Here is a 56,829-nt window from a genome sequence, read left to right on the forward strand (position 1 = left end):
GTGAACACGTGCGACATGACCGCGTTCGATTCGGGCGGCAGCGTGTATCTTGCGGCGCTCACGGCCGACCAGATCGCCGATCTGTCGCAGGCGAGCCGCTCGCCGTGGAAGAGCGAACGGGTGAACTACCAAACGGACGCCTCGGTCAGCCGCGGCTGGGAAAAGGTCAGCGTGACCTTCACGCCGGAAACGTCGGGCACATACTACATGGCCTTCCTGCAGGACAAGGCGGACGGCACGGCCTATTGCGATGACCTGCTGCTCGAAAAGGGCGAGGCCGCGTCCGAGATCAATCTGGTGCAAAACGGCAGATTCTCGCAGCTCGTCAACGGAAAACCGGACTTCTGGACCGCCAACAAATACACGATCACCAACGAGCACCCCACCGGCCAGCCGAACAGCAAGTCCATGCACATCGGCAGCACGATGACCGGCTACGCGCGCACGCATCAGGTCATCCCGCTCAATCTCCCGGCAGACGAGGCGACGTTCCTGCTCTCCGGCTGGGGCAAGGCGACGAGCGTCGGCGGCACGGCCCGCAAGCACGTCCACGGCTACGAGCGGTATTTTGGCCTTGTCGCAGAGATCGCCTATACCGACGGCACGACCGAAAACCAGTACGTGAGCTTCAACGGGGACTACGCGGGCTGGCAGTTTGCATCGGGCGTCATCGTGCCGGGCAAGCGCGACAAGACGGTCAAAGACATCACGGTGCGCTGCGCCTATGACTACAACGCCAACGAAGCATATTTCACGGACATCAGCCTCGTGCTCGAACCGGCGGAGACCTACAGCTACGACAGCAAGGGCAACCCCGTCGCGGCGACGGACGGCAGCGCCAAAACGGCGAGCGAGTACTTCACGGACTCCCAGCGTCTCAAGAGCTATACCACGCCCGGCGGCGCAAAGCACACGCTGGGGTACGACGCAAGCAACAACCTGCAGGAGGATACGCTGGCCGGGCTGACGAACTACACCTACCACAACACCTCCGGCAGCGCCACGACGAGCATGACGCGCAAGGGGTACAGCGGGGACTATCTCAAGTCCCAAAATATCTACGACAACACCGGCCGCTTCCGCGCAGCATCCGAGGATGCTAACGGTGTCACGACGCAGTATGGCTACGATGCCGGCACCGCGCACCTGCTTTCGACGACGGCGGCCAACGGTACGCAGCAGGATTACCGCTACTGCACCGGCAGCGACCGCACCGCCCTCACGTACATCAACGGCGTCGCCTCCATCCGCTATACCTACGACCGCGCGCAGCTGAGCGACCTCATCCGCAAAGGGTATCTGGGCTCGACGGGCTTCTGGCAGCACTACCTGCTGAACTATGATGCCTTCGGCAACATGACGCGCGTGCAGGTCTGCGCCTCGAGCGCGGAGCGAGAGGGGTACACTACGCCCATCACCCTCGCGTCGTATACATATGAGGGCAACGTCAACAACGGCCGGCTGGCCACGATGACCTACGGCAACGGCGACAGTGTCAGCTACACCTATGACGCGTTTGACAGGCAGCGCACCGCTGCGTATAATGACGGTACAACCTACCACTACGACTATAGCAGCGACAACGACCTCACGCGGCAGTACGCCACGGACGGCGACGGCAAGGTCACGGAGCAGTACAGCTACCAGTACGACAGCCTCGGCCGCCTCATCCATTCGCGCCAGTCGACGGCCAACGGCGCGCTCATCCAGTCCACGCAGCATATGTACGATGCCGCCAACCGCATGACGTCGCAGTCGTGGCAGTTCGGCACGGGCCTTTACCGGCAGCAGTATTCTTACACCGGCGTCAAGGCCGACGGCACGGCCGACAGCTCGGTCGACGGCACGATCAGCGCCATCACGACCACGATCCCGAACCAGCTCGACGTCACGTCTAAGTACGAGTACAATGACCTGCGCCAGCTTGAGAAAAAGACGGTCACTGTGCCCAACCAGAACAGGGGCACGACCACGGTCTACACCCGCGGCTATACCTATGCGGTCATCGCGGAGGATGACGGCTGCAACCGGATGGGTACGCGTCTGGCGAGCACGGGCTACACGTTCGGCTCGAGCAGCCGCAGCTTCGACTATACCTACGACGCGGCCGGCAACATCCAGACGGTCACGACCGGCGGCACGAATGTGCCCGCGGCAGCCGCCTCGAAGGAATATGGCTACGACGCGCAGGGCCAACTTGCGACCGAGACCAACGGCGGCGCGTCCCGCGCCTACGCCTACGACACGGTGGGCAACATCCGCAGCGTCACGACCGACGGCGCGGTCATAAAGTCCTTTGGCTACACGAACCCCTCGTGGCCGGACCTGCTCACGAGCGTGACAGTCGGCGGCACGACGAAGGACATTCTCTACGAAGGCCAGACCCAGACGAGCGGCGTCCCGTCCTCCGGCAACCCGGTCACGTATTACAACGGCAAGGATTATTCCTTCACGTGGACGAAGGGCCGCCAGCTTGCCTCCGCAACGGTCGACGGCAAGCAGGTCTCCTACACCTACGACATGTCCGGTGTCCGCACCAGCAAAACGGTCAATGGCACGACGTACAACTACACCACGCTCTCCGGCAAGGTCATGCGGCAGCAGTGGGACGGCAAAACACTTGAGTTTGTCTACGACGATGGCAACCAGCCGTTCGCCATGATCTATAACGACGGCTCGACCTCGACGCTCTACTACTACGTTCTCAACGCGCAGGGCGACGTCATTGCGCTGCTGAACGCGAACGGCAAACTCGCTGCGTCCTACGACTATGACGCCTGGGGCAACTGCACGGTGTATGACAGCAGTGCGAAAGTCCTCACCGATCCCACCAGCATCGCCAACCTCAACCCCCTGCGCTACCGCGGCTATTACTATGACGCCGAGACCGGCTTCTACTATCTCCAGAGCCGCTATTATGACCCGGCCATCTGCCGGTTCATCAACGCCGACGGGTTATTTACAGATGGGTTTATTGGGGCAAATCTGTTTGCATATTGTGCGAACAATCCTGTAAATACGACTGATCCTACTGGTAACTTTGCAATTACAGCGACAGTGGCTTTGATCACCTTCGGCATAGCACTTGCAGCAACTGCTTTGGCTGTAGGTATTAGTTCATCTCCTGGTTTTCAGGGAGCTGTCGAAGGTCTCTGTGAATCAGTCGGCAGTGTAGCGGAGCAGATAAAAGAGAAGCTTACGAACAGCTTTTCCAAAATAAAGAAACCGCCAAATTACAGAAGTAATAAAGAAGTGCATCATATTGTTGCGCAACATGCGCGAGGGGCAGAACGTACGAAACAAATTTTAATTGACACCGGAATTGGCATTAATTCTAAGGAGAATACGGTTTCCATAAACACCTGTTTGCATCGCAGGCTGCATACCAATCTATATTATGAAGTGGTAGATATCATTATTGTTAGTGCGTACAATTCTGCCGGTGGCGATCCAGTACAGCAAACGGAAAACGTTAAAGTTGCTTTGGGGACAATCAAAGCATTCATAGTTGGGCTTGAGAAAATAACTCCCCAATTTTAAGGAAGGAGGCGAAGCATGGACTTCGTTCGTGATTACATGCGGGCGTTGCTGGCAAAAGAGATCGACGCGGCAGCTGAATTGCAGAAACAGAAATCTCAGGTCGTTTATCAGCAGTATTGCGCAGGCGGTACGATGCATCGTGGCTACTATTGTCCAAGCTTGACGGAAGATCTCTGGCTCGGCAACACAAAACGTGGCCGCCTTTGCAAGAAGCGGCCGTCGGAGGAAAGACTATCACACATATACGGCTTTGATGCGGCAGAACGGCTTATTGTTGTTGAGCACATGCACTGCTCAAAGGAGTATATCTTGTACGATACAGGAGTGACGTTGGGTGTGGAGATAGATAATGCTAACAATGCAAGTGCAGTAAACATTTGCCGGTATGACGTAAATGGAAGAATTCAGATATACGAATGCTATTTTCTCACGCCGAAGGCAGATCAGGTTTTCTATATGACCCGAGAGACGTTCCGCTACCTGCCGGATCAGGTTATAGATAATTGGTACAGGGAGATGGAGTATGCAGGAGAATGGTTTCACGAGCATCAACGCTGCGTCTTTCCGGTGAAAGACGGATGTCTGGGTGACTATACTGCAGAAAATTTTTATCATGGTCGATGCGGTGTTAAGATCCCTTATCGAGTGACAAAAAAGCGAAAAGTCCCGCCATGTAGCCCTGAAAATAGGTGATTCAGTAAGCGGGCGGTGCATTAGCACCGCCCGCATTTTATTTCTCTATTGACAGCACGCGCCGCTTCCGCACGCAGGCCGTGGACGTCAACGGCATCACAACGGGGTACGCATACGACACCGGCGCTGCGCGCCTGTACAGGACGACGGCGGCCAACGGTACGCAGCAGGATTACCGCTACTGCACCGGCAGCGACCGCACCGCCCTCACGTACATCAACGGCGTCGCCTCCATCCGCTATACCTACGACCGCGCGCAGCTGAGCGACCTCATCCGCAAAGGGTATCTGGGCTCGACGGGCTTCTGGCAGCACTACCTGCTGAACTATGATGCCTTCGGCAACATGACGCGCGTGCAGGTCTGCGCCTCGAGCGCGGAGCGAGAGGGGTACACTACGCCCATCACCCTCGCGTCGTATACATATGAGGGCAACGTCAACAACGGCCGGCTGGCCACGATGACCTACGGCAACGGCGACAGTGTCAGCTACACCTATGACGCGTTTGACAGGCAGCGCACCGCTGCGTATAATGACGGTACAACCTACCACTACGACTATAGCAGCGACAACGACCTCACGCGGCAGTACGCCACGGACGGCGACGGCAAGGTCACGGAGCAGTACAGCTACCAGTACGACAGCCTCGGCCGCCTCATCCATTCGCGCCAGTCGACGGCCAACGGCGCGCTCATCCAGTCCACGCAGCATATGTACGATGCCGCCAACCGCATGACGTCGCAGTCGTGGCAGTTCGGCACGGGCCTTTACCGGCAGCAGTATTCTTACACCGGCGTCAAGGCCGACGGCACGGCCGACAGCTCGGTCGACGGCACGATCAGCGCCATCACGACCACGATCCCGAACCAGCTCGACGTCACGTCTAAGTACGAGTACAATGACCTGCGCCAGCTTGAGAAAAAGACGGTCACTGTGCCCAACCAGAACAGGGGCACGACCACGGTCTACACCCGCGGCTATACCTATGCGGTCATCGCGGAGGATAAGGACTGCAACCGCGTCGGCACACGGCTGGCGAGCACGGCCTACACGTTCGGCTCGAGCAGCCGCAGCTTCGACTATACCTACGACGCGGCCGGCAACATCCAGACGGTCACGACCGGCGGCACGAATGTGCCCGCGGCAGCCGCCTCGAAGACGTATACCTACGACGCGCAGGGCCAACTTGCGACCGAGACCAACGGCGGCGCGTCCCGCGCCTACGCCTACGACACGGTGGGCAACATCCGCAGCGTCACGACCGACGGCGCGGTCATAAAGTCCTTCGGCTACACGAACCCCTCGTGGCCCGACCTGCTCACGAGCGTGACAGTCGGCGGCACGACGAAGGACATTCTCTACGAAGGCCAGACCCAGACGAGCGGCATCCCGTCCTCCGGCAACCCGGTCACGTATTACAACGGCAAGGATTATTCCTTCACGTGGACGAAGGGCCGCCAGCTCACCTCCGCGACGGTGGACGGCGAGCAGGTGTCCTACACCTACGACATGTCCGGCGTCCGCAGCAACAAGCAGGTCGGCGATACGACCTACACCTACACCACGCTCTCCGGCAAGGTCATGCGGCAGACTTGGGGTGACAATAACGCCCTCGAGTTCGTCTATGACGACGGCAACCAGCCGTTCGCCGTGATCTACAAGCACGGCCAGACAACGGAGCTCTATTACTACGTCCTCAACGCGCAGGGCGATGTGTCCGCCATCCTCGATTCGAGCGGCAAACTCGCTGCGTCCTACGACTATGACGCCTGGGGCAACTGCACGGTGTATGACAGCAGTGCGAAAGTCCTCACCGATCCCACCAGCATCGCCAACCTCAACCCCCTGCGCTACCGCGGCTATTACTATGACGCCGAGACCGGCTTCTACTATCTCCAGAGCCGCTATTATGACCCGGCCATCTGCCGGTTCATCAACGCGGACACCTTCGCCACCACCGACGCCAACGGTCTCCTCAGCGCCAATATGTTCGCGTATTGCGAGAATAATCCAATTGGCAATAGTGATCCGGACGGATATTTTGCAGCAGCGCTGACTGGTGGAGGGTATTTATCTGGCATTCTAGTAGCAGGAGGGGCCAACTTTTGGAATCCTGCTGGGTGGATTGTCGTTGGTATAACTGTTGCTGTTGCTGTTGGAGCTGGCTTTTACTATTATAGTGAGCATTCAAAACGAAATGGTAGTGATAAGCGCACAAAAGACAAACACCAAAAAGGAAATGCACGTAGGCAGAGGGACCAAGGCGGCGAAAAGAAAAAGCAAAAATCGGGATGGAAAAGCCGAAGATAGGAAGATGGTAATATATGTTGGGAGGCGCTTTTGTGTTAGATGTTATTCGAAAATGCTTCGAGGATGGAAATGTTGCTAGTTTCTTTTGCAATCCGGACTATACGGACTTACATTTGACTGGATATGTTGCAAAGTATAGTGCCGATGAAGTGCTGATAGCTCACATTTCTGTTCATGGGTATTATGATGGGTTCATTCTAAAGCCGGTAAAAGATATTTATAGAATTGATTATGCAGGAAATTATGAAACCAAAATTGATCGTCTGTATAAACAAAGAAAACAAGGCCATCCAAATTTAGGGGGGATTGGCGATGGAGAAATAATGCCCTCGCTTTTTAGCTATGCAAAGGATAATTCGCTAATAATTTGCTTGGAATTTCAGGACAATCTTTTGCGCGGTTTTGTAAACAATTATAATGATAATACCATTTGCATTAATATAATTGATGATTATGGCTGTGACGATGGTATATCTGTCATAAATCTTGAAGATATACTAACAGTTTCAGTGGATACAGACGATGAGCAGGACGCTTTGCTCTTGTATAAAGCAAATCAGACCAATTAATTAAGTTAGCCTTAAAATACGGATTCTCATTAGCCATAAGTGGGCGGTGCAGCAGCACCGCCCGCAGGAAAATGGATAAGTGGTCACTATGATGCGTACAACCGTCAGCACACAACCACAGATCATCATCGTTGTCTGCTGCATTACGCTGCGCCGCAGCGCCTATGACGCGTGGGGCAGCTATTCCGTGCATGGTGCTGACGGCAAAAAGACCACGGATACCAGTTTCATTGGGCACATCAATCCCCTGCGCTACCGCGGCTATTACTATGACGCCGAGACCGGCTTCTACTATCTCCAGAGCCGCTATTATGACCCGGCCATCTGCCGGTTCATCAACGCGGACACCTTCGCTACCACCGACGCCAACGGCTTCCTCAGCGCCAATATGTTCGCATATTGCGAGAACAATCCGATTATGCGGGTTGATGCGGACGGAGAGATATGGAATGTCATTGCGGGTGCTGTAATCGGCGCAGGCCTTGAAGTTTTAGGCCAACTGATGACAGGCACGAAATTCGCTGATATTAATTGGGGCAGCGTTGCAATGGAAGGAGCTTTGGGCGCTGTATCAAGCCTTGGCATACCGGCTCGAATAACAAGCAAGTTGGGCAAAGTTGCATTTACCGCTTTTAAAGATGTCGTAATACCAACCACGGTTGAAGTAAGGAGTCAAATAAAAACCAATAAACGTGTCAATTACACAAAAACTGCAATTACGGCTTCGAAAGCAAGTATAAATTCTGCTGTTACTGCTGGGACCGATCGCTTATTAAAGAGCACTAGCAGTCGAATGGCAAAGGCTGTAGTTCATTCGACACGTCAACTGTTTTTCTTCACTTTCGGGCTAATAAGCAAGTTTTGGAGGTGACTTTATGAAAGAGTTGATTTTTCAGCCTTATAAAAGAGGTGTAATTAGCGGTGGAATTATATCAGTTATCCTTTGTGTTGGGCTATTCGCCTATCTTACATTTGAAGATGGGGAGTGCCCATCAAAGAATTCGTTAATCTTTTTGTGTGTATCTTCAGCCGTAGTTGTTCTTGTTTATGCTGTAACAGTGTTTAGTATAGTTAGATCGGCTGGATACAGAACCAAAATTGTAGTCAGCCAGCAGGGATTTGCGGTTGTAGACCCCAAGCGTTCGGAACCTGTATTTGTACCATGGAGCGAGCAGATCTATCTGTGTACTTGCATGGAAGGAGACGTCTATAGCTATCATTGGATTCATGATACGATACTTTGCTTTTCCAATCAGGACATAAGCGGACAGTGGATAGAAAGGGGCCAAACCGTGAACTACCGGCAGACGTTTGAAACAGATGCCGGACAGCCGTGGGTCGTTGCACTGACTTATGGCAGCAAGGCGAAATGCAGGAAAGATGCAGCACGCGTCCGCCAGCACATGGACGGCTGTTCACAACAATCAGAGTAATTCTACATAGTAAGCGGGCGGTGCAACAGCACCGCCCGCGTTTTGTTTCTCTTGGTGGGGTTGCGTTCGCGCCAAGAAAAATGAACAAATGCCATCATATATGGTTTTTTGTGCTCTTTCTTATCTATTCCGGAATACCGTAGCCTAGAATTTCGTAGTATCCCACCGGATATTGGCGCTGTCGGCAGCTGTCGCCGGAATTGCCCTCGATGGTGTAGACAATGCCGTTTTCGCATTTTTCCACGATGCCGACATGATCGGACTGCCCGTCCTGCGGACCGGATAAGCCCTTGTTGTCCCAATCGAAGAAAATGATCTGACCGGCAGACGGCTCAAAGCTGCCGTCCTGCCATTGTCCACGGTCCTTGAACCACTGCACCCCATTGACACAGCCTGCGAACTTCGGAATAACACCGCTGTCGATATAGCCGCACTTATTCGCACACCAAGATACAAAGCAGGCGCACCACTCCACACGGGAGTTAAATCCATACCATGACCAATAGGGCTGACCGCCCACATTGCCGATCTGCGACAAGGCCACCGTGACGATAGCATCGTCCCCGGAGTAAATGCCGTAAAGGACGGCTGACCACATACTACGGTTTTCCTCGGCAAGCAATTCAGAGAGCTGCTGCCGCTGATCGGCGTTGAAGTTGAAACGGTCTGCCATTTCTTCGGCGGTCTTGTGGCTGACCGTAATATAAAGGTAGGTGTGTGTGACTGTTGTAATGGTTTCTACGATGTTCCCGTGGCCGTCATCGGTTTCGGTGATAATCTTTCCGGGCTTTCTCTCAATGTGAGAAGATATTTCATTCATCTGCCAGAAAATATCTTTGAGGATGGCTTTCTTGGCATCGTCCACCGTGGCGACCTCCTGCTGATCGTTGGGGTCGGTGGTGGTTTTCACCGCATACACGGCCAGCACCTCCGGCCAGACGGCACGGGAGCCGGACATCTCCAGCTCATCATAGGTGAGATTTGCCCTTGCGGTATCGATCTGCGACTGATAGTCGGCGTTAATTTCCTGCACAGCCTGCCGCATAGTTTGCCCCGTGCCGCTGCCCTCGCCGGAGAAGAAGATGCCGAAACAAGAGCCGACGATCAGCCCGATCAGGCAGACTACGATGATGACGGTGACAGAGACCCATCCACCGGCGGCGATAGCTGCGGCTAAGGCCTTCGCTTTGGCAATTACGGCTTTAACAGCGGTAGTAGTAGCCTTGACAGCCGTCTTCCTTGTGGAACTAGCAAACGCCTGCCTACTGCGGCTATTTGCTTTGATGGTGTTATGCACCGGTTTCTTTGGTAAATCCGCCTTTCTCAGCTGAAAGTGCTCTTTTGCCTTGGAGATGTTTTGCTTGGTGACCTTTACACCCTTGCGGTTAGCCTTATCCACCCCGTATGCGGCTTCGTGAGCTGCCGTTTCCACCCCGGTCAAAGTGCGGTCGGCGGCGTATTCTTCGGGAGAGGATTCCGCCGCAAAGACGCCGTGCTCCGCCTTGTCCTTGGTGCGGACATAGGCATCCTTCATCCGCTCAGCGGCCACCGCCGATTTGTCGATTGCCTTTACCGTTCCCTTGACCACATCCCGTATCTTGATGTCAGGCATTGTTGCCCACCTCCGCAGAGGGTACGGCGATCCGCTTGGCAACAACGACTATGCGCCCGTTTTTGCGGCTGTATTCGCAGGTAGAGAGCGTGATCAGCCTGTCGCCGTATTCCGCCGTTACGCCGGTGTCATAAAGAGAAAGTGCCTTGCATTGGGCGATATAATCATCAAAGTCCTCCGCCGACTCCGCACGGGTAAAGTGGTAATACTTGAAGCCCTGCTCGGAATAGGCGACGGTCTTGAACACCGCCACGATCTCATATTCGCCAAAGCCAGATAGCGTATCAAAATGGATGGTCTTGTGCTCTCTATAAAAGTCCTCGTTTTCATACTTGCAGAGATCGGTAAACATCGTCCCGTTGTTCATGTGGTGGCCGTAGATCACGCAGTTGTCGGACAGCGCAATGTCGCAGTTTTCCTGTACATAGGGCACGCCGTAATCGCTGTACTGTTTGTCAAAGCCCCGTTTCAGATAGAAATTCGGCTCGTCCACGGTCTGCATCACGGGATAGTCGATGTTCGTGCCGGGAACGGAGAGCCAGCCCACAAAGTCACTGTTCTGTTCCTGCACCGCCCGATACTTTTCAAATGCCGTCAGCTCCGGCAACGGCTTGGTTTCCACCAGTGCGGCGACCTGTTCAAAGGCTTCGGTGGCCTGTTTTCCGTCCGCATACTGCCGACAGAGCATGATGCCGGAGAAAAGGAAAAGGGCGGCACATACGGCCGCCCCGATCATCAGATATTTACTTTTCATATATGGCCTCCTTTAAGATGCGTTTCCGCTGCCGAACACACCCTCGCCGGGGCGCGTCGTCATCAAGCGGTAAAGGTCGGTATCTTTGGGAAAACGGTTGATAAACGGCACAAGCGCCGAGCCGTATTTGATCAGCCCGCAGCCTGCGTCGGCGTTGGTGACATAGCTCATTTGCTCGTCGGAGATGTTCAGGAGCTTCGAGAGCTTGGCACGGTCGGAAAACGCCTGATTGAGCATAACCACGAACTCGGAGTTGGAGAGCATGGTGCTCGCCTGCACGGAATCCAGCAGGTATTCCACATTCTGCGTGATGGCGGTGGGATAGCCGTTGCGCTTACGGAACTGCCGCCATGCAGAGTTGAAGAAAATGCCGCTCTGCTCATTTTCAAAAACGACATGAAATTCGTCGATGAAGATGTGGGTGCGCTTGCCCTTCTTCCAGTTAAGGGTGACACGGTTGAGAATGGTGTCGGTGATCACCAGCAGTCCCGTCGGCTTCAACTGCTCGCCAAGGCCGTGAATATCGAATACGACGATGCGCTTGTCGAGATCGACGGTGCTTTCGTGACCGAAAATATCCAGTGAGCCGGTGGTGAACAGCTCCAGCGACAAGGCGATCTCCTTTGCCTTTTCTTCGGGCTGTTCCAGCAGCTTGTTTCGCAGGTCGCAGAGCGCAGCGGGCTTGCCCGTCCGCTCGGCATCCTGATACACCAGCGCCGTGCAGCGGTCGATGATGGATTTCTGCTGTGGGCCGACACCGGCCTTGTCGATCTGCTCCACAAGGGACATGATGAACTGCGATTTTTCCACGATGGGGTTGTTCTCGCCGTAGCCGTCCACCATATACATGGCGTTCAAACGGTCTTTGCCGCCTGCCGCCATATGAATGACGGTCGCCGTTTCCTTGCCCAGAGCCGCCGCCAGCGCACCAAATTCGTTTTCGGGATCGCAGATCAGCACATCATCGGTGGTGTCGAGAATGAGAAAAGCGATCAACTCCTTGGCGCTGAACGATTTGCCCGAACCGGGCACACCCAGCAGGAACGCCGACTGGTTCAGAAGATTGGCCTTGTTGCACATAATGAGGTTGTGGGAGATGGCGTTTTCTCCGAAGTAAATGCCGCCCTTGTCCTGCACCTCTTGCACCTTAAAGGGCATGAACACCGCAAGGCTCTCAGTGGTGAGGGTGCGAAACGCATTGATCCTCCGTGTGCCGATGGGGAGAACAGTGTTCAGCCCGTCGAACTGCTGGAATTTCAGCACGGCGAGCTGGCACATATGCTTTCGTGCCACGGCAAGTACCGTTTCGGTGTCGCTGTCGAGCTGTTTTTTGTCGCCGGCGGTAATGACCATCGTAATGACCGCCAGCATCATCCGTTGATCCCTCGTGGTAAGGTCGTCCAGAAATTCCTTGCTCTCCTTGCGTTGGAGCTCCATATCATAGGGGACGACGGCGGAGAAATTGTTGTTGGCATTCTGCCTGCGCTGCCAATTGGTAATGTTGGTTTCGATACCGAGCAGACGGTTTTCCACCTCCCGCACGGCCTCGTCGGTGGGGATCGGCACAACATCGATCGACAGCATCATATTTCGGTTGAAATCGGTCAGCTCCGTGACCATGCTGTCTTTGATATACGAAGCGTAGTCTTTCAGAAACAAGACCCGGCAGTATTTCTCACCCAGTTTCAGGCGGTCGCTGCTTTTCTCCATAGAGTCGGGGCAGATATAGTCCTTGAAATCGTGTCCCTTACGCATCATGTCCTGTGGGTCGAAGTGAAACGCCGCTTCTTCACCCTGACGGTAGAAGTCGTGGAGCACCCGCAGCTTTTCGGCGGCATCCAGCTCGGTACACTTGGAGCCGAGGGCGGCAAAATGGGCAATCAAGTCAGCGCCGATCCGGGCAAAGTAGGTGCGGGCTTCTTCAATGTCCTTTTTGCAGACCGACACCGTGATATATTTTTCCTGAATGATGCCGTTGGCACCGGTGGCCTTGTCCAGCAACATTTGATTGTATTCCCTGCGGTACACATCGCAGGCATCGCCCCGCATGGGCATCAAGATCGACTGCTCGAAATTTGCCCGGTTCAGCCTGCGATTGTTGATGGTGATCTTTGTCGTCGCCCCGGAATCCAGACTGTTCAGCAGCTCCGAATAGGCAAGAAACATCTGCTCCTTGTCCTCACGGCTTGCCACGAGGTAGTTGATGTCGGTGAACTGATAGGTCTTGGAAAAGCGGCTGCCCACCTGAAAAATGCCGTCCTTCCAGATGCGGCGGACGGGGATCACATCCTGCACCTTGCGGGGCACGGTGTACCGCTCCTTGTCCTGTTTCAGCAGGTTTTTCAGCGTCTTGATCATGATTTTCCGCCCTCCAATTTTTCTTTAAGCGCTTCATAGTAGAGGTTCGATGCTTCAAAGCAAAGCTCTTTCGGCTCTAACAGCTCCGAGCGCAGCCACGCCCAGAGGAATTGCTCGGCGGTCATACCGTGGTAAGTGATAAAGCCCAGCGCCGCAAAGGGTGCGGCACCGAGAATACACATCCAACTGACGGTTTCCGTCCCGAAGTATGGTTTCAGCAGAAAGTACAGCCCCACGGCGACGAGGATCGCCAAGACAGAAAAAACGAACTGCCGCATGGACAGCCCGAAAAACATGGATTCCGTATAGTTGCGGATCTCTCGATTGATTTTCACTTCCAAAATTCTTCCTCCTTACAGTCCCATCATTTCTCTGACAACACGGTCTGCCATTTTGACTGCGCCGACGAGCACCAGCATATTGAAAACCAACTCGCCCACATACGACCACACCTGTGTCACCGCCGCCGCATCGGGATCGGCGACGGGCGGGCTGGATGCAAACAGCGAGAAGATGATGCAGGCAAGCACGATGATCGCGCCCTCCAAGCACACGGCAGCATAACTCTTGATAAAGCTCTTGCCGATGTTCTGCGACGGCTCGCCCGCAAAGGCCGAGAGCGGGACCGGTGCAATGGCCGTGTAGAGATAGAGCTTGAAAAATCTGCCGTACACAGTCATGATCATGATAAACGACAAGACCGTAATGAACAGCCCGCCGATCAAGGTCACTGCCCACAATGGGATGCTTTCAAAAAAGCCGCAGTCCTCCACGGCGGTCACGATTTCGGCGGGCAGCACGGTTTCCTGCGCCGCGCCAAAACCTGCGGCGTTCATGATGGTGGAGATCAGCCCCTGCACGATGTTGAACAGAGCGGTCATCAGTTCTAAGCCGTATGTGACGGCGGCTTTGGCGAGGGCAAAGCGGATGAACACTTTCAGGGCGTGCTCCGGCCGCTTCAGCTCCGCAAAGCTGCCGCAGGTTTTCATCACACCCACCACAAAGAACAAAACAAGCAGCGCAAGGCCGATGGCCTGCACCGCACCGTGGATGCCGACAATCACATTCCAGATCGTGCCGCCCTTGAACTGTTCCGGTGACTGCGTAATGAGCTGCCATATCTCCGCCAGCTTTTCGTTCCAAGTTTCGAGTGCGTTTTCGAGATTCTGTACGACCCAGTTATCCGACATTCGGCTCACCTCCCGTCAGCGCAACATCACAGGCAACCTCGTTGCCCCAAACATCCCATCCGTCCGCTTTCTGACGGGCGAACAGTTCAATGCGGGGCAGATCGCCCATCAGCTCGACGATGCGCCGCCGCGCTTCTTCTGGCTTCTTGCTGTGTTCCTCAATGTGGGAGAGGATGACTTGATGCACACCGGCCGAGCGGCGTTTGGGGTGTCCTTTGGTGGCAAGCATACAGAACTCCGCATTGGCTCTCGTCCAGTGTCCCATGCCCCAAAACAGACTGTCGGACTTGCGGTTCTGCTTGATCCATACGAAAGCCACCGTCTTATACGAAAAGCCCCATGCACGCATGACCGAAAAGCAGTCGTGCAGCAGCGGGATCGTTGTCCATAGAAACAATACACAGTCATCGGCGGCCAGCGTGCCGACCGGCAGCGCCCGTATATCTTCCAGTTCCATTGTCGGGTAGTGGGATTCGGCTGAGCGGCCAAGCCCCTTTTTAGAATAGACCTTGTACCGCCAAGGCGGGTCTGCGTAAATAATGCTGTATTTCTTCACAGCTTCCTCCTTTCCGGCAAATAGGGGCAGGCCGAAGTGACCTGCCCCGTGCACCGTATCATTTATCTGCTGTCCCGGTCGGGCGAACTGCGAATCACGCCGTACACATCGTCTACAAAGTAGCGCCCGGCAAAGGGATTGAATATGGCGTGGCACTTCACACCGTTGTATTCGGCAAGGTAATCGTTGTCCCCGATGCGTTTGAGGATCGTCGCCTCACCAAGCACATGGGTTTCTCCCTGTTTCAGAGAGTGGATATAACACTCGCACTTTTCCATTTGCGGCCTCCTTTCAGCCCGTGATTAGGTTGAGAATTTCTTTGGCAAAGGTGATGACGATGCCGCCCGCAAGGGTGAGAAAGCCGTTGCTGCGCTGGCTGGGGTCGTGGGACTGGAACGAAAGTCCCACCTGCACGATGCCCCAGCCGAGCAGGATCAGCCCGACCGCACGGATCAGACCGAAAATGAAATCGCTCAGGTTGTTCACGACGGCGATTGGGTCATTGGCGGCAAAGGCCGGGACGGAGCAGCCGAGCACAAGAGCGACTGACAGCACAGCGGCGCAGTAGAAACGAACGCCCTTTCTGACCTTGCCGGGCACGGGCAGCTTGTTTGAGGCCTTTTTGGTGTTCTTCATAGGTTCATCCTCCTTGAATTGAATTAAAAAAGAGCCTCTATATCCTCATCGGAAAGAAGCTCATAATCGGGTATGGGTTCATTGAATTCAAACAGCGTTTCGGCGGCAGCACCTGCAAACGAGAGCGTCGCAACGGCATTTTCCGTCCCGCCGTGTTCATAGGGTGCTGCGCCGCCGTCCTCGGTCAGCGCAATGTTCGGGTGTTTCAGAATGTCGTATTTTTCGTCCATCACTGGGCGCTCACCACGGATAAACAAAAGGGCGTAACGGTTGTCCAGCATACGCACCTCGTCCGGCATCAGAAGCTCTCTGCCGCTGATCTGATAGTTCGTGCTGTAATTGCCGTTGCGCCCGGATGATTTGCCGTAGGTGTTGGTGTCGATGGTGGATTTGCCGAGATAGGATTCCGAGATCAGCTTGTGGGTCGAAGTTTCGTTGCCGCCGAGATAAAGGAACTCATCGCAGTTGCCGAGGATCGACTCCCATTCCTTTTCAAACAGCGCTTTGAGTGCCGCTACATTTTGCAGAATGATCGATACATACACATTGCGGGAACGCATGACCGCAAGGATCTTGGAGAAATCCTCCGGCAAGCTGACATTGCTGAACTCGTCCATCAAGAAGTGAACGGGAACGGGCAGACTGCCGCCGTATTTGTGGTCGGCCAGATAGAATAGCTGCTGAAAAAGCTGGGTATAAAGGATGCTGACCAAAAAGTTAAAGCTGGTGTCATTGTCGGGGATCAGGGCAAAGAGCGCCACTTTCTTTTCACCGAGGGACGGCAGATCCAGCTCGTCCGTGGCGGTCAGCGCCGCCAGCGAGGACAGATTGAATTTCTCTAACCTCGCCGCCAGCGTGATCTGAATGGATTTCAGCGTTTTGGCGCTGCCGGAATGATAGTCCTTGTAATATTTCACGGCGATATGGTCGGGCTCCCGCATTTCCAGCCGCTCAAACAGCTCGTCCAGCGGCGAAGTGTATTCGTCACAGTCCTCCCGCACATCCGCCGCACGCAGCATCTCCATGACCATCGGGAAATTCTGCTCGTCGGGCGGCGCTTCATATTTCAGATAGAAAATGAGCGCCAGCAGGAGCATAGATGCGGCGGTGTCCCAAAATGGATCGTTGGACTGACTGCCTTTCGGCGTGGTGCTTTTGAACAGGTTGGTCACAAGCCGCTGCACATCATTGTCGTCCCGCAGGTAGACAAACGGATTGTAGCAGTGGCTTTTCTCCATATTCAGAAGATCCAGCACCCGCACCTCATAGCCCTTTTGCCGCAGCAGGTGTCCCGTGTTTCGCAGCAGCTCACCCTTCGGGTCCAGCACGGTAAAGCTCGTGTTTGCCTGACACAGATTCGGCTTTGCGAAAAACCTCGTCTTGCCTGCGCCGCTGCCGCCGACCACGACCGTATTGAGATTGCGGCAGTGCTTTCGCCCGTCCAGTCCCATACGGACATTCTGCGTGAAGATCTTGTTGTCCTCCGGCTCGGCTGCCCGGTATTTTCGGTTGACGGTTCGGGCAGAGCCCCACTTGGCCGAACCGTATTCCTCGCCACGGCGGTAATTGCGGCGAGACGATAGAATGACACCCGCCGCAAGCCCGTAAGCGCAGAGCAGAACGAGGACAGTTTTCAGACTGTCCCCGCAAAGCTCGATGTGAAACGGGTCGTTCATCACCGCGGGAAACCGGGCGACGATCTTCGGCAGACCGCCGTGGGCGGCGGGGGCAATCAGCAGTCCCAGCCACACCACGGGGAGAATACCGAACAGGCAGAGGACAAGAGGGTTATTCTCTCGCTTCATCGTTTCGGCACCTTACCTTCTTTGCGGGGGCATCGATCACCTTCAAAAGAACTTCGTCAACAATGTCGGTGGGGCGTTCTTCCTCCAGCAGATCATTCCGCATTTCATTGAGGGCATTGACCACAACGCCGTGCTCATAGCGGTCAAGAGTCAATACCCGTTTTTCCTGTTTCCCCATATTCATCGCTCCTGTTCGCTTAGGCGGGGTGCTTTGCTCTGTTCCAGCGACCGCATCATCCTTGCGGAAATATCATAGGCGGTGTCCCGGATGTCGGTCAGCTCAGCATGAATCGTCTGCGGGTCATCGGTGCGCAGAAAGTCGGCAGGCGTTTCAAAGGCATAGCCGCTCACCTCCACACCGAACTCTTTGCCAAGGATATAGGAAACGCACCGCGCCTTGAAACCGGTATTTTCTTCGGTGTATTCCTCGCCGGTCCGGTCAAGCTCCGCCTGCGCCAGCGCTTTGGACAGTCCGCAGAAAAGGTCGTTTGCCGACAAGCCACGGCGGACAAAAACGGCGTTCTGCTCACGGTCATACACGGCATCGATGCCATTCGGCAGCTCATCCACGGACTGCACCGGCGTAGGACGCTTGTAGATCAGGGCATTCAGCAGCGCCCGTGCGTCATGGGAAACCGCCTGCGGCGTTCTCGTCCAGGCAGTGGTCTGCGAAATGTCATAGACCCGCTTGATGTTGTAGGACACGCCGATGCTGCCATCGTCACGGGTGTACTCGCCGTTGGACTCGACAATCTTGATGGGGCGGCCAAATTCCTGCCGCTTGATATACACGCCCTGATCCCGCCAGAAATCTTTGTCGCCCAGTCTGCGGGCGTCCGGCTTCGTGGCAAGGATCAGCAGGGCGTTGGTAGCAGAGTAGTTGCGGAAAGCCGCCTGCACATCCAGATAATCACGGAATTTGCTGCCGTCTGTGCAGATCGTCTCGGCGGTGGCATCGGCCAGAGCATAAACCTCGTCACGCTCCGCCTTTTTCTTCGCCGCCCACGCCTCCTTGTCAAATTCGTCGGTCTGCGGGACAGATTCAAAAATATCGTCAAAATTGCTCATCGGTCATCGCTCCTTTGCTTTCTTCGGTTTCTTTCGGGAGGGCTGTTTGTGGGTGGTGGTCGGCTGTTTTTTCGGCTCTTTCGCCGGGGTGGGTTCGGAAATGCCCGGCCCTGCCGCCTCTTTCTGCCTGCTCTCCCGGATTTCCCGCAATTCCTCACGGACAGAGGGGCGTTCTTCGGAAAATTTAGCAGTACCCTCGGCGGTTCTGCTTTGCTTCTCGGAGGTAGGCGCGGACGGACGGGATTTCTCCGTCTTTGCCGCCGCAGGGTTTGGGGATGCGTGCTTCTCCTTTTGGACGGGTGCGCCCAGCAGGTCATCCAGCAGGCGGTCATCTGCCGCCTTGTCGGGCTTCTCCTGCTCAGGGGCGGACGGGCCGGTTTTGTCCGCCTTGGCCTGCTCGATGTCCCGCTTGATGGAAACGGTATCGACCGTCGCCAGCTTGAACCGCTCCACGATGCGGTTGATCTTGGACGCATCCTCGGCACGCACCATAATGTCTACCATACCGTCGGCGGAACGCTCTTTCCCCCGCAGGGCGCAGTAGACAACACCGTACCGCTTGGCCTCGGTCGCAAACTGTTTCAGATGCTCCTCGCTGACGGTGAACACTTTCAGCTCCTTGCCGCTTTTGAGCATGGCAGAAAGCCGCTGGTGGCCTTTGGTTTTGTTCTTATCTCGGTTTTTCCAGACAGCATAGAGCATGGCGGCAATATTCTTTGCCGCCGAGCCGGTCAGCTTCAGGGCAACTTCCGTACCCTCCAAGCTGATCCGCACGACTTGCTCCGCTGCGTCACCGGAATTGTACATGGTCGGTTTTCTCCTTTCTTTCGGGTTGCTCGTTCTCACGGACGGCTTTGATTTTCTCTTGGATCACGCCGGAACGCTCGGCAATGCTGTTACATAAAACCACCTCCTTCCGCAGTGCGGCAAGTTCTTTGGAAAGTGCGTCGATCTGCGCTTTGACCTCCGCTGCCTTTTCAAGGTCGGACTTCACCGCCGCCGTTCGCTGTAATTTATAGAGTTGCTTTCGGTCGGCGGTCAGAACTTCGATTTTTCCGTTCACCTCGTCACGGTAGCAAAAAAGCTGCTCGGCGGTATCGATCCGATGACCTACGATCAGCCTTGTTTCGGCGGTGATAGCATCCAGCTTCAGCAGATCCTCCCGCAAGAGAAAGTGCAGCCGTTTTCTGCTTTGCTGCGGGCGGTTCTTCGGGAAGATGCCCAGCAGATAGCAGTAGTGAACATACAGCGCCCGAAAGCCGGTCAGTTTCCGGGCGGTTTTCAAGCCGCCGATCAGCCTGACCCGCAGAATCTCCGGTGTTTGTTTCGGCTTTTCCCGTTCGGGGCGGCTCTGGGATAAAATGCGCCTGCGGATGTTATCCAAAGAGTAGTCCTCACCAAAATTGCGCATCAGGCGCACAAATCGCTCCTTGCCCGGCGGTCTGACCGAAATATCCTTGCCGATCTTCACCGCATAGCCCTTTTTCCGCAGAGCGTCAAAAAACTGCCGCTCGGTCATGGCCTGCCGTATTGCCTCATCGATGTCAGAGCGGATCAGCCCACGCCAAGTGGGGCGCTGTTCCTGCTCGGCACGCCATTCGCCGTATTGCTTGCCCCGACCTTGCCGTGGATGCTCGATCACCGACAGCCCGTATTCCCGGCAAAGCTCATCGGAAACCGCCTGCATCTCGTGATAGTCCTTGCGTGTGCGATGGTATTTGATGCCGTCCGCAAAGGAAACTGTGTTGACGACAAAGTGATTGTGCAGATGATTTTCTTTGTCAAGGTGGGTGGCGACGATCACCTGATAGCGGTCGCCCCAGAGCCGGGTCGCCAGCTTTACGCCGATCTCATGCGCCAGTTCCGGCGTGGCCTCGCCGGGGGCAAAGGACTGATAACCGTGGTAGGCCACTGTGCCGTTCTCCTTGCCGAACCGCTTTTTCACAGCCAGCATTTCATCACGGGCAGTGGCGGGAGAGCAGTTGATGCCCGACACGAAGCGGTGGAGCGGTGCGTCGTCCTCACTGCCCGTTTCCTGTGTTTTCTCGGAATTGACAGCATAGCGGATCACATCAGAAAGCTGCTGCCCGTCCTGCTCGGTCAGTTCCCGGTCGGCGTAGAATTTGGGGGTTGCCGTCTTTTCGGGATTTTCCGCATAGATCACCACCTTGCCGAGCCAGCCTTTTACCCGCCATATTGATGTCGTCGCCATAAGCGTCACCTCATCGGGCGGGGCAGAATGACCGCTGCGGTGATTGCCTTGACGGCTTCATCCAGCTTGCGGCAGTTTTCGTCGTACCGCTGCACATCCAGTGCGTTCAGGGTATGAGCTTTTGCGGCGATCTGATTGAGGTTGTTGCCGATCCCGTGGAGCTCTCGCATCATGGCATAATAGTCGGGCGGCGGGGCGTCCTGCGGTTCAAGGCCGTTTACCAAGTGCCGAAGATACGCTTCACGGGATAGTCCGCTCTTTTTGACCTTCTTCTGAAACGCCTCGGCCTCTTTCTTGTCTAGCCAGAATTGAATGTGAACATTGCGTTTTCTCATAGGACCTCCTTGTTCAGCTCGTTTTGAATTTCCACGATCCGCTTGCCGACCGCATACACAACGGGAATCGTTACGCCGTTGCCTGCCTGCTTGTAAAGTTGGGTGTCGGAATTGACGGCGGCTGCCCGGTCAAACATATCGTCCGAAAAACCTTGCAGCCTCCAGCACTCACGGGGTGTCAGCTTGCGGATGCGTCCGCAGCCAAGCGGCACCACGGCATCGGAGCGAAGTCCGCTCCGTTCAAAATCCGGCAGCTCAAAACGAGTTGCCGGATTTTTCGTCTGCGCTCCCTTGCTCCTCCTTTTCAACTGCGGCCCGCTGCGCTGGGCTCGCAGTTTATCGGTTTCGTTTTTGCGCTCTTTGCGACTTCTCGGGTCTATGATCGAGCCTTGAAAATATGTGATGATCTCAAATTTAAGCCGTAGTGAAAATGAGGGTTTTACAATGAAGGATAATATAATATTCAGGAAAATATGGCAAGACGATGATGTGATTGAACTGACAGTTGTGTGTTCCTCTCCCATAATCACTGCCACCTCTGAAATATACGTCTCAGATTCTTTGATTGATGAATTGATTTCCGAAATTACGAAATTTCTCAACGGGAATAAAGAAGGATTTTGGGCAAACGAAGAGAGGGGAGACGCTTCTACAGCGTGCGTATCTTTTCGCTTTTTTCGAGAAGACGAGCTGGGGCATATCGCGATAGAAGTGTTTGCGGAGCTGGACGATGGTGGAGACTACAGCAAGCACAACTGCTGCTTTTTCATTCGGACAGAATATGGTTTGCTCATGAACTTCTGCGATCATTTGGATCAGCTGAAAAACGGTTCCGTTGGATGTGAAATTCGGTTGAATTGTTTTTAAATATCCAATATTCGTAGCATCTCGAAAAACGGGGCGGTCTCTATCCTGTGCTGCTACATTCTCAGCGTGTAGGGTGACGTCACTGCACTGCTCGATTCTGCCGGTGCGCTGACCTGGGTGTACAACCTACTGTTTTCAAAAAGATAAGGAGGTGTTGACTTTATGAAAGATAGCTCCATCTCAAAATATCACTTGTTTTCTGGCGTAAGTGTTATGGTTATTGCTTATTTGACCCTCACAACAGTAGTGCTGTACTTGAAATGTTTCAAACTGTATGTTCCAGACTTTTTAGATGCGTTGCGCACACAAGGTATGAGTGCGAATATGTATTCTGACTTGTTCCTAATTGTGTTTCCCGCCGTGATATTGTTGCTGCTCTACGTGGTCTCTTTTCATTTTTCGTATCAGTATTTTGGGGTGTTATATCTGACGCAGGAAGGCGTTCTGCTCAAAGCTCCGTTCAAACGGCGGATCTATATCCCTTATCCGGAAATCCGGGAATTGGGCATCGACGTGGGAACGACCAAGCAGTTCTGGATCTATATCAGCAAGCAAAAAATCCCACTGAAGTATCAGCACAGGATCAACCAGATCTGCAGTTCCGTCCGGCATGAACGGATCATCGTTCCATACTCTGATAAGCTGCTGAGCATGCTGGTAAGCCAATTGCCGCAGCCGCTTGGAAAGCGGCTCAATAATACCACGTCCATTCTGAGAATTTATAAGTACGACGCGGACGCATGAAAGGGAAGCGCACGATGAAGCAAACGATTCGGAAATGTCTGCATTGGATCGCGAGCGACGCCAGGCAAACCATAGCGGATGTGAAGTATGCTTTCCGGCGGCGCAGTCAACGCGTGCTGTTGGCAGTGCAGATGGCGGCGTGGGTCGTAATCTTGGCTGAGTTTATAATCATGAGCATTTGCCTTGATTATTCATGGTTTGGTGCGATCGTTGTTATCTGGTATTTTATATTGCTGGTTACTGATTCTAAGCACTTGCTTAGTGTTATGCAGTGTGTTTTATCGTGGATAGCAGCGGCAGCCTTTACAGTAATTATTTTTGCGCATGAAATGGCGCTGTGGTGAAGTTCACAATCAAATCCTTATCAAGATTCGCCGGCAGCAAAGAAATGCTGCCGGCTTTTTCACGGTGTCAGGCACATAAAAGACACAGACTGGACACAGGAACTTTTCAGATTCTTCAACATTCGCCCCGGCGCGGCGGATATACTGGACAGCGAACGAATGAGGGAGGTTTTGCATCATGTGTACCGCAGCGACATACTGCAGCGGCGATTTTTATTTCGGCCGCAATCTGGACTACGAATTTTCCTACGGCGAGCACGTGACCATCACGCCGCGCAATTACCCGATCCGCCTGCACGGCGGCGCGCTCGACCGGCATTATGCCATGATCGGCATGGCGCATATCCAAAACGACTATCCGCTCTATTACGACGCGGTCAACGAGAAGGGCCTGTGCATCGCGGGGCTGAACTTTGTAGGCAACGCGATCTATCCGCCCGTCACACAGGGCGTGGCCTCGGTGCCGCAGTACGCGCTCATCCCGTGGCTGCTCGGCACGTGCGCCACGGTCGCCGAGGCGCGCAATGCGCTCGCGCGCGTGGTCGTGGACAACACGCCGTTTGCGCCCGCGCTGCCGTGCGCGCAGCTGCACTGGCTGGTTGCCGACCGGAGTGGCTGCATCGTGGTTGAGGCCACGGCGGACGGCCTGCACGTCTATGACGACCCGGTCGGCGTGCTGACGAACAACCCGCCGTTTCCGCAGCAGCTGGCCGCGCTGCGCAACTACACCCGCCTGAGCCCGAGCCAGCCGCCGGCCGATTTTGGCGGCGTGCCGGTCACGCTCGACAGCCGCGGCATGGGCGCGCTCGGTCTGCCGGGTGACCTGTCGTCGCCCTCGCGGTTCGTGCGCGCGGCGTTCGTGCGCGCCAATGCCCGCTCGGCGCAGACGGAGGACGCGAGCGTCAGCCAGTTTTTCCATATTCTCACGAGCGTGGAGCAGCAGCGCGGCTGCTGCGAGCTGGACGACGGCCAGTATGAGATCACGCTCTATTCCAGCTGCTGCAACGCGGACCGGGGCATTTATTACTACACGACCTATGATAACCGCCAGATCACCGGCGTGAAGCTCCATTCCGCCGACCTCGACAGCGCGCAGCTCACGGTGTACCCGCTCGTGGATACGCAGCAGATCCGCTGGGAAAATTAAATCCAATGCAAGGAAAGGCCGGGGCATCCGCTGGGATGCCCCGGTTCGTGCGTTTCTGGCGTTTGCGCCTCCGCTTGGCAAGAAAAATCTGCGTGCCGGCAGCTTGCGCGGCTGCCGGGCGGCGTGCACATCAACTGCTATGCCGCGGGCGATATCGTCTCGCTCAAGACCACGACGGACGTCGGCAGGCTCAACGGCCGCTCCGGCGGCATTGCCGTGGACTATAACTGCTACTTCAACAGCGAAGCGCTTCAGAAGCAGGGCGACACCGTCAACGCGCCCGCCGTGGCTGTCGGCGTCAACGCCAACGACAGTGCGCTGCTCAAAAACGTTTCCGGTAAGACGAAGGCCGAGCTCGGCAGCGATATGTTCGGCCCGGACGGCGGCGTGGTCTACTTCCGCAACTACGCGTGGTATGACGGCAAGACCTATGACACCGGCAATGACGCTTCGACCAACCCGGCCGTGCTGGCCATGCGCGAGCAGGTGCATGAGCAGATCGACATCTCGCAGGATACGTTCCGCTGCAACTACTTTGCCTACCTGCAAAAGCGCAGTGGCGAGACCGAAACGAAATAGCAGGCAAAAAAAATCCCCCGGATGCGCCGCATCCGGGGGATCATTTTGCGATTTGTTATCCGTTCACGCCGGGGATCAGGTCGAGGATGGTCTTGCTCTCCTTGACGGTGACGGTGCAGGCAGCGGAGTGCGTCGTGCCGTCGGCGCCGGTGATCTGCAGGATCACGCTGGTGGAGCCGGCAGCGGCGGCCGTGGCCGTGACGCTGTAGGTATCGTCCGTGCCGTTGCCGGTGCGCACCGGCTGGCCGAGCGAGACGACGCTGCCGTCAGCCGCATAGATCTTCACGGTGCTTTGCAGGCTGTCCAGATTCTGCCCGTGGATGTGGAACGTGATGGTGCCGGTCTTCGTGCCGCCGAGATCGAGCGTGGCCGAAGCGGTCTCGGCCGTGACGCTGTCGACGCGCGACGGCGCCTGCACCGTGATCTGGCACGTGGCGGTGCAGCTGCCGGCAGAGGCCGTGATCGTCACGGAGCCGGAGCTCGTCGCCACGACGATGCCCTTTTTCACGGTGGCGATGTTCGGATCGCTGCTGGCCCAGGAGACGAGATCGTCTGGGGCGTTTGCGGGCTGCATGGTCGCTGTGAGCGTGAGCGAGTCACCGATCTGCATTTCGGCCCGGTCCTTATCGAGCTTGAGGCTCTTGACCTCGATGGCGTCGTTCGTGACGGTGATCGTGCAGTCGGCCGAGCGCTTGCCGGCCTTGACGGTGATCTTGGCCTTGCCCTCGGTCACGCCGGTGACGACGCCGTCCTTCACAGTGGCGACGGCGGCGTTGCTGCTCGACCAGGTGAGCGTTTCGTCCGTCAGCTCCTGCCCGCTGGCGTCGAGCACGGTGGCCTTGAGCGTGAGGGTGTCCTGCGGAGCGATCTCGGCCGATTCGTGATCGAGCGTGATCGAGTCGACACCGGACTTTCCGCCCTGCAGCGCCATGACGATGATGAGCACGACGAGCGCCACGACGACGAGCGAGCCGAGCACGATGGCGATGGTTTTCTTTGCATTGTGCGGTTTTTCCGCGCCCCCGGACTCGACCGGCACGGCCTTGCGCTGTGCCTTTGGTTTCGAGCCGGGGAATGTGTCCGCGGCGACGGCCTTGGGGGCGGGCGCTTCCCGGCGGACGGCCTGTGCCTGCTGCGGCTGGGCCGCTGCGGCGCGGCGCGCCACGGCGAGCAGGGCCGCGCGGAACTCCTCCACGGAGGCGTAGCGCTGGGCCGGATCGTCGGCGCAGGCGCGCATGACGACATTCTTCAGCGCCTGACTGCCGTGGAGCGGTTCGGGCAGCGGGTCGCCGCGCAGGCGCTGCTCGCGCGCGATCGCAAGATCCGAGGCCTCCACCGCCGTCGGCGGCAGCGGCACGAACGGGATGCGCCGCTCGTTGAGCGCCCAGTAGAGCACCATGCCCACGGAATAGAGGTCGCTCTCGGGCGAGACCTCCGCGCCGCACAGCACCTCAGGCGCCATGAAATCGTTTGTGTTGTCCACGGCGGAAAACTGCGCCATGCCGAAGTCGCCGAGCTTATACGTGACCTGCTCGTTGAAGTTGCCGCCGCCGACAAAGACGTTGCGCGGCTTGATATCGCCGTGCACGATGCCGCGTCGATGGCACGTCTCCAGCGCGCTGCACAGACCGGCGCCGAGCCGGATGATGTCCGCCTCGCCGTGCGGATGGTTGCGCAGGTAGTCCGGCAGGGAGGGCAGCAGCTCCGTGCGCACATAGATGTCCCAGCCGCGGCCGTCCGGGTGCGCGCGGATGACGTGATCCTCGCACCGCAGCAGATTCGGCTCATCGCTGATGGCATCGACCGCCATGAGCTGCCGCGCGATCGCCTCCACCTGGCGGTGGAGCAGGGCGGTCACTTCCTCCGGCGTGCGGCCCTCGGCGACGAGGGCGTCAAAGTCCTCCGGCGCGGCGGGGATCGACAGCACCTTCAGCGCCGCGTGATCCACCATGCCGAAGCCGTCGTCGCGCGCGATCTCGTACACCGTCCCGTAGGAGTCAGTGCCGAGTGTACGTACAGGTTTCCAGTTTTGATAGTCCAGATTGCGGAATCGTTCTTCCATGTGCGATCTGCACCGCCTTCCATATCAGGGTGAAAATCTTGTTATCAAACCATTCTACATTATACTGAATCTGCCGGCAATCTGCAAGAGGTGCGCGCAGGGAAAATGACTGCATTTTCTCTTTGTGCGCGAAAACGGCGGAATTATGTACCTTTTTCTACCCAAACGCCGGATATCTATGCCAATTTCGGAAAGTGAATCTTGACTTTTGTTTAAGATTTGACTATGATAAAGCAAGGAAACTAGGGACACAGTTGGTTCCGCCACAAACTGAAAGGGGATTTTTCACGATGATTGACGCGATTGTTTATTCTTCGCTCTCCGGTTCCTGTGAGGAGTACGCGCACCGTATGTCGGCAGCGCTGCATGTTCCGTTCTTTACGGAGCAGTCGCACATCTGCCCGACCGGCCGCAAGGTGGTCTACATCGGCTGGCTGCTGGCCGGCAAGGTTGTTGGCCTGAACAAGGCCAAGGAGCGCTATAACGTGGTCGGCGTGGTTTCGGTCGGCATGGGTGCTCCGGCTGCCAACGCGGAGGAAGTCTGCCGCAAGAAGAACGGCCTCGGCACCGACATTGCGGTGTTCCCGCTGCAGGGCCGCTTTGACCTGAAGCGTCTGCCGCTGCCGTATCGCCTGATCATGAAGGTGAAGATCAAGGACATTGCCAAGCGCCTGAACGCGAAGGCTGCCAAGACCACGCTCACGCCTGCCGAGCAGGCCTGCCTGACCATGGCGACCGTCGGCCGCGGCGAGCCCGCTACCTGGGACGGCATTCAGGCCGCCATCGACTGGGTCGAGGCCAACAGCTTCCACTCCAAATTCCCGGAGCCGAAGGTCTGCTGAGCACCATATCATCCTAACCCTATGCGTTCCGCCGGACGGGAATGTCCGGCGGAACATGTTTGCGTGAAAAAGCCGCTGCCCGGCCGGGCAGCGGCTTTTTCTCATTTTTTCTTCTTTTTGTTTTTCTGCCCGGCGAGCGTCGCATCGGACGGGCCGGTCTCGGTCTTGCTCTCGCCGCCGCCGATGTGGTCGACGATCAGGATCATGGCGCCGAGCAGCGCCGGCACGAGATAGCCGATGAACATCGCGGCGCTGCTGGTCATGTCGCCGCGGACGATGCCCACGACCACGCTGATGACGCCGAGAATGATGAGAAAAATACCCATGAACTTCGTTCTGGACATGGTGAAAACTCCTTCTCCGGTTGGATTTCCGGTACGCTTACTGTGCGTAGTACCGGGTGAGGACGGTGGCGGCCTGCGCGCGGGTGGCATTGCCGCGCGGCTGCAGATAGACGGACTGCTCCAGGGTGATGCCGGCGATGAGCTTTTGCCCGACGGCCCAGCGCATGGCGTCCACGGCCCAGTCATTCACGCTGCCCGCGTCGGCAAAACCGCTCAGGTCTGCGGAGGCTTTGGCCTTGTCCGGGGCGGCCGTTTTCGTGTAGCGGAAGAGGATCGTGGCCATCTGCTCGCGCGTGACGTTGTTTATCGGGTCGAACGTGGTGTCGGACATGCCGGTGACGATGCCGTTCTGATAGGCCCAGAGGACGGCGGCGGAGTACCACTCGTCGGTCCTCACGTCCGTGAACGGCGTCTTGCCGCTGACGCTCGGGCTGCCGTTCATGCGGTAGAGCACGGTCACGAGCATACCGCGCGTCATGGTGATGTTCGGGCTGAACTCGGTGGGGGACGTGCCAAGCATCAGGTTGTGGCTGCTGGCATAGAGCGCTGCGTCGAAGTACCAGCTGCCGGCGACGACATCCGTAAACGGAGACTTGGGCATGGTGCTCATATCGAGCGAGAACGAGACGGTGAGCGACACGGCGCTGCTGCCGGTGGCGTAGGTGTAGCTCGGCTTTTCGACAGCGGCGCTGTAGCGCGCGATGCCGGTCTCTTTGTCGTAGCTGGCGCCCTTGACGGCGGTGATGCTGCCGATGTTGTCCTTGCCGACGATCTGGCTGAGGTCAAACAGGCCCACGCCGTTTTCCGTGCCGGTGAGCGCGTAGCTGCCGGGCAGGGTCTGCACATGACCGGTGTCGGTCTCGGAGTCCTTGATGGGCAGACCGGTCAGGTCGAGCGTGGCGAGCTGGTTGCCGCCGCAGTAGATCTCACTCAGGTGCGTGTTTTTCGACACGTCGAGCGCGGTGAGCTTGTTGTTTTCGCAGTTGAGCGCCACGAGCTCCGTGAAGTATTCGATGCCGGTCAGGTCGGCGATGCCGAGGTTGCTGCAGTTGAGCTCCGACACGTGGCGCAGCTCGAGCGCCGAGAGCCGGCTGTCGCCGTTGACGTCGGCGGTCTCGGCGAGCAGGGTGCGGAAGGCCGCATCCGGGAACGTGTCTTCATCGAGCGCGACGCCGGTCGTCAGTCCCCGCATCTCAAAATACACGGCCATGGACGGCAGGCCCTTGCGCCCGGTGTCGTACTGATAGGTGAAATAGTCCGGCGTCTTGGCATACACGGCGGCGCCGGTCTGCTTGTCGTAGTTTGCGTCCGGCACGCGCGCAACGCTGCCGATGTTGTCCTTGCCGACGATGGCGTCCAGGTACACGGTGCACTGCTGCCCGTCCGTGACGGCGCCGGTCTGCTCCGGCAGGTACTGCGGGCTGAGGATCGGGTTTGCGGTCTTACCGTCGCCCTGCGCGGTGGCATTGAGTGCGGTGCAGCCGCTCAGGTCGAGCGCGGCGAGCGCGTTGTCGCTGCAGTCGAGCGACTCGAGCGCGGTGCAGCCTGTCAGTTCAAGCGCAGCCAGATCGTTGAGACTGCACGTGAGCACCTTGAGCGCCTTGTGCCCGCTCAGATCGAGCGCGGTCAGGCGGTTGGCGCTGCACTCGAGCGTGGTCAGCTTTTCGGCGGCGGACACGTCGAGCGCGGTCAGGTCGTTATACGAGCACGCGACGGTTTTCAGCGCGGTGCAGCCCGTGAGATCGAGCGCCGTGAGCGCGCAGCTCGAGGCGTCGAGCGCCGTGAGCGCGGTGCAGCCGGCGAGCTTCAGGCTCTGCAGCTTGCCGCAGCCGGACACGTCGAGCTTTTCGAGCTTGGTCATGCCGCTCAGGTCGAGCGTCGTGATCTGGTTGTTGCACGCGAGCAGCTCGCGCAGGTTCGTGAAGTGCTCGATACCGGTCATGTCGGCGACCTTCGTGATCTGCATTTCAAACAGGTCAATGCACTGTACGGCCGCACACTCGGCCGCGGAGAGCTTGTTGTCCTTGTTCGTGTCGCAGTAATCGGTCACGTACGTGCGCAGCGCCGCATCCGGGAAGTGCTCGGCATCGACCGGGATCTCGCCCGCTGCCATGACCGGCACGCCCAGCGCCAGCAGCATCACGGCCGCCAGCAGCAGGCAAAACGCCTTTTTGAGATGTTTCATTGCGGTTCCTCCTGTAAAAATTCCAGAAAACGCGGTATTTGTCATTGCCTTCATTGTATCAGGTCTGCCGCTGCGGGTCAATCTCCAGTTGCGGCGCAGTGCTTTCCTGCGCGCCGCGCGTGCACGGCGTGCTCGGCCACGAGCAGCATGGCGGCCATGCCCAGATAGCCGTAGACCGGGTAGACGGTGCCGATCAGGTCGCCGAAGCCGAACAGACTTCCGGCGAAGGCGGCGGCCGTGAGCACGAGCAGCAGGGCCATACGGTGCCCGGCCAGCCGCGCGGACTTCTGCCCGGCGTAGGTCAGCACGGCCACGAGCGAGGACACGCTCGTGCCGAACATGCCGAGAAACAGCAGCACGGCGTACACAACGCCGGCTGTGCCCAGCCGGCAGGCGAGGTCGAGCATGGGCAGCTGTGCCCCGACGCTCTCCGGACTCACGGCCAGCGCGGCGAGCACGCCGAGCGCGACCGCCAGCAGCAGCACGCAGCCGAGCACCGTGCCCCAGACGGCGGTGCCGGGTTTCTTCAGGTGGCGCGTCAGCGGGGCGAGGATGCCCACGGTGGCGAAAAAGTTGTAGGCCGCGTAGTTCACGGCGCTCGTGGCCCAGTTGCCGAGCATGGGGTTCGTATCCCCGGCGGCAAAGGCCGCGGCGGTCAGCCCTGTGCGGTGCAGCCGGATGCCCGCGATGACGAGCGCGGCCACGATCATGCACGGCACGGCGACCGTGAACACCGACACCATGCCGCCGAGACCGAAATACGCCGCCGCCGCGATGAGCACGCACGCGATGGCTGCGCCCAGCCACACCGGCAGGCCGAGCATCTGCTCGCCGAGCGCGCCGATGCCGGCGGCCATGATGCACACGACGCCGAACAGCAGCGCCGCCGTCAGCACGCCGACGACCGTACGCAGCCATGGGATGTCCGCACGCACGATCAGCGCGTCCATCGTCTCGATGCCGGTGCGCGCACTCAGCCGCAGGAGCAGCACTCCGGTGCCGCCGAGCAGCGCGACCGCGAGCACGAGCCCCAAAAGCCCCCGCGCACCGAACGCGCCGAAATACTGCCACAGCTCCTGCCCGGACACGTACCCCGCGCCGAGAAAGCACCCGGCAAACGTCAGTGCCAGCCGCAGCGTGCCGATCTTCTGGGGCATGATGATCTCCTCCCGTCCAAACTGCCAAGATAGCAAGCAGTATACCATATTCTGCGCGGGAAGCCAAGATGACCGCGCGGCAAATTGACAAATTGTGACCAGCGGCCTATAATGGCACAGACCCGTTTGGAAATATGGAGGGAAAAACAATGAATCAACCCTGTCTGGTCATCATGGCCGCCGGCATGGGCAGCCGCTTCGGAGGGCCGAAGCAGACGACGCCCGTGGACGAGTACGGCCATTTTCTGCTGCACTATTCGCTCTTTGACGCTTACCGCGCGGGCTTCCGCAAGGTCGTGTTCGTTGTCAAGGAGGACACGGCCGAGGAGTTTCGTGAAAGCGTCGGCCCGGCCGTGGCCGCGGCGTTCGACGTGCGCTATGCCTATCAGAAGCTCGACACGCTGCCGGCGGGCTATGCCGTGCCGGCGGGCCGCACGAAGCCGTGGGGCACGGCCCATGCCGTGCTGTGCGCCGCGCCCGAGATCGATGGGCCGTTCGCTGTTATCAATTCCGATGATTATTACGGCATCGAGGCCTACCGCCTGCTGTATGATTTTCTCGCCGTGCCGCGCCCCGAGCGGTCGTATGCCATGGTGGGCTTCCACCTGCGCAACACCGTCACGGCAAACGGCAGCGTGTCGCGCGGCGTCTGCACGGAGCGCAATGGCATGCTCGAGAGCATCACGGAGCGCACGCACATCGAGCAGCGCGGCGCGGACGCCGCCTACACCGAGGACGGTGAGCACTTCATTGACCTGCCGGGCGATACGACGGTGTCCATGAACTTCTGGGGCTTTTCGCCGCTGTACCTGCGCGAGCTTGCGCGCCAATTTCCGGCGTTTCTGGACGAGAACCTGCCGCGCAACCCGCTCAAGTGCGAGTATTTCGTCCCGTCGATCGTGGACGCGCAGCTGCGCGCCGGCACGGCGGACGTCACCATGCTGCACACGGACGATGCCTGGCACGGCGTGACGTATCACGACGACCTGCCGGATGTGGTCGCGGCGCTGCGCGCGCTGCGCGACGCGGGCAAGTACCCGGACAACATCTGGTGAGCGCCGCCCAACGAGAACCGCTTCGCCGGGTTCTCACAGACACGCCCGCGGGGGACTTCCCCGCGGGCGCGTTTTTGTGGTATACTGTTTTTATTCTTGCATTTTCACGAGGTGCTTATGAAGCAACTGGTTTTGGGCATCCTGGCGCACGTGGACGCCGGGAAGACGACGCTGTCCGAGGCGCTGCTCTACCGCACGGGCGCGATCCGCGACCTCGGGCGCGTGGACCACAAAAACGCGCACCTGGACACGCACGCGCTCGAGCGTGCGCGCGGCATCACGATCTTTTCGCGGCAGGCGCGCCTGCCGCTGGGCGACACGGCGGTCACGCTGCTCGACACGCCGGGCCACGTGGACTTTTCCGCCGAGATGGAGCGCACGCTGCAGGTGCTCGACTATGCCGTGCTCGTCATCAGCGGCACGGACGGCGTGCAGGCGCACACGGAAACGCTCTGGCAGCTGCTGCGGCGCTACCGCGTGCCGGTGTTTGTGTTCGTGACGAAGATGGACCTGCCGGGCGCGGAACGTGCGGCGCTCATGGCCGACCTGCGCGCGCACCTGAGCGGCGCGTGTGTGGACTTCACCGACCCCGACCCGGAGCAGATCGTCCTGTGCGACGAGGCGGCGCTCGAGCAGTATCTTGACACCGGCGCGCTGCCGGACGAGACCGTGCGCGCGCTCATCCGCAGCCGTAAGCTCTTCCCGTGCCTGTTCGGCTCAGGGCTGAAGCTCACGGGCGTGGACGCCTTTCTCGCGGCGCTCACGCGCTACGCAGCGCCGCCGGAGTATCCGGCGGAATTCGGCGCGCGGGTGTTCAAGATCATGCGCGATGCGCAGGGCAATCGCCTCACGTGTCTGAAGGTCACGGGCGGGCAGCTGCGTGTGCGCGCGCCGCTGACGTATTTCCCCCGCGGGGCGGACGCGCCCGTGCAGGAGAAGGTGAACGCCATCCGGCTCTACTCCGGCGAGAAGTTTGACGCGGCGGAGACCGTCCCGGCCGGGGGCGTGTGCGCCGTGCAGGGCCTCACGCAGACGTATCCGGGGCAGGGGCTCGGCAGCGCGGCGGCGTCCATGCCGCCGTCGCTCGAGCCGGTGCTGACCTACCGCATCGGCCTGCCGCCGGACGTGGACGCGCGCGCGTTTCTGCCGCGCCTGCGCCAGCTCGAGGAGGAGGACCCGCAGCTGCACATCGTCTGGGACGAGACGCTGCGCGAGATCCATGTTCAGCTCATGGGCACGGTGCAGATCGAGGTGCTCAAAAGCCTCATCCGCGAGCGGTTCGACGTGGACGTGCAGGTCGATTCCGGCCGCATCCTCTATCAGGAGACGATCGCGGCGCCGGTCGAGGGCGTGGGCCATTTTGAGCCCCTGCGTCACTATGCCGAGGTGCACCTGCTGCTCGAGCCTGCCGAGCGCGGCACGGGCCTGACGTTTGACACCGCCTGCAGCGAGGACGTGCTCGACCGCAACTGGCAGCGCCTGATCCTCACGCACCTGGCCGAGAAGTGCCACCGCGGCGTGCTTACCGGCGCGCCGCTGACGGATGTGAAGATCACGCTGCTGGCCGGACGCGCGCACGTCAAGCACACCGAGGGCGGCGACTTCCGGCAGGCGACGTGGCGCGCCGTGCGGCAGGGGCTCATGCAGGCGGAAAGCGTCCTGCTCGAGCCGTACTACGCCTTTCGCATCGAGGTCCCGGCCGAGCAGATCGGCCGCGCGATCAGCGACGTGCGCCTCATGTCCGGCACGTTTTCCTCGCCCGAGACGCACGGCGACATGGCCGTGCTCACCGGCCGCGCGCCGGTGGCCACGATGCGCGATTATCCCGCCGAGGTCGCGGCCTACACCCGCGGGCGCGGGCGCATCTCGTGCAGCGTCGCGGGCTACGACACCTGCCACAACGCGCAGGAGGTCATCGCCGAGAGCGGTTACGACCCCACGCGCGACCTTGACAACACGCCGGACAGCGTGTTCTGCGCGCACGGTGCGGGTACGGTCATCCCGTGGGATCGCGTGCGCGATTATATGCACATCGACACCGGCTTCGGCAAGGCGGAGACGCAGACGCCCCCGCCCGCGCCGCGCATGTTCCGCCGCCGCTTCGATCTCGACGACCGGGAGCTGGAGGAGATCCTGCAGCGCGAGTTCGGCCCGATCCGCCGCGCGCAGTATGCCGCCCCCGTGCGCAACGCCGCGCCCGGCGCGGACGAGACCGAGCGCGTGGAGCTGTTCCATCCCCGGCGCGAGCGCGTGATCGTGGACGGCTACAACGTCATCTTCGCCTGGGACGAGCTGCGCGCCCTGGCCGACAGCGGCCACATCGACGCCGCGCGCGAGCGGCTCATGGACGCGCTGAGCAACTACGCTGCCTTCACGCGCCGCGAGGTCGTGGTCGTGTTCGACGGCTACCGCGTGCCCGGCGGACAGGGGGAGAAGTTCGACCGCAGCGGCCTGCACGTGGTCTTCACGCGCCAGGGTGAGACAGCGGACGCCTACATGGAAAAGCTCGCCGACGAGATCGGCAAAAACGAGTCCGTGCGCGTCGTCACGTCCGACGCGCTCATCCAGCTCACGGCACTGCGCGCGGGCGTGCTGCGCATGAGCGCGCGCGAGTTCCGGCAGGAGCTGGCGCAGGTGGCGCAGCAGCTCGAGGCCGCCATCCGCGACATCAACGGGAGGTGAGGGCAATGGAGGAAGATCTTCTGCGCCGCGCGGCCGATCTGGCCGAGCGCTGCGAGCGCACGGCGACGGTCACGTCCACGGCGTTTCTGACGCCGGCGGAGCAGTACGCGCTCACGAACTGGGCTCGTCACCGTGACTGCACGCTCGTGCTGCACGGCGGCGACGCGGGCTGTGAGCGGCGGGCGGCGTTTTTCCTGCCGTTTTACCTCGCGGCCGAGGACTTTGACCCAGCAGAGCACCTGTGCGCCGTGCACTTTTCGGCGCCGTTCGGTGCACCCGGCCACCGGGACTATCTCGGCGCGATCCTCGGTCTCGGCATCCGGCGCGAGTGGGTCGGCGACATTCTCGTGCAGGAGCACGGCGCGTATGTGTTCTGCCTGCCGAGCGTCGCGCCGGCGCTGCTGGAGCTGGAACAGGTGGGCCGCACGGGCGTGAAGGCGGCGGCTGTGGAGCTGGCCGCCGTGCCGGTGCCGGAGCGGAAGGTGCGTCCCGTGACGTTCACGGTGCAGTCGGCGCGGCTGGACGCCGTCGTGAGCGGGATGTTCCGTCTTTCGCGCACGAGCGCCGCGGCGCAGATCCGCGCGGGCGCGGTGCACCTGAATTACACCGAGTGCCTGCGGCCGGATGCGCCGGTCGCGCCCGGCGACGTGCTGTCGCTGCGCGGCGCGGGCAAGGGCAGCGTCACGGAAGTGGGCGGCATGTCGCGCAAGGGGCGGCAGTTCGTCACGGCAGAGCTCTGGCTGTGAACCTGCTTTTCAGAAAAACAAAATGTCCGCACCGGGAACGCCGGTTCGGACAATACAGAAAAAAATCTCCGGAGTCTGACTCCGGAGATTTTTTGTTGATGCTGTGGTTTACTCAGCGGTCTTGTCGTCCTCGGCGGGAGCGGCGACCGGCTCAGCGACCGGAGCTGCCACGGGAGCGGCAGCGGCGGCAGCCTGATCGGCAACGGCTTTCTGCGAACGCTTATAAGCGCCGGAGACGACACACGCGATGATCGCAAACAGGATCGCAACGATGGCCAGAATGACGATCGCGACGAACTGGGTGTGACCCGTGAACTCGTAGGTGACAGGGTCGGGAGCCTCGCCGTAGCGGCAGGCGAACGTGTAGCCGGTGTAGCCGGTGAGCATGCCGATGACGTTGCCGGCAGCGGCGATGACGGCGGAGATGATGCCGCAGACGGAGGCGGTCACGATCTTGCCCTTGCTGATGCGGATCACGGACAGGATGCCGAACAGGCCGGCGATGAGGCCGAGGACGGACGCGATGAGCATCGCGGCGACGACGCCGAGTCTGCTCATGACTTCCTTCGTGACGGCAGCGGTCTGGTAGACGGAGATGTAGTCACGGCCGGCCTGACCAACGGCGCGGCAGTTTTCGAGGTTGAGGTACTGGCAGCCGTTGACGACGCGGATCTCACCGTTGTCATCGAGCTCCCAGATGGAGAAGTTGTCGCCGTAGCGCTCTTTGAGGATGTCGGCAACGCTCGGGCACATTTTCTTGTCGCCGTTGCCTTCGTCGTTCATGTAAGCAGGCTGGCTCATCAGGAGCTCGCAGCCGGCGGCGACCTGCGCGCAGCCGTCTTCAAAGGTGTTGAGCTGCTTTTTGCCGTCGGCCAGCTTGTTGCCGCCTGCGGCAAGATCCACTTCGCCCTGAGCGAGCTGCTTTTCAGCGTCTTTGAGCTGCGCTTCGCCGGCGGCGATGGTCTTTTCGGCCTCGGCCAGCTGGGCCAGACCGTCTTCATACTGCTTGAGCTGCGCTTTGCCGTCCGCGACCATCTGCTGGACGTAAGCCGGCAGGTCGGTGACATCGTCCGGAATGACCAGACCCTTGCTGGCCGCGATCGGACGCACGACGGAGACGAACCACGCCTGGGCGCTCGAGAAGCCGGCGAGGTTGGAGATCGTACCGTTGCGGAACTTCACGTACTGGTCGACGTAGGGCATGAGCGGCTCGATCTTGGCGAGGGTCGCTTTGCCTTCGTTGTAGGCCGCGGTGTTGTCCTCGATCTGCTTCTTGCCGGCGGCATAGGCGGCTTTGCCTTCCTCGAGCTGCTTCTTGCCGGCGTAGTAGGCGGCGTAGCCCGCGGAGAGCGTCGATTTGCCCTCGGAGTAAGAGACCAGGCCGGCGGTGTAGGTGTCCACGCCGGCGAGGTACGTGCCCTCGTTCTCCTGCAGCTGGTCAAGGCCGGCATCGAGCGTGTCGATGGACTCCAGACCCTCTTTGGCGTCCTTTTCTTTGTACTCTTTGACATTCATGATGTCGCTGAAGCTGCTCACTCCGGCGAACAGGCCGAAGATACTCGCAGCGATCAGGCAGACGCTGATGATCGTGAGTAATACTTTTTTCATGTCGTTCCTCCACTCATTTAAGCATTTTTCAGTCTAATACCGAACGCTTGACCTAAACTATATCTTAAATTTCACAAAATCGCAAGAGAAACCGGCCAAATCTTTTTCCGGCGTAAAAAAATTGCCTTTTTCAACAAATGTGAAAGGAATTGTTGTGCAGATTTTCCGTTTTCTACTTCCCTGAATTGGAGGATTTTTGCTGCTGATTCAACATATTCGCGCGGGTGTGAAAACTTGTCTCCAAACGCAAAAAGCGTGAAAAAACTCCACAATCCGGGCAGGATCGTGGAGTAAAAAGGGCCTTTTTTACAAAACACCGAGGTGCTCGAGCAGGATCTTCGTGCCGAGCAGGATGAGGATCACGCCGCCGGCAAACTCGGCCTTGCTCTTGTAGCGCAGGCCGAACACGTTGCCGAGCCGGATGCCGGCTGCGGAAAAGACGAAGGTGATCGAGCCGATGAGCGCCACGGCGGGCACGATGCGCGTGCCGGGCAGAAACGCGAACGTGATGCCGACGGCGAGCGCGTCGATGCTCGTTGCGATCGCCAGCAGGAGCATGGTCTTGAACGCCAGCGAGCCGTCGAGCTTATCCTCGTCCTTTGACAGCGCCTCGCGGATCATGTTGCCGCCGATGATGCCCAGCAGCACGAACGCGATCCAGTGATCGACGGAGGTGACAAACTGCTCAAACTGCGTGCCGAGCAGATAGCCCAGCAGCGGCATGAGCGCCTGAAAACCGCCGAACCACGCCCCGGCGATGCAGCATTCCTTCCATGATACGCGCTGCAATGCCAGCCCCTTGCAGATGGACACGGCGAACGCATCCATCGACAGGCCGACGGCCAGCACGACCAGTTCCCAAAAACCCATATCTTCACGTCCCTTTTTCCGCAGATTCCCCATACTATAAAGGAAAGGGCAGGAAAATGCAAGGAAAACTTGCTTCCCGCGCATAGAAAAAACCGACGCCCAGATCTTCCGGGCGCCGGCTGGCAGCTTCGTTTCAGCAGGGCTCGATGAGGATGACGTTGCTCATCAGGTCCACTTTTTTGAGTTTGCCGGGGACGATCTTGCGGATCCCCATCAGGTCGGTCAGCGTGACGTTCTCGCCGTCGGCGGACACGTTGCACACGCGCGAGCAGACAAGGTTCTGTTTGCCGTCCTTGATCTCATATGCATCAGAAAGACACATGGTCGTTCGCTCCTTTTTACCCGTTATGCCTGTTTGGCAAGCTCGAGGGCTTTTTCGAGCTTGTCGTTGCCGTGGTCAAATGCATGCAGCGCCTCGGCCAGAGCCGCGGCCGCCTCGGCCTTGCCCTCATCTTCCAGCGCGTGGCAGATGTCGTGCAGCTCGTCGGCGTGGTGGCGGTTGTGGTCGAGCATATAGTTCAGCAGCGCCAGCACTTCCTCAGGGCTCATCGGCTTATCGCCGGTGTGCTCGTGGCTGTGCGGGTGGCAGTGATGTGCATGATCGTGATCGTGTTCATGTTCGTGCATGGGAAACACTCCTTTCTGAAGTGGGGCAGGGCCGCCGTGCGGAAAAATCACCCTGCTCTGAATGGATTATCAAAAGTTTATCATATCCTCTTGTAAGAATCAACAATTTTTTGCCCCCATATGTGATAAAAGACTTGTAAATTGTGCGCGAATATGTTAATCTGTTGACGTGATAACGGAAGCTATCCTTGCGTTTTTGGACGGAATGCTTTGAAGTGTTACATAAGGGTGGTACGCTTTGAAGAACCGCACGTTTCGGCCGGAGACACAGCGACGGTTTCCATGTCCGTGACCACCATGGGGGAACGCCCCCGGCGAGCCCAATCAAACGAAAACCATAAAAAAGGGAAGAAGAGGTGTAACATTTGAAGGATTTAAAGCATCTGATCTACTTTGAGAACCTTCTTGACAGCGCCAACAACGAGCTCGTGCAGCAGGCCAAGGATGAGGGTATGCACCCCATCGCTTACACTTGCTATCACATGCCCGAAGTGGTCCTCAACGTAGACAACTGTTTCTCGGTTAGACTTCGTGCGCCGAAAACGGGTTCATTCGACATCGCATCCTACTACATGTCCAACTACACCTGCGAGTACTGCAGAGCACTCGTGGAGCGTGCGATCGAGGGCGGCTATAACTTCCTCGACGCCATCGCTGGTGTGGACGCCTGCGCGGAGATGAACCGCTGCATGGAGAACATCGAGCTGGTCGCTGCCCCCGACATGCCCAACAAGAAGATGTTCGTTACCCACTGCGACATCCCGTACAAAGTCAAGGACTACACCCTCAAGCACTACGTCAAGCAGATCCGCAACCGCTTCCTGAACGTGCTGGCCGAGACCTACGGCGTGGATACGTCCGACAAGGCGCTGCGCAAGGCCGTCAAGGAGCACAACGAGGTCTGCAAGATCATCACCGAGATCGGCGATATGCGCAAGCTGGAGAACCCGCCCATCACCGGTTATGAATTCCACGTCCTCAACCTGGTTACTTACTGCTGCCCGAAGAGCAAGATCCTCCCGTACCTGAAGGAGACGCTGGCAGAGATCAAGAAGAGAAAAGTCGACGCCAAGCCGTGGTACCGCTGCCGCGTGGCCCTCATCGGCTCCGAGATCGACGACCTCGACATGACCCGCATGGTCGAAGACGCCGGCGCGATGATCGTTGCCGACCGTTTCTGCTTCGGCAGCACGCCGGGCCGTGAAGTCATCGAGCTCAACGACACGGACGACGTCCTCACGCAGATCTGCGCCCACTACCTGAAGACCACGCAGTGCCCGCGCTACATGAGCCAGGAGAAGATCCAGGAGCGCCGCGACACGATCAACCGTCTCGCCACCGAGAACGGTGCCGAAGGCATCATCTACGAATCCATGAAGTTCTGCGATTTCTGGGCATTCGAGCGCGCGCTGGCAAGCCATATCATGAACGAAGAGTATGGCTGGCCGGTCCTGTCCATCGACCGCCCGTATATGGCTCGCTCCTCCGGTCAGCTCCGCACGAGACTGCAGGCCTTTGTCGAGAGCCTTGAGATCAAGCAGATTCATAAGGCTGCGAAGGAGGACAAATAAATGCTGAAAAGTAACATTGCATGGATGAAGAAAAATGTCCCCTCCGACCTGAAGGTCTGGAAGGGCATGATCCAGGATATCGACTGGTCCCAGGTCGCAGCGAAGACCAAGCTGAGCCTCCAGCGCGATAAGGACCGCATTACGGCCGAGTTCAAGGAATTCGCCGCCATGGACACCAGCGCCAAGATCGATTGGCTCATGAACGGCGACCGTCACCTCGGTTATCTGTATAAGAAAGACGCCATCGCGTTTGCCCGCCGTGAGTGGAAGGGCCTCAAGAGCGTCGGCTACGACTTTGTCGGCTGGCTGAAGATCTGGGGCGGCATGCTCAACATGGTCATGAAGGACCCCATGTCCATTATGCTGGCCGTGTTCGAGTATCACTGGTTCGCTTCCTACCTGGCCACCCCGGCTGTGGTCGACCGCAGCGTGTTCGGCCGCCGCGGCAAGCTGCTGCAGGCTGACTTTGATATGTGGGTCGCCATTACCCACTGGGCCGAGGATCTGATCGCCAACCTCATCATGGCGGACGCGAAGATCGGCGGCAACCAGAAGATCAACAAGCGCATCATCATGTTCGACGAAATGACGATGGCGCAGATGATGGCCGGCTTCCCGAACCTGCTCGGCATCCCGTACCAGATGATCCCGGTCTTCATGGTCTCCGAGATGGACCAGCTGACCCTCATCCCGTACATCGACGCCATCGAGAGCTACGGCCTCCCGTCCGATACCTGCCCGCTGCCGACGGCTGAGTGCGGCTGCGCGGTCAAGGACGAGTACCCGATGTGCGGCCAGGGCTTCATCGCCTCCTCCATGCCGTGCGACGGTTCCGTCATGGCGACGTCCTTCCAGGATCGCCGCTTCAGCAAGTTCATGCCGAGCTACCCGCTGTGCATGCCCGTCCGTTACGACGACGAGGACACCACCGAGATGGCGGCTGCCGACATGAAGGACTGCATCCACTGGGTCGAGGGCCTCACCGGCGAGACCTGGAACTGGGACACTTACTTCGCCACCATGGAGAAGATGAACGAGTGCACCCGGCTCGAGATGGAGAAGTGGGAGATCAACAAGACCCACTATCCGCAGCTGGTCGGTTCCTCCTTCGAGCTGTTCCGTAAGTGGAACTACGAGATGGACGGCGGCCTGTTCCCCGAAGGCCTGAAGACGCAGCGCAAGATCTGCAAGACCATGATGGAGACCTACGAGAAGAAGCTGCCCGCTTACGTCGGCGGCTATGAGAAGTACCGTGCGCTCATCTGGAGCTGCCCGGCCCACTTCTATGCCAACTTCTCCAACTGGCTGGCCAACTGCTGGGGCATTTACGCGCTGACCGAGATGGAAGCGCTGAACATGACCAAGATGCTCAACACCACCGACAAGGAAGAGGCCATCAACGACCTCTGCCGTCTGTACGAGCGCATGGTCATGCGTCGCCACACCAACGGCGGCCACGATCACGTTCTGGGCGAGCTGTGGAGACAGTGCGAGAACTTCAACGCGAACGTCGTCATCATGTATCAGCACGTCTGCTGCAAGACGATGGCCGGCCTGCAGGGCCTGTTCGACGATCAGGCACGTGAGCTTGGTATCCACCTGATCTGGGTCGAGCACGACCTGATGGATCCGCGTACCGTTTCCCGTAAGGACATGCGCGGCCGTGTGAACAACTACATGGTCAACGTCATGCACGCGGAGCCGGTCGACGCCACCCTCATCGACATCGATGACGAGGTCACCTGGTAATTCGGAGCATTTGAACGTATAAACGTATATCGGACATTAAAAACATTCAGGAGGAAGTAATACTATGAAATACTTTGGCGGATGCGACGTAGGTTCCACCTACACGAAGGCAGTTATTCTTGACGAGAACGGCAAAATGTGCGCCGACACGACGATCCGCAGCAAGATCAATGCGGAGCAGTCCGCGATCGCGGCGATGCAGGAAGTCTGCGACAAGGTCGGCCTGAAGGACTCCAAGGAGCTCGCTTACCTCATCGGCACCGGCTACGGCCGCAACAAGGTCCCGTTCGCCGACGAGAACATCTCCGAGATCTCCTGCCACGCCATGGGCGTGCACGTCACGAACCCGGAAGTCCGCGCCATCATCGATATCGGCGGCCAGGACGTTAAGGGCATCAGCATCGACACCGACGGCACGGTCAAGAGCTTCGCGATGAACGATAAGTGCTCCGCCGGTACCGGCCGCTTCTTCGAGGCCATGGCCCGCTCCTTCGAGATGAGCCTGCCGGAGTTCTCGAACCTGTCCCTGACGGCGAAGAACGTCATCCCGATCACGGCGCAGTGCACCGTTTTCGCGGAGTCCGAAGTCATCACCCTCGTGGGCGAAGGCAAGCCGACCGACGAGATCGCCGCCGGCATCGAGATGGCCGTCGCCAAGCGCTGCTTCGTCATGGCCAAGAAGGCCGGCGCCACCGACAGCATCACGCTGACGGGCGGCTGCGCGAAGAACGCCGGCCTGAAGCAGGCCATCGAGCACGTGCTGAAGTTCAAAGTCGTTGAGCTGAAGACCGACCCGCAGCTGATGGGCGCTCTGGGTGCTGCCGAGTACGCTCGCCAGAAGGGTCTCGCCAAGAAGTAAGGAGACGATTACATGAAACTGTTGAAGAAGCTTCTCACCATCCTGCTGGCTACCTCCGGCGCTCTGTTCACCGTGTACCAGTTCAATCTGGATATGAAGCTCGTTGGCTGGCTGTACAATGTCCTCCATGAGTTCCATACCCGCAAACCGGTTACGACCGAGTTCTAAGTAAATCCCGCAAGCGGCCGCTGAGCGATCAGCGGCCGCTTTTTTCTGCGCCGCGCGCAGAAAAAAGCAAACGATCCCATTCGAGGCGGGCGCTTCGCCCCCTCGAGCTCCCCCGCTGCTCAGAAGTTTCCGCGGGAGTGGGGGGGCGTCTATTGGAAGTTACCGCCGATTGACGACGGGCTTCCACTTTGCGCCGTGCGCAGAAAAAAGCAAACAATCCCATTCGAGGCGGCTGCCGACTGCCAGCGGCTTTCCGGCTTGCGGAGCATAGACAAAAGCAAACGATCCCATTCGAGATGGGTGCGCTTATCCCCAGTAGCCGGAGATGCCGTCCGGCGCGTGCGCCTTGCTCGGCGGGATGGCGTCGTTTTTCCGGTTGCCGTGCGGGACGCTGTGGTCGCGCGCCGCCGCGCGCTGATCGTGCCCGGTCGGCACAGGCGCGGGCTTGCGCCCGCCGCGTTTATCTTCTTTCATGTGTTCCTCCTTGTCAGACCAGTCCGAAGACGGCCAGGATCAGCCCGTAGATCACGCTTGCGCTGATGCCGTAGACGATCACCGGCCCTGCGATCGTGAAGATCTTGACCGCCGTGCCCGTGACGAAGCCCTCGGTCTTGAATTCCAGCGCTGGGGACACCACGGAGTTTGCAAACCCCGTGATCGGCACCAGAGATCCCGCCCCGGCGAACCGCGCCAGATCGTCGTAAACGCCCAGCCCCGTCAGCAGCGCGCCGAGAAACACCAGCGTGATCGAGCACCACGTTGCCGCTGTGACCGCCGATGCGCCCCAGTGTTCATACAGGTTCACCAGTGCCTGACCGACCACGCAGATCGCGCCGCCGACCAGCCCCGCGCGCAGCAGGTCGCCCCAGATGGGCGAGCGCGGCGAGAGCGAATCGACAAACGCCGCATATTCTTCGTTGCTCATGCGCATTGTCCTCATCTCCTGCGCACAGTATGGCCGCGCGCGCGCAAAACTATGCAACAAGCGCCTCCGCACGGCATGCACGGAGACGCTTGTTGTTTTTTATAAATGTATGCTTGATGTACTATGTACCGGTTTTTTGTATGTCGAAAACCGCTCGTTCGGTATGCGAGCCAAAGAAGTCCGATGGCGCTCGTGAAGAAAAAAAGCGGCAGAGATAAAACACGGGACTGCTCGCGGGGCGCAGCAAAGAGTCTTGCTGGCGGTCATTTTTCCATATGTTGCTTATTTTAAAATGGTGATCCCCTCGAGCGCCAGCAGCTTTCGCTTAATCTCCAGCCCGCCGGCATAGCCGGTGAGTGTGCCGTTCGCGCCGATGACGCGGTGGCAGGGGATGACGATCGGGATCGGGTTGTGGTGGTTGGCCATGCCGACGGCGCGGCTGGCACTCGGGCTGCCGATGGCGGCGGCGAGCTCGCCATACGTGCACGTCTCGCCGTAGGGGATGGCGCGCAGCGCCGCCCAGACCCGCTGCTGAAATGCGGTGCCGCGCGGGGCGAGCGGCAGGTCGAATGTCCGCCGCGTGCCCGCAAAGTATTCCCGCAGCTGCGCCTCGGCCGCGTCGAGCAGGGGCGAGGCGTCCTGCGCGCCGTCCGCGCCGAAGCGGATGGCCGTGACGGCGGCTTCGTCCGCCTGGAGCGTCAGCAGGCCGATGGGCGTTTCGATGGTGCGTGTGCTCATGTCTCCAGCACCAGATTTTCCACGCCGGACTTTTCAAATTCGTCCATGTATTCATCCATGCGGGCGTTGAGCTCGGTATAGTCGGCGGGCTCGCTGTCGAGACAGCCCAGGTCGCGCCGCGCCAGCTCCTCGGCCAGAATGTCGAAAAACACGGCGTCCTCATAGTCGGCGATGGCCTCGTGAATGCCGCCGTTTTCGTAGGCGGGCGAGGGGAAAATGTGCCCCTGCCAGCGGGAAATGAGCGCGTTCATGCCGTTTTTGGCGCACTGCGCAAAGAGCTTTTCCTGCAAAATATCGTAATCCTCAAACCGGTCTTTCTCGCGTGTGGAGTTGAGGATCCAGTTGCCGATGTAGACGAGATCCAGCAGCCGCCGGAACTCCTTGTCGGTGAGTTCTATGTTCATCCGGTCATCCCTCCCGACGGGAGCCTGCGCCCCCGAAAAATGGCTGGCATCCGCAGCGGTCGGCGGCGGATGCGCTTGTGCTACCATTATAGCAAACGGCGGCGGGAAATTCTACACCATTTTTCTGTTGCGAAGTTGGACAAAACAGTATATGATAATAGAATCGCACTGTTATGCAAAGGAGGCGGCGTATGCAGGTCGTTATCACGATCGAGGGCTCCCAGGCCGATGTTTTCGAGCAGGAGCCGGACGAGCTGGTGCAGTTTTCGACCGACGGGGAGTATACCTGCGTCGACGGCTGCGGGGTGCTCACCTATCCCGAGAGCGAGCTGACCGGCATGGCCGGCACGCTCACGACCATCACTTTCACGCCGTCGAGCGCCGTGCTCAAGCGCACCGGCACCGTCACGAGCCGGATGGTCTTTGCCCCCGGCGCGCGCAACACGTTTTTGTACCAGACACCGTATGGCACCAGCACGGTCGGGCTGGAGACGCAGCGCTACCGCTCCACGCTGGGCGAGCACGGCGGGGTGCTGGATCTGTTGTATGTCGTGGATTTTGACCATGCCTGCGCCAACCGCAACCAGCTGAAGATCACCGTCCGAGAACAATAAGATTATAGAATAGGGGGTAACTGATTATGGCCAATCGAATCGAACAGGCACGCGCCGCCGTGGATGCGTGCATCCGGGAAGCATATCTGCGCGCCGCCGCGGCGGGCGATCTGCCCGAGGGCGCGGACGTGCGCGGCTCCGTCGAGCAGCCGAAGGACACCGCCAACGGCGACTTTGCCGCCAACCACGCCATGGCGTCGGCCAAGACCATGCACATGGCCCCACGCAAGATCGCCGAGGCGCTCATCGCGCACATGGAGTTGGACGGCACGTGGTTTGCCTCCGTTGAGGCGGCAGGGCCGGGCTTTTTGAACTTCCGCCTGTCCGACAAGTGGTATCAGGACGTGCTGACTGCCGTGGACGAAGCCGGCGCGGACTATGGCCGCGTGGACGATGGCCACGGGGAAAAGGTCATGGTGGAGTTCGTATCCGCCAATCCGACCGGGCCCATGACGATCGGCAACGCGCGCGGCGGCGTGCTCGGCGACGCGCTCGCGTCCGTGCTCGACCGCGCGGGCTACAATGTCTGGCGCGAGTTTTACGTCAACGATGCCGGCAATCAGGTCGACCTGTTCGGCAAGTCCATCGAGGCGCGCTATCTTCAGCTCATCCAGGGCGAGGACGCCGTGGAATTCCCGGACAACGGCTACCACGGCGACGACATCCGGGAGCTTGCCAAACTGATCTACGAGCGTGACGGCGACAAGTACCTCACCATGCCGAGCGCCGAGCGCTGCGCGGCGTTCGTGGCCTTCGGCCTGCCGTACAACATTGCGCGTATGCAGCGCGACCTCGAGCGCTACCGCATCCATTTTGATCAGTGGTTTCTTGAGAGCAGCCTGCACAGTTCCGGCTACGTGACCGAGACGGTGCAGCTGCTTGTGGACGCCGGCCTGACGTATGAAAAGGACGGCGCGCTCTGGCTGCGCAACACCGACCTCGGCGCCGATAAGGACGAGGTCCTGCGCCGCTCGAACGGGTTTTATACGTACTACGCGGTCGACATCGCCTATCACCGCAACAAATTCATCGAGCGCGGCTTTGACCGCGTCATCGACGTCTGGGGCGCGGATCACCACGGCCACGCCATTCGCTTCGCCGCGACCATGCGTGCGCCCGCGCTGGGGCTCGAGGGCCGCAAGCTCGACTTCCTCATCATGCAGATGGTGCGCCTCATGCGCGGCGACGAGATCGTCAAGGTCTCCAAGCGCACGGGTAAGGCGCTCTCGCTCGCTGACCTCATGGACGAGATCGGCGTGGATGCCTGCCGCTTTTTCTTCAACGCCAAGCCGGACTCGCATCTGGAGTTTGACCTCGACCTCGCCATCCGGCAGGACAGCGAAAACCCCGTCTACTACGTCCAGTATGCGCACGCGCGCATCTGCACGCTGCTCGCCGCCATGGCCGAGGTCGGCTGCGCCGTGCCCGCTGCGGCGGATGTGGACGTGGCCCTGCTCACGACGCCGCAGGAGCACGAGCTCATCAAGCAGATCGCCATGCTCCCGGAGGAGATCCACCTTGCCGCGCGCGATTACGATCCCAGCCGCATCAACCGCTACGTGACGGAGCTGGCCGCGCGCTTCCACCGGTTCTACAATGTCTGCCGCATCAAGGACGCGGAGCCCGCCGTGCGCGACGCGCGCCTGAAGCTGGCCGACACGACGCGCCGCGTGCTCGAGATCGGTCTGGATATCATCGGCGTGACCGCACCGGAAAAAATGTGACCGGAATTTTGAGACAAGCAAATGCCCTCCCACCGCGCACGCGGGGGAGGGCATTTTTGCGCTTCCGGACAGAAACGGCAACAGCGTGCCGCCGGAGAGTGGCGACACGCTGCTGTCGAGAGAGCAAAAATAAGAAGAGAAAAGAAAGAAATCGGAAGAACGTTGAGTTAATTTATTAACTAACGTGATTATTTTATAACACATTCGTGCGGCGTTGTAAAGTGAAAAGTGCGAATTTTTGCAAAATAGGCGTTTCGTCAAGAAAATATCAGTCCAGATGGGCGCTTTTGTGCAATTTGTCGGCGGCGCTATGCGCCCCAGATCCAGCGCACGAGCGCGGCGGCCACGAGAAAGCCGGTCAGGTCGGCGGCGATGGCGGCAGGGATTGCCCAGCGGCTGCGCCGGACGCCGCAGGCGCCGAAATACACGGCCAGCACGTAGAACGTCGTCTCGGTCGAGCCGAGCATGACGGCGGCGGTGCGGCCGATGCGGGAATCGGGCCCGTAGGCGCCGATGATGTCGCTGGCCGCGGCCAGCGCGCCGCTGCCGCTGACCGGCCGCACGACCATGAGGATCGCCGTCTCCGGCGGGATGCCGAGCCACGCCAGCACCGGCGCGCACAGGCGCGTGAGCGCATCGAGCGCCCCGGAAGCGCGCAGTATGCTCACAGCCGCCAGCAGCGCCACCAGGGCGGGGAAGATGCGCACCACGGTCCGCAGCCCGTCGAGCGCTCCGGCCGTCAGCGCAGAAAAGACGTCCGTCCCCGTCAGCGCGCCGTAGAGCCCCACACCGGCCAGCAGCGCCGGGACGGTCAGCGCCAACACGTCGCTCACCGCCATACGCGCGACAGGCACTTCCCGGTCAGCAGTCCGACCGTGACCGAGCACAGGGAGGTCACCCACACGGCCGGCAGAATATCGAACGGCACGGCCGCGCCCGCCGCCTCGCGCACCGCGGCGATCGTGACCGGCAGCAGCTGGATCGACGCCGTGTTGAGTACCACCAGCAGGCACAGCTCGTCGCTGGCTTTGCTGCCCCGGAGCTCGCGCGCCATCGCCTGTGCGGCGCGCACGCCGGCCGGCGTCGCCGCGTTGCCGAGCCCGAGCAGGTTCGCGCTCACGTTCATGCTCAGTGCGTCGAGCGTCTGTGCATCGCGCGACGCTCGCGGGAACAACCGCCGCAGCACCGGCTGCAGCAGTCTGGACAGCCCGGCCGCGATGCCGCTGCGCCGCATGACCTCCATCACGCCGGACCACAGGCAGATCATGCCGCCCACCGTCAGGCAAAACGTCACCGCCTGCTGCACACCCTGCGCCGCCGCCGCGCCGACGGCCGCGCTCTGCCCTGTCGCCGCGCCGTAGATCAGCGCCACGCACACCATGCCTACCCAGACCCAGGTCAATGCCATGCCTTTGCGTCCTTTCCTGAAAACTGCGGTTGTCCGCGGCGCTGCGTCCGGCTGTGTGCGGCCGGCGCCGGCACGGGCAACCAGTGCAGTATATGTTTTGCCGCACGGCGTTAGGACGATTTGGCGTGGTCGCTGATGATTAAAAAATTTTATGTTTTCGGTGATTATTCACAAAACAGATGAATTTGAAGCATGCAAAAATATACAAATGGTAGAAAAACGCAATTCATCGGACAAGTTGCCGCGAATTCGTTGACTTTTTGTCAACGTTTGGTATAATGCAGGTGTTGAAATGAATGATCGAATCTTTCTCAATTTATTCCATTCGTATTGGAGGCATTTACCATGAAGTCCACAGGCATTGTGAGAAAAGTTGACGAGCTCGGCCGTATCGTGCTCCCCATCGAGCTGAGAAGAACCCTCGGCATTGAGGAAAAAGACCGCATCGAGATCTTCGTGGATGGTGAGTCCATCATCCTGCGCAAGTATCAGCCGGCCTGCATCTTCTGTGATAACGCGAAAGACATCATCAACTACAAAGGCAAGAACATTTGCCCCGACTGCATCCGCGCCATGAACGAGAAGCTCTGAGCACGGAGCAAAAAAGTCCCCTGACCGTCGGTCAGGGGACTTTTTTTATCGTCTGCGGGGGCTCAGGCGTTGAGCGCCATCTGATACAGCTCATTTTTGCCGAAGCCGGTGTCTGCCGCGGCGAGCTTGCACGCCTCTTTGAGCGCGCGGCCCTCGCTGCGGTAGCGTGCCACGATCTCGAGCGCCTGCTCGGCCGTGACGACCGGCTCCGAGCGCTCGGGTGCGCCGCGCAGCACGAGCACGAATTCGCCCTTCGGCGGCGTCTCGGTGAAGTAGGCCACCGCGCCGTCGAGCGTCGTGCGCAGCTTTTGCTCATGGAGCTTGGTCAGCTCGCGCGCGAGCGTGATCTCCCGCGCGCCGCCGAACGTGTCGCGCAGGTCGCAGAGCGTGCGCAGCAGCTTGTGCGGCGCTTCGTAGAAGATCATCGTGCGCGTCTCGCCGCGCAGGCGCTCAAGATGCTCGCGCCGGGTCTTGCCGCTCACGGCGAGGAAGCCCTCGAAGCAAAACTGCTGCGTCGGCAGGCCGGACACGGCCAGCGCCGCGATGGCCGCGCACGGGCCGGGGATGACCTGCACGTCGATGCCCTGCTCGGCGCACTGGCGCACGATGTCCTCACCGGGGTCGGAGATGGCGGGCATGCCGGCGTCGGTCACGAGCGCGCACGTCTCACCGGCAAGCAGCCGGGCGACGATCTTCTCACCGCTGGCGTATTTGTTGTGCTCATAGTAGCTCACGCACGGTTTTTTGATCTCAAAATGGTTGAGGAGCTTCGCCGTCACGCGCGTGTCCTCGGCGGCGATGAAGTCGGCGCTGCGCAGCGTCTCGAGTGCACGCACGGACAGGTCGCCGAGGTTGCCGATCGGCGTGCCGACCAGATACAGTGTTCCGCTCATAGTCACGTCCTCCTGTGATAAATTCTGCGGATCTCTTCCGAGTCCGTGCCGTCGGGTGCGCACAGTGCCAGCGGCGGCAGGAGCTTGAGCCCCGGCTTTCCGCCGCGGCGTGCCTCGACCAGCACGAGGCTGGGCGCCGCATGCGCCGTGTGCGCCACGGTGCGCAGGCGCTTGGGCTCGAGCCCGGCGGCCGTGAGCGCGCACAGCAGCTCGCTCAGCCGCTCCGGCCGGTGCACGAGCGCGGCCGAGCCGCCCCAGCGCGTGAGATAGGCCATGGCGGCGCAGATGTCCTGCATGGTGCAGGTGCGCTCGTCGCGCGCGTGCGCGCGCATGGGGTCGGGCGAGGTATAGCCGCTGCCCGCGGCGAAGTACGGCGGGTTTGCCACGACGAGGTCAAAGCTGCCGGCCGGGAGCACCGCGCGGTGCTCGCGCAGGTCGGCGCAGAGGATCTGCGCCCGGCCGGTCAGGCCGTTGGCCTCGAGATTGTTCCGGCAGAGCTGCGCCGCGTCCGGCTGCAGCTCCACGCCGACGGCCGCCGCTTGCGGCAGCGCGTGCAGCAGCAGCACCGTCAGCACGCCGGCGCCGCAGCCGAGGTCGGCAAAGCGGCGCACGCGGCGGTCAGCCGCAAAATCGGCCAGCAGCACGCTGTCCGTGCCGAGGGCGAACCCGGCGCCGGAGCGCGCAAACCGCGGCCCGCCCGGCCACAGATCGTCATATTGTACGCAGGGGGGCATGGCATCCGCTCCTTCCGCGAAAATCGTCTGAAATAGATAGAGGCGATATGCCTGGAGCATATCGCCTCATCCGTTTGCGTTGTTCTCGGTCGAATTAGTCGACAGAGATCGCGCCCACCGGGCAGTTCGCAGCGCAGGTGCCGCACTCCATGCAGCTGTCCGCGTTGATGACGTACTTGCCATTGCCCTCGGAAATCGCCTCAGCCGGGCAGTTCGCAGCACAGGTGCCGCACATGACGCAATCGTCGCCAATAACAAATGCCATTGTAATTACCTCCTATGATTTTGACCAGACTTCTCTTCCTCTGGTATGGAGTCATTGTAGCACAAAAATCCGAAAAATCAACCGTCATTTTCGAAATTCGGAAAAGCATGTTGATTAAAATACAGGAAGGGGTGGAAATAATAAAAATCAGCTTCCCGGATTCGGCAGTTTCCTTGTGCCAGCCGGGCGATAATAGAGGCGTATGACCAGCGAAGGAGGCAAACGATCTATGCGCGGCAGCGAACGGTTTACACAGCGGGCATCCACGGCGATCACAAAGGCGCACGACGCAGCCCTGGGCATGGGGCACAGTTATGTGGGCACGGAGCATCTCCTGCTCGGCATCATCCGGGAGGGGGAGGGGCTCGGCGCCCGCATTCTGACCGATAACGCGCTGACGGACGCCGTGCTCACGCGCATGGTCACGGAGACGGTCGGCCGCGGCGTGCCCGGCGCGCCCGAGCAGGGGCTCAGCCCCCGGGCGCGGCACGTCATCGAGCTGGCCGCCGAGGATGCCAACCGGCTCGGTCACTGTTACGTTGGCACGGAGCACATCCTCATGGGCATCCTCCGCGAGGCGGACAGCGCCGGTGCGCGCATCATCGTGGCGGCCGGCGGCGACCTGAACAAGATCTACACGGACATCATGGACGTGTTCGGCCGGCCGGAGTATAAGCCCCGGCCGCAGCAGTCGGCCCCGCGGTCCCAGACGCGCCGCGCCGCCGACACGAAAACGCTCGACCAGTACGGCCGCGACCTCACGGAGCTGGCAGCCGGCGGGAAGATGGACCCGGTCATCGGCCGCGACCGGGAGATCGAGCGCGCCATCCAGATCCTCTCGCGCCGCAGCAAGAATAACCCCGTGCTCATCGGCGAGCCCGGCGTCGGCAAGACGGCGGTGGCCGAGGGGCTGGCGCAGCGCATTTCGGACGGCAACGTGCCCGAGGATCTGCGCAACAAGCGTATTGTGAGTGTGGACCTGACGGCCATGCTCGCGGGCACAAAGTACCGCGGCGACTTTGAAGAGCGCGTCAAGTGCGTCCTGCACGAGGTGCAGCGAGCGGGGAATGTGATTCTCTTCATCGACGAGCTGCACACGATCGTCGGCGCGGGCTCGGCCGAGGGCGCGATCGACGCGGCGAACATTCTCAAGCCCGCGCTCGGGCGCGACGAGCTGCAGATCATCGGCGCGACGACGCTCGAGGAGTACCGCAAGTATATCGAAAAGGACGCGGCGCTCGAGCGGCGCTTTCAGCCTGTGCGCATTGCAGAGCCCACGCCGGAGCAGAGCCTGCTGATCCTGCGCGGTCTGCGCGAACGGCTCGAGGCGCACCACCGCCTGCACATCACGGACGATGCGCTGCGCAAGGCCATCACGCTCTCCGTACGCTATATCGGCGACCGCTGGCTGCCGGACAAGGCCATCGACCTCGTGGACGAGGCGGCCTCGCGCGTGCGCATGCAGGCGCTCGTGCAGCCGGAGCGGGTGCACGCGCTGGAGATGCAGCTGACGAACACGACCGCGGATATGGAAAGCGCCGTGCGCGCGCAGAATTTCGAGCGCGCGGCCCGCCTGCGCGACCGCGAGCAGAAGCTGCGCACGGAGCTCGAGCAGCTGCGCAGTCAGTGGGAGCAGACGCATGCCGGCCCCGTGCGCGCCGTGACGGGCGAGGACGTGGCCGAGATCGTTTCGCTCTGGACGGGTATCCCCGTCGCGGGCATCACTTCGAGCGAGAGCAAGCAGCTGCTGCAGATGGAGGCGTCGCTGCGCCGCCGCGTCGTCGGGCAGGAGGAGGCCGTGCACGCGGTCTCGAACGCGATCCGCCGCAGCCGCGTCGGTCTTGGCGACCCGAACCGCCCGATCGGCAGCTTTCTGTTCCTCGGCCCGACCGGCGTCGGGAAGACGGAGCTCTGCCGCGCGCTGGCCGAGGCGCTCTTCGGCGACGAGAAGGCGCTCATCCGCGTGGACATGTCGGAATATATGGAGCGGCACAGCGTCTCGCGGCTCATCGGCTCGCCCCCTGGCTATATCGGCCACGAGGAGGGCGGCCAGCTCACGGAAAAGGTGCGCCGCAAGCCGTATTCCGTTGTGCTGTTCGACGAGATCGAAAAGGCGCACGAGGACGTGTTCAACCTCCTGCTGCAGGTCATGGAGGACGGCCAGCTCACGGATTCGCTCGGGCGGAAGGTGAACTTCCGCAACGCCGTCGTCGTCATGACCTCGAACGTCGGCGCAAAGGCCATCACGGACAGCCGCCGCAGCCTCGGCTTCACGCAGCAGACGGGCGAGGGCGCCGGGCGCACGGACGCCGAGATCCGCAGCATGGTCATGTCCGACCTGAAAAAGACGTTTCGGCCGGAGTTTCTCAACCGCGTCGACGACATCATCGTCTTTCACAAGCTCACGCGCGCCAACATCCGCCAGATCGCGCAGAAGCTCCTCGACACGGTCAACACGCGCATGGAGCGCGCGGGCGTGGAGCTGCAGGTGCCGGACGCGGCGCTCGATGCGCTCTTGGCCACGGGGTATGACCCCGTGTACGGCGCGCGGCCGCTGCGCCGGGCCATCCAGAGCACGATCGCCGATCAGGCGGCGGGCATGCTGCTCGACGGCACGCTCCAACAGGGCGATGTCGTGACGGCGGAGGTGCACGACGGAAAAATTGTTTTGACGAAAACGCGCGAACGTGGTACGATAACGTCTTAATGTAAAAAATGATAAAGCATTCAGACGGAGGCGTACCCCAGCATGGAGCAGAACCAAGTACAGCAAGATTTGAGCGCATTTCGTGACCCGTTTCGCTACAACACGTTTCACGGCTTTAATTCACACAACCACATCGTTGTCACCGAGGTCGGCGAAGGCACGAGCGTCGTCGAAGTCGAGATGACGCAGGACGCCATGAACCCGCTCGGCATGGCACACGGCGGGCTGATCTTCAGTATGTGCGATGTGGCGACCGGCGTTGCCGCGCGTACCGGCGGGCGCATCACCGTGACGCTCGACAGCAGCATCCAGTTTCTGCGTCCGGGCAAGGACACATCCAAGCTCGTGGCGCACGGCCGTGTCGTCAAGGAGGGCCGCACGACCGGCCTTGTGACGGCGGAGGTGTTCAATGATGCGGGCGAACTGCTCGCCACCGCGTCCGTGATGGTCTACTATGTGGACGAGAACACCTATGCGGACGAAACGATGCAGTAAATTGCACGATCAACGAAGAAAAGAGACGTTCTGAGAACGTCTCTTTTCTTCATCTACCCCTCCGCGCGGATGAGCGTCGTTCCGGGGTAGTAGTGCGCGAGAATGTCGGCATAGCCGCTGCCGCGGATGGCCATGACGTTCGCGCCGTACTGGCTCATGCCGACGCCGTGGCCGCTGCCCGTGACGGTGAAGGTGAACATCCCGCCGCTGTAGGCAACGGAAAACGCTGCCGAGCGCAGGGAAAAGAGTGCACGCGCCTGCGCGCCCGTGAGCGTTTCGGAGCCGACGGGGATGCGCGCCACGCGGCCGCTGTCATCGAGCTCCGGCGTGCCGAACCATGTGCCCGGATCGTCGCCGAGCACACAGCCCGGGTAGCTGTCGAGCACGGCCGCGCGCACGGCGTCGGCCGCGATCTCGGCCGTAGAGACGTAGTTCGGCACGTCCTGCGCCGTCTCGGGTGAGGACACGCTCACGAGATACGGCGCATCGCCGCTCCAGAGCGCGGCGCTGCTCTCGGTCGCCCCGGCGGACGAGGCGTGGAACACCGCGCGGATGAGCTGCCCGCCGTAGGTGAGGTACTGCCCGTCCGTGTCGGTCACGGCCTGGCGGATGCGCGCCATGTTGCGCGCATAGTCCGCGCCCCATTGTTCGCGCAGCGCGGCGTCGTCCTTGCGCGCGCAGCAGCAGGTGTACTGGTCGCAGACGCCGGCCTCCGGGTGGTTGGCTGCCCCGCCGCGCATGCGCTGGAGGATATACGTGCGCGCGGCGACCGCCTGCGCCCGCAGCGCCTCGGGCGCGAAGGATGCGGGCATCTCGGCGGCCACGACGCCGGGCAGCCAGTCGGCCATCGTCGTCTCGACGAGCTCGCCGCCGCTGAGCGCCGTGATGGCCGTCTCGCTGTCGGGCGCGACGGCGGCCGACGCAGTCACGGACGGGATGGGCTGCACCGCGGGCTCCGGCGCCGGGCCGAGCGTGACCACGAGCCACGGGATCACGAGCGAGAGCACCACGAGCAGCAGTGACAGCAGAAAAACTTTGCGCACGTGCGCTGCCTCCTTTCTGCCCTGCGGAGGCGTTTTGCGCCTTGACGCAGGGGGCAAATCAGTATAAAATAAGTCTATTCAATATGTATTGGGACAGGTAGTTTGTTATGCGCAAAAATGCTTGGGTAATCTGCTGCTGCACGGCTGTGCTGGCAGCGTTCGGGACCTTTTTCCGCTGGCTGCAGGATCAGGTCTGTTTTGAAGCCGAGACCGGCCTTGCCGTGCGCGGCAGCATCTGGCCGTACGCCGTCGCGCTGATGATCGTCATCGCAGCGGTCGTGCTGGCCGTGGTGTGCTTTCGGATGAAAAACCAGCCGCATACGTATTTTCCGGATTCGCTTCCGGCTGCGCTTGCCGCGTCGCCGCGTGTGCGCGCCATCGGCGGCATCGTGCTCGGCGCATTGCTGGCAGTCGGCGGCCTGTGGCTGCTGCTTGGCAGCGGCACGCTCGCGTCGCCGGGGCTGCAGCGGGTCCTGGCCGTGCTGGCGATCGCGTCCGGCGCGGCGTTCGCGCGTCAGATGCTCGCCCCCGGCGATGCCGAGACGGCGTCCGGCGCGGTCGTGTGCGCGTCCATGCCGATCGTGCTGCTCGCGTTCTGGCTGATCGTGAGCTACAAGGTTAATATCATCAACCCCACCGTCTCTGCCTACGCGGTCGAGATCCTGGCGCTGTGCGCCGCGCTCATCGCGTCTTATGAGTTTGCCGGCTTCGCCTACGGCCGCCCGAAGGCAATCAAGAGCATTTTCTGGAGCCAGTTCGCGGCCTTCCTGTGCATCACGGCGCTGCCGGATGACCGCGCCGGCGGGCAGCAGCTCATGCTGGCGGCCATCGCTGGCATTCTGCTGTTTCAGTCCTACCTGACCGCATCCAATATCCGCCCGGCCGTGTCCGGGCCGGTCGGCGGCGCGCAATAAGCTGTGAAAAGCCCGCATGGCGCTGCCATGCGGGCCTTTCCATATAGAGACCGGCATCGCCGGAGAGGAGAAACGTCTATGAACAACATCCTGGCCCA

59 protein-coding genes (2 of these 59 cut by a window edge) are annotated in these 56,829 nt (G+C 59.8%); 26 read left to right on the top strand and 33 right to left on the bottom strand.

Translation table 11 applies throughout. The features are described from left to right. The 6 genes from OGM61_04475 to OGM61_04500 form a co-directional block, all read left to right on the top strand. Nucleotides 1-3,540, top strand: partial view of an AHH domain-containing protein gene (locus tag OGM61_04475; protein UYI85332.1) — the 3' portion only. 3,144 nt of this gene lie to the left of the window's left edge; only the last 3,540 of its 6,684 coding nucleotides appear in the window; its start codon lies off the left edge, out of view; the stop codon is at nucleotides 3,538-3,540. A 15-nt stretch (nucleotides 3,541-3,555) separates the two neighbouring features. After that, nucleotides 3,556-4,233 (top strand): hypothetical protein, encoded by a 678-nt coding sequence (locus OGM61_04480; protein ID UYI85333.1) that lies wholly within the window; start codon nucleotides 3,556-3,558, stop codon nucleotides 4,231-4,233. Between the two features lie 80 nt (nucleotides 4,234-4,313). Further along, entirely contained in the window at nucleotides 4,314-6,542 is a 2,229-nt protein-coding gene (locus OGM61_04485) for an RHS repeat-associated core domain-containing protein (GenBank protein UYI85334.1), read from the top strand. Between the two features lie 32 nt (nucleotides 6,543-6,574). Next, nucleotides 6,575-7,111 (top strand): hypothetical protein, encoded by a 537-nt coding sequence (locus OGM61_04490; GenBank protein ID UYI85335.1) that lies wholly within the window; start codon nucleotides 6,575-6,577, stop codon nucleotides 7,109-7,111. Nucleotides 7,112-7,199: 88 nt separating this feature from the next. After that, nucleotides 7,200-7,982, top strand: coding sequence for an RHS repeat-associated core domain-containing protein (locus OGM61_04495; GenBank protein UYI85336.1), 783 nt, complete (start codon nucleotides 7,200-7,202; stop codon nucleotides 7,980-7,982). Nucleotides 7,983-7,986: 4 nt separating this feature from the next. Further along, nucleotides 7,987-8,544, top strand: a complete 558-nt coding sequence (locus tag OGM61_04500; protein UYI85337.1) for a hypothetical protein — start codon at nucleotides 7,987-7,989, stop codon at nucleotides 8,542-8,544. A 124-nt stretch (nucleotides 8,545-8,668) separates the two neighbouring features. Here OGM61_04500 and OGM61_04505 read toward each other — a convergent pair whose 3' ends face one another. From OGM61_04505 to OGM61_04575, 15 genes are all read right to left on the bottom strand, one after another. Beyond that, entirely contained in the window at nucleotides 8,669-10,156 is a 1,488-nt protein-coding gene (locus OGM61_04505; protein ID UYI85338.1) for a CHAP domain-containing protein, read from the bottom strand. Continuing rightward, nucleotides 10,149-10,910, bottom strand: a complete 762-nt coding sequence (srtB, locus tag OGM61_04510; protein UYI85339.1) for a class B sortase — start codon at nucleotides 10,908-10,910, stop codon at nucleotides 10,149-10,151. Before srtB ends, OGM61_04505 begins: the two co-directional genes overlap by 8 nt. A 12-nt stretch (nucleotides 10,911-10,922) precedes the next feature. After that, nucleotides 10,923-13,268 (bottom strand): ATP-binding protein, encoded by a 2,346-nt coding sequence (locus OGM61_04515; GenBank protein ID UYI85340.1) that lies wholly within the window; start codon nucleotides 13,266-13,268, stop codon nucleotides 10,923-10,925. Next, complete coding sequence (locus OGM61_04520) at nucleotides 13,265-13,609, bottom strand: PrgI family protein (protein UYI85341.1); 345 nt, start codon at nucleotides 13,607-13,609, stop codon at nucleotides 13,265-13,267. Before OGM61_04520 ends, OGM61_04515 begins: the two co-directional genes overlap by 4 nt. Before the next feature lie 12 nt (nucleotides 13,610-13,621). Beyond that, a complete protein-coding gene (locus tag OGM61_04525; protein UYI85342.1) occupies nucleotides 13,622-14,458 on the bottom strand; it encodes a hypothetical protein in 837 nt (278 codons plus the stop codon). Next, a complete protein-coding gene (locus tag OGM61_04530; protein UYI85343.1) occupies nucleotides 14,448-15,014 on the bottom strand; it encodes an MT-A70 family methyltransferase in 567 nt (188 codons plus the stop codon). The genes OGM61_04525 and OGM61_04530 overlap by 11 nt, the downstream gene beginning before the upstream one ends. A 62-nt stretch (nucleotides 15,015-15,076) precedes the next feature. Next, entirely contained in the window at nucleotides 15,077-15,292 is a 216-nt protein-coding gene (locus OGM61_04535) for a hypothetical protein (GenBank protein ID UYI85344.1), read from the bottom strand. Nucleotides 15,293-15,305: 13 nt separating this feature from the next. Further along, a complete protein-coding gene (locus OGM61_04540) occupies nucleotides 15,306-15,650 on the bottom strand; it encodes a glutamyl-tRNA amidotransferase (GenBank protein UYI85345.1) in 345 nt (114 codons plus the stop codon). Nucleotides 15,651-15,673: 23 nt separating this feature from the next. After that, a complete protein-coding gene (locus OGM61_04545; GenBank protein UYI85346.1) occupies nucleotides 15,674-17,455 on the bottom strand; it encodes a type IV secretory system conjugative DNA transfer family protein in 1,782 nt (593 codons plus the stop codon). Further along, nucleotides 17,439-17,633, bottom strand: a complete 195-nt coding sequence (locus tag OGM61_04550; GenBank protein UYI85347.1) for a hypothetical protein — start codon at nucleotides 17,631-17,633, stop codon at nucleotides 17,439-17,441. The genes OGM61_04545 and OGM61_04550 overlap by 17 nt, the downstream gene beginning before the upstream one ends. Nucleotides 17,634-17,635: 2 nt before the next feature. Then, nucleotides 17,636-18,523, bottom strand: coding sequence for a hypothetical protein (locus OGM61_04555; GenBank protein UYI85348.1), 888 nt, complete (start codon nucleotides 18,521-18,523; stop codon nucleotides 17,636-17,638). Between the two features lie 3 nt (nucleotides 18,524-18,526). Further along, nucleotides 18,527-19,330 carry a PcfB family protein gene (locus OGM61_04560; protein UYI85349.1) on the bottom strand — a complete coding sequence of 268 codons (804 nt, stop codon included), beginning with the start codon at nucleotides 19,328-19,330 and terminating at the stop codon, nucleotides 18,527-18,529. Further along, nucleotides 19,314-20,735, bottom strand: a complete 1,422-nt coding sequence (locus OGM61_04565) for a relaxase/mobilization nuclease domain-containing protein (protein ID UYI85350.1) — start codon at nucleotides 20,733-20,735, stop codon at nucleotides 19,314-19,316. Before OGM61_04565 ends, OGM61_04560 begins: the two co-directional genes overlap by 17 nt. Before the next feature lie 5 nt (nucleotides 20,736-20,740). Then, on the bottom strand, nucleotides 20,741-21,070 hold the full coding sequence (locus OGM61_04570; protein UYI85351.1) for a MobC family plasmid mobilization relaxosome protein: 330 nt from the start codon (nucleotides 21,068-21,070) through the stop codon (nucleotides 20,741-20,743). Further along, nucleotides 21,067-21,594 (bottom strand): DNA cytosine methyltransferase, encoded by a 528-nt coding sequence (locus OGM61_04575; GenBank protein ID UYI85352.1) that lies wholly within the window; start codon nucleotides 21,592-21,594, stop codon nucleotides 21,067-21,069. The genes OGM61_04570 and OGM61_04575 overlap by 4 nt, the downstream gene beginning before the upstream one ends. 37 nt (nucleotides 21,595-21,631) lie before the next feature. Between OGM61_04575 and OGM61_04580 the strand changes: the two genes are divergently transcribed. The 5 genes from OGM61_04580 to OGM61_04600 all read left to right on the top strand — a co-directional run bounded on the left by OGM61_04580 (nucleotide 21,632) and on the right by OGM61_04600 (nucleotide 24,751). After that, nucleotides 21,632-21,937, top strand: a complete 306-nt coding sequence (locus OGM61_04580; GenBank protein UYI85353.1) for a hypothetical protein — start codon at nucleotides 21,632-21,634, stop codon at nucleotides 21,935-21,937. Nucleotides 21,938-22,099: 162 nt separating this feature from the next. Further along, nucleotides 22,100-22,681 (top strand): hypothetical protein, encoded by a 582-nt coding sequence (locus OGM61_04585; GenBank protein UYI85354.1) that lies wholly within the window; start codon nucleotides 22,100-22,102, stop codon nucleotides 22,679-22,681. 14 nt (nucleotides 22,682-22,695) lie between these two features. Continuing rightward, entirely contained in the window at nucleotides 22,696-23,025 is a 330-nt protein-coding gene (locus OGM61_04590; protein UYI85355.1) for a hypothetical protein, read from the top strand. A gap of 178 nt (nucleotides 23,026-23,203) precedes the next feature. Continuing rightward, nucleotides 23,204-24,172 (top strand): choloylglycine hydrolase, encoded by a 969-nt coding sequence (gene bsh, locus OGM61_04595; protein UYI85356.1) that lies wholly within the window; start codon nucleotides 23,204-23,206, stop codon nucleotides 24,170-24,172. A 123-nt stretch (nucleotides 24,173-24,295) separates the two neighbouring features. Further along, on the top strand, nucleotides 24,296-24,751 hold the full coding sequence (locus OGM61_04600; protein ID UYI85357.1) for a hypothetical protein: 456 nt from the start codon (nucleotides 24,296-24,298) through the stop codon (nucleotides 24,749-24,751). A 55-nt stretch (nucleotides 24,752-24,806) separates the two neighbouring features. On the opposite strand, the gene OGM61_04605 is transcribed toward OGM61_04600, so the two are convergent. Then, nucleotides 24,807-26,813, bottom strand: a complete 2,007-nt coding sequence (locus OGM61_04605; GenBank protein UYI85358.1) for an Ig-like domain-containing protein — start codon at nucleotides 26,811-26,813, stop codon at nucleotides 24,807-24,809. 290 nt (nucleotides 26,814-27,103) lie between these two features. Here OGM61_04605 and OGM61_04610 point away from each other — a divergent pair, with 290 nt between their 5' ends. Next, the gene (locus OGM61_04610) at nucleotides 27,104-27,655 is read left to right on the top strand and encodes a hypothetical protein (GenBank protein ID UYI85359.1); all 552 of its coding nucleotides are present in this window, start codon (nucleotides 27,104-27,106) and stop codon (nucleotides 27,653-27,655) included. Between the two features lie 101 nt (nucleotides 27,656-27,756). Here OGM61_04610 and OGM61_04615 read toward each other — a convergent pair whose 3' ends face one another. The 3 genes from OGM61_04615 to OGM61_04625 form a co-directional block, all read right to left on the bottom strand. Beyond that, nucleotides 27,757-27,999 (bottom strand): hypothetical protein, encoded by a 243-nt coding sequence (locus OGM61_04615; GenBank protein ID UYI85360.1) that lies wholly within the window; start codon nucleotides 27,997-27,999, stop codon nucleotides 27,757-27,759. Nucleotides 28,000-28,036: 37 nt separating this feature from the next. Continuing rightward, nucleotides 28,037-30,184, bottom strand: coding sequence for an S-layer homology domain-containing protein (locus tag OGM61_04620; GenBank protein UYI85361.1), 2,148 nt, complete (start codon nucleotides 30,182-30,184; stop codon nucleotides 28,037-28,039). 77 nt (nucleotides 30,185-30,261) lie between these two features. Next, entirely contained in the window at nucleotides 30,262-31,341 is a 1,080-nt protein-coding gene (locus tag OGM61_04625) for a hypothetical protein (protein ID UYI85362.1), read from the bottom strand. A gap of 149 nt (nucleotides 31,342-31,490) precedes the next feature. Between OGM61_04625 and OGM61_04630 the strand changes: the two genes are divergently transcribed. The 3 genes from OGM61_04630 to OGM61_04640 all read left to right on the top strand — a co-directional run bounded on the left by OGM61_04630 (nucleotide 31,491) and on the right by OGM61_04640 (nucleotide 35,824). Next, complete coding sequence (locus OGM61_04630) at nucleotides 31,491-32,396, top strand: NTP transferase domain-containing protein (protein ID UYI85363.1); 906 nt, start codon at nucleotides 31,491-31,493, stop codon at nucleotides 32,394-32,396. 117 nt (nucleotides 32,397-32,513) lie between these two features. Further along, nucleotides 32,514-35,078, top strand: coding sequence for a TetM/TetW/TetO/TetS family tetracycline resistance ribosomal protection protein (locus OGM61_04635; protein ID UYI85364.1), 2,565 nt, complete (start codon nucleotides 32,514-32,516; stop codon nucleotides 35,076-35,078). Between the two features lie 5 nt (nucleotides 35,079-35,083). After that, nucleotides 35,084-35,824 (top strand): YlmH/Sll1252 family protein, encoded by a 741-nt coding sequence (locus tag OGM61_04640; protein ID UYI85365.1) that lies wholly within the window; start codon nucleotides 35,084-35,086, stop codon nucleotides 35,822-35,824. A 108-nt stretch (nucleotides 35,825-35,932) separates the two neighbouring features. Here the strand turns inward: OGM61_04640 and OGM61_04645 are convergent, their stop codons facing one another. The 4 genes from OGM61_04645 to OGM61_04660 all read right to left on the bottom strand — a co-directional run bounded on the left by OGM61_04645 (nucleotide 35,933) and on the right by OGM61_04660 (nucleotide 38,929). Beyond that, entirely contained in the window at nucleotides 35,933-37,432 is a 1,500-nt protein-coding gene (locus OGM61_04645; protein UYI85366.1) for a hypothetical protein, read from the bottom strand. Between the two features lie 306 nt (nucleotides 37,433-37,738). After that, nucleotides 37,739-38,302, bottom strand: a complete 564-nt coding sequence (locus OGM61_04650) for a manganese efflux pump MntP family protein (GenBank protein ID UYI85367.1) — start codon at nucleotides 38,300-38,302, stop codon at nucleotides 37,739-37,741. A 133-nt stretch (nucleotides 38,303-38,435) separates the two neighbouring features. Further along, nucleotides 38,436-38,624: a CooT family nickel-binding protein gene (locus tag OGM61_04655; GenBank protein UYI85368.1), complete on the bottom strand. Its 189-nt coding sequence runs from the start codon at nucleotides 38,622-38,624 to the stop codon at nucleotides 38,436-38,438. Nucleotides 38,625-38,647: 23 nt separating this feature from the next. After that, nucleotides 38,648-38,929: a cobalt transporter gene (locus OGM61_04660; protein UYI85369.1), complete on the bottom strand. Its 282-nt coding sequence runs from the start codon at nucleotides 38,927-38,929 to the stop codon at nucleotides 38,648-38,650. Nucleotides 38,930-39,294: 365 nt separating this feature from the next. Here OGM61_04660 and OGM61_04665 point away from each other — a divergent pair, with 365 nt between their 5' ends. The 4 genes from OGM61_04665 (at nucleotide 39,295) to OGM61_04680 (ending at nucleotide 43,276) form a co-directional block, all read left to right on the top strand. Then, entirely contained in the window at nucleotides 39,295-40,500 is a 1,206-nt protein-coding gene (locus OGM61_04665) for a 2-hydroxyacyl-CoA dehydratase family protein (GenBank protein UYI85370.1), read from the top strand. Continuing rightward, nucleotides 40,501-42,249, top strand: coding sequence for a 2-hydroxyacyl-CoA dehydratase family protein (locus OGM61_04670; GenBank protein UYI85371.1), 1,749 nt, complete (start codon nucleotides 40,501-40,503; stop codon nucleotides 42,247-42,249). Nucleotides 42,250-42,313: 64 nt separating this feature from the next. After that, nucleotides 42,314-43,108: an acyl-CoA dehydratase activase gene (locus tag OGM61_04675; GenBank protein UYI85372.1), complete on the top strand. Its 795-nt coding sequence runs from the start codon at nucleotides 42,314-42,316 to the stop codon at nucleotides 43,106-43,108. Between the two features lie 12 nt (nucleotides 43,109-43,120). Further along, entirely contained in the window at nucleotides 43,121-43,276 is a 156-nt protein-coding gene (locus OGM61_04680) for a hypothetical protein (protein UYI85373.1), read from the top strand. A gap of 306 nt (nucleotides 43,277-43,582) precedes the next feature. On the opposite strand, the gene OGM61_04685 is transcribed toward OGM61_04680, so the two are convergent. From OGM61_04685 to OGM61_04700, 4 genes are all read right to left on the bottom strand, one after another. After that, nucleotides 43,583-43,750 (bottom strand): hypothetical protein, encoded by a 168-nt coding sequence (locus tag OGM61_04685; GenBank protein ID UYI85374.1) that lies wholly within the window; start codon nucleotides 43,748-43,750, stop codon nucleotides 43,583-43,585. A 13-nt stretch (nucleotides 43,751-43,763) separates the two neighbouring features. Next, nucleotides 43,764-44,207, bottom strand: a complete 444-nt coding sequence (gene spoVAC / locus OGM61_04690; GenBank protein UYI85375.1) for a stage V sporulation protein AC — start codon at nucleotides 44,205-44,207, stop codon at nucleotides 43,764-43,766. A 276-nt stretch (nucleotides 44,208-44,483) separates the two neighbouring features. Beyond that, nucleotides 44,484-44,939, bottom strand: a complete 456-nt coding sequence (locus OGM61_04695) for a methylated-DNA--[protein]-cysteine S-methyltransferase (protein ID UYI85376.1) — start codon at nucleotides 44,937-44,939, stop codon at nucleotides 44,484-44,486. Continuing rightward, nucleotides 44,936-45,343 carry a hypothetical protein gene (locus OGM61_04700; GenBank protein UYI85377.1) on the bottom strand — a complete coding sequence of 136 codons (408 nt, stop codon included), beginning with the start codon at nucleotides 45,341-45,343 and terminating at the stop codon, nucleotides 44,936-44,938. The genes OGM61_04695 and OGM61_04700 overlap by 4 nt, the downstream gene beginning before the upstream one ends. 191 nt (nucleotides 45,344-45,534) lie before the next feature. On the opposite strand from OGM61_04700, the gene OGM61_04705 reads away from it, so the two are divergent. Further along, a complete protein-coding gene (locus OGM61_04705; protein UYI85378.1) occupies nucleotides 45,535-45,957 on the top strand; it encodes a DUF1934 domain-containing protein in 423 nt (140 codons plus the stop codon). 26 nt (nucleotides 45,958-45,983) lie between these two features. Then, on the top strand, nucleotides 45,984-47,681 hold the full coding sequence (argS, locus tag OGM61_04710; GenBank protein ID UYI85379.1) for an arginine--tRNA ligase: 1,698 nt from the start codon (nucleotides 45,984-45,986) through the stop codon (nucleotides 47,679-47,681). A gap of 308 nt (nucleotides 47,682-47,989) precedes the next feature. Here the strand turns inward: argS and OGM61_04715 are convergent, their stop codons facing one another. Further along, nucleotides 47,990-48,520 (bottom strand): spore maturation protein, encoded by a 531-nt coding sequence (locus tag OGM61_04715; protein ID UYI85380.1) that lies wholly within the window; start codon nucleotides 48,518-48,520, stop codon nucleotides 47,990-47,992. Beyond that, complete coding sequence (locus OGM61_04720; GenBank protein UYI85381.1) at nucleotides 48,511-49,089, bottom strand: spore maturation protein A; 579 nt, start codon at nucleotides 49,087-49,089, stop codon at nucleotides 48,511-48,513. Before OGM61_04720 ends, OGM61_04715 begins: the two co-directional genes overlap by 10 nt. Nucleotides 49,090-49,434: 345 nt before the next feature. Between OGM61_04720 and OGM61_04725 the strand changes: the two genes are divergently transcribed. Further along, a complete protein-coding gene (locus OGM61_04725) occupies nucleotides 49,435-49,680 on the top strand; it encodes an AbrB/MazE/SpoVT family DNA-binding domain-containing protein (GenBank protein UYI85382.1) in 246 nt (81 codons plus the stop codon). Between the two features lie 62 nt (nucleotides 49,681-49,742). On the opposite strand, the gene rsmI is transcribed toward OGM61_04725, so the two are convergent. From rsmI to OGM61_04740, 3 genes are all read right to left on the bottom strand, one after another. Beyond that, nucleotides 49,743-50,573, bottom strand: a complete 831-nt coding sequence (rsmI, locus tag OGM61_04730; protein ID UYI85383.1) for a 16S rRNA (cytidine(1402)-2'-O)-methyltransferase — start codon at nucleotides 50,571-50,573, stop codon at nucleotides 49,743-49,745. A 2-nt stretch (nucleotides 50,574-50,575) separates the two neighbouring features. Further along, on the bottom strand, nucleotides 50,576-51,307 hold the full coding sequence (locus tag OGM61_04735; GenBank protein UYI85384.1) for a methyltransferase: 732 nt from the start codon (nucleotides 51,305-51,307) through the stop codon (nucleotides 50,576-50,578). A gap of 94 nt (nucleotides 51,308-51,401) precedes the next feature. After that, nucleotides 51,402-51,572: a 4Fe-4S binding protein gene (locus OGM61_04740; protein UYI85385.1), complete on the bottom strand. Its 171-nt coding sequence runs from the start codon at nucleotides 51,570-51,572 to the stop codon at nucleotides 51,402-51,404. Nucleotides 51,573-51,801: 229 nt separating this feature from the next. On the opposite strand from OGM61_04740, the gene OGM61_04745 reads away from it, so the two are divergent. Next, nucleotides 51,802-54,279: an ATP-dependent Clp protease ATP-binding subunit gene (locus OGM61_04745; GenBank protein ID UYI85386.1), complete on the top strand. Its 2,478-nt coding sequence runs from the start codon at nucleotides 51,802-51,804 to the stop codon at nucleotides 54,277-54,279. 69 nt (nucleotides 54,280-54,348) lie between these two features. Next, nucleotides 54,349-54,774, top strand: coding sequence for a PaaI family thioesterase (locus OGM61_04750; GenBank protein UYI85387.1), 426 nt, complete (start codon nucleotides 54,349-54,351; stop codon nucleotides 54,772-54,774). A gap of 53 nt (nucleotides 54,775-54,827) precedes the next feature. Here the strand turns inward: OGM61_04750 and spoIID are convergent, their stop codons facing one another. Continuing rightward, nucleotides 54,828-55,817, bottom strand: coding sequence for a stage II sporulation protein D (gene spoIID / locus OGM61_04755; GenBank protein ID UYI85388.1), 990 nt, complete (start codon nucleotides 55,815-55,817; stop codon nucleotides 54,828-54,830). A gap of 107 nt (nucleotides 55,818-55,924) precedes the next feature. Between spoIID and OGM61_04760 the strand changes: the two genes are divergently transcribed. Beyond that, nucleotides 55,925-56,731 carry a hypothetical protein gene (locus OGM61_04760; protein UYI85389.1) on the top strand — a complete coding sequence of 269 codons (807 nt, stop codon included), beginning with the start codon at nucleotides 55,925-55,927 and terminating at the stop codon, nucleotides 56,729-56,731. 78 nt (nucleotides 56,732-56,809) lie between these two features. Next, nucleotides 56,810-56,829, top strand: partial view of a DUF5058 family protein gene (locus OGM61_04765; GenBank protein UYI85390.1) — the beginning only. Its footprint extends 733 nt past the window's final position; the window shows 20 of its 753 coding nt (coding positions 1-20); the start codon lies at nucleotides 56,810-56,812; the stop codon falls past the right edge of the window.

It is taken from the genome of Clostridiales bacterium, assembly GCA_025757645.1.
Classification (GTDB): Bacteria; Bacillota; Clostridia; order Oscillospirales; family Oscillospiraceae; genus CAG-103.

Coding starts and splice junctions, on each gene's coding strand:
- OGM61_04570 (UYI85351.1), bottom strand. CDS start 21,070: ATGAGAAAACGCAATGTTCACATTCAATTCTGGCTAGACAAGAAAGAG.
- OGM61_04670 (UYI85371.1), top strand. CDS start 40,501: ATGCTGAAAAGTAACATTGCATGGATGAAGAAAAATGTCCCCTCCGAC.
- OGM61_04535 (UYI85344.1), bottom strand. CDS start 15,292: ATGGAAAAGTGCGAGTGTTATATCCACTCTCTGAAACAGGGAGAAACC.
- OGM61_04675 (UYI85372.1), top strand. CDS start 42,314: ATGAAATACTTTGGCGGATGCGACGTAGGTTCCACCTACACGAAGGCA.
- OGM61_04700 (UYI85377.1), bottom strand. CDS start 45,343: ATGAACATAGAACTCACCGACAAGGAGTTCCGGCGGCTGCTGGATCTC.
- OGM61_04725 (UYI85382.1), top strand. CDS start 49,435: ATGAAGTCCACAGGCATTGTGAGAAAAGTTGACGAGCTCGGCCGTATC.
- OGM61_04630 (UYI85363.1), top strand. CDS start 31,491: ATGAATCAACCCTGTCTGGTCATCATGGCCGCCGGCATGGGCAGCCGC.
- OGM61_04480 (UYI85333.1), top strand. CDS start 3,556: ATGGACTTCGTTCGTGATTACATGCGGGCGTTGCTGGCAAAAGAGATC.
- OGM61_04705 (UYI85378.1), top strand. CDS start 45,535: ATGCAGGTCGTTATCACGATCGAGGGCTCCCAGGCCGATGTTTTCGAG.
- OGM61_04650 (UYI85367.1), bottom strand. CDS start 38,302: ATGGGTTTTTGGGAACTGGTCGTGCTGGCCGTCGGCCTGTCGATGGAT.
- OGM61_04495 (UYI85336.1), top strand. CDS start 7,200: ATGATGCGTACAACCGTCAGCACACAACCACAGATCATCATCGTTGTC.
- OGM61_04525 (UYI85342.1), bottom strand. CDS start 14,458: ATGTCGGATAACTGGGTCGTACAGAATCTCGAAAACGCACTCGAAACT.
- OGM61_04640 (UYI85365.1), top strand. CDS start 35,084: ATGGAGGAAGATCTTCTGCGCCGCGCGGCCGATCTGGCCGAGCGCTGC.
- OGM61_04715 (UYI85380.1), bottom strand. CDS start 48,520: ATGGCGGTGAGCGACGTGTTGGCGCTGACCGTCCCGGCGCTGCTGGCC.
- rsmI (UYI85383.1), bottom strand. CDS start 50,573: ATGAGCGGAACACTGTATCTGGTCGGCACGCCGATCGGCAACCTCGGC.
- OGM61_04655 (UYI85368.1), bottom strand. CDS start 38,624: ATGTGTCTTTCTGATGCATATGAGATCAAGGACGGCAAACAGAACCTT.
- OGM61_04695 (UYI85376.1), bottom strand. CDS start 44,939: ATGAGCACACGCACCATCGAAACGCCCATCGGCCTGCTGACGCTCCAG.
- OGM61_04735 (UYI85384.1), bottom strand. CDS start 51,307: ATGCCCCCCTGCGTACAATATGACGATCTGTGGCCGGGCGGGCCGCGG.
- OGM61_04555 (UYI85348.1), bottom strand. CDS start 18,523: ATGAGCAATTTTGACGATATTTTTGAATCTGTCCCGCAGACCGACGAA.
- OGM61_04500 (UYI85337.1), top strand. CDS start 7,987: ATGAAAGAGTTGATTTTTCAGCCTTATAAAAGAGGTGTAATTAGCGGT.
- OGM61_04590 (UYI85355.1), top strand. CDS start 22,696: ATGAAGCAAACGATTCGGAAATGTCTGCATTGGATCGCGAGCGACGCC.
- OGM61_04680 (UYI85373.1), top strand. CDS start 43,121: ATGAAACTGTTGAAGAAGCTTCTCACCATCCTGCTGGCTACCTCCGGC.
- OGM61_04635 (UYI85364.1), top strand. CDS start 32,514: ATGAAGCAACTGGTTTTGGGCATCCTGGCGCACGTGGACGCCGGGAAG.
- OGM61_04745 (UYI85386.1), top strand. CDS start 51,802: ATGCGCGGCAGCGAACGGTTTACACAGCGGGCATCCACGGCGATCACA.
- OGM61_04660 (UYI85369.1), bottom strand. CDS start 38,929: ATGCACGAACATGAACACGATCACGATCATGCACATCACTGCCACCCG.
- OGM61_04610 (UYI85359.1), top strand. CDS start 27,104: ATGATTGACGCGATTGTTTATTCTTCGCTCTCCGGTTCCTGTGAGGAG.
- spoVAC (UYI85375.1), bottom strand. CDS start 44,207: ATGCGCATGAGCAACGAAGAATATGCGGCGTTTGTCGATTCGCTCTCG.
- OGM61_04605 (UYI85358.1), bottom strand. CDS start 26,813: ATGGAAGAACGATTCCGCAATCTGGACTATCAAAACTGGAAACCTGTA.
- OGM61_04620 (UYI85361.1), bottom strand. CDS start 30,184: ATGAAACATCTCAAAAAGGCGTTTTGCCTGCTGCTGGCGGCCGTGATG.
- OGM61_04585 (UYI85354.1), top strand. CDS start 22,100: ATGAAAGATAGCTCCATCTCAAAATATCACTTGTTTTCTGGCGTAAGT.
- OGM61_04545 (UYI85346.1), bottom strand. CDS start 17,455: ATGAAGCGAGAGAATAACCCTCTTGTCCTCTGCCTGTTCGGTATTCTC.
- OGM61_04760 (UYI85389.1), top strand. CDS start 55,925: ATGCGCAAAAATGCTTGGGTAATCTGCTGCTGCACGGCTGTGCTGGCA.
- OGM61_04550 (UYI85347.1), bottom strand. CDS start 17,633: ATGGGGAAACAGGAAAAACGGGTATTGACTCTTGACCGCTATGAGCAC.
- OGM61_04575 (UYI85352.1), bottom strand. CDS start 21,594: ATGGGAGAGGAACACACAACTGTCAGTTCAATCACATCATCGTCTTGC.
- OGM61_04615 (UYI85360.1), bottom strand. CDS start 27,999: ATGTCCAGAACGAAGTTCATGGGTATTTTTCTCATCATTCTCGGCGTC.
- bsh (UYI85356.1), top strand. CDS start 23,204: ATGTGTACCGCAGCGACATACTGCAGCGGCGATTTTTATTTCGGCCGC.
- OGM61_04740 (UYI85385.1), bottom strand. CDS start 51,572: ATGGCATTTGTTATTGGCGACGATTGCGTCATGTGCGGCACCTGTGCT.
- OGM61_04515 (UYI85340.1), bottom strand. CDS start 13,268: ATGATCAAGACGCTGAAAAACCTGCTGAAACAGGACAAGGAGCGGTAC.
- OGM61_04505 (UYI85338.1), bottom strand. CDS start 10,156: ATGCCTGACATCAAGATACGGGATGTGGTCAAGGGAACGGTAAAGGCA.
- argS (UYI85379.1), top strand. CDS start 45,984: ATGGCCAATCGAATCGAACAGGCACGCGCCGCCGTGGATGCGTGCATC.
- OGM61_04685 (UYI85374.1), bottom strand. CDS start 43,750: ATGAAAGAAGATAAACGCGGCGGGCGCAAGCCCGCGCCTGTGCCGACC.
- OGM61_04720 (UYI85381.1), bottom strand. CDS start 49,089: ATGGCATTGACCTGGGTCTGGGTAGGCATGGTGTGCGTGGCGCTGATC.
- OGM61_04645 (UYI85366.1), bottom strand. CDS start 37,432: ATGAAAAAAGTATTACTCACGATCATCAGCGTCTGCCTGATCGCTGCG.
- OGM61_04540 (UYI85345.1), bottom strand. CDS start 15,650: ATGAAGAACACCAAAAAGGCCTCAAACAAGCTGCCCGTGCCCGGCAAG.
- OGM61_04560 (UYI85349.1), bottom strand. CDS start 19,330: ATGTACAATTCCGGTGACGCAGCGGAGCAAGTCGTGCGGATCAGCTTG.
- OGM61_04565 (UYI85350.1), bottom strand. CDS start 20,735: ATGGCGACGACATCAATATGGCGGGTAAAAGGCTGGCTCGGCAAGGTG.
- OGM61_04625 (UYI85362.1), bottom strand. CDS start 31,341: ATGCCCCAGAAGATCGGCACGCTGCGGCTGGCACTGACGTTTGCCGGG.
- srtB (UYI85339.1), bottom strand. CDS start 10,910: ATGAAAAGTAAATATCTGATGATCGGGGCGGCCGTATGTGCCGCCCTT.